At 59.9% G+C, this 57,671-nt stretch carries 45 protein-coding genes (1 of these 45 running past the window's edge); 29 read left to right on the forward strand and 16 right to left on the reverse strand.

Annotated features, from left to right (window positions below):
- A partial coding sequence (locus tag E6C55_RS13315) for an IS66 family transposase (protein WP_230986672.1) occupies positions 1 to 241 on the forward strand: 241 nt, incomplete at its 5' end.
- Positions 242 to 486: 245 nt separating this feature from the next.
- On the opposite strand, the gene E6C55_RS13320 is transcribed toward E6C55_RS13315, so the two are convergent.
- A complete protein-coding gene (locus E6C55_RS13320) occupies positions 487 to 1,251 on the reverse strand; it encodes a Crp/Fnr family transcriptional regulator (RefSeq protein WP_136370292.1) in 765 nt (254 codons plus the stop codon).
- A 263-nt stretch (positions 1,252 to 1,514) separates the two neighbouring features.
- Here E6C55_RS13320 and mobA point away from each other — a divergent pair, with 263 nt between their 5' ends.
- From mobA to E6C55_RS13350, 6 genes are all read left to right on the forward strand, one after another.
- The gene (mobA, locus tag E6C55_RS13325) at positions 1,515 to 2,306 is read left to right on the forward strand and encodes a molybdenum cofactor guanylyltransferase (RefSeq protein ID WP_136370293.1); all 792 of its coding nucleotides are present in this window, start codon (positions 1,515 to 1,517) and stop codon (positions 2,304 to 2,306) included.
- A gap of 199 nt (positions 2,307 to 2,505) precedes the next feature.
- Entirely contained in the window at positions 2,506 to 5,112 is a 2,607-nt protein-coding gene (gene adhE / locus E6C55_RS13330) for a bifunctional acetaldehyde-CoA/alcohol dehydrogenase (RefSeq protein WP_136370294.1), read from the forward strand.
- Between the two features lie 41 nt (positions 5,113 to 5,153).
- Positions 5,154 to 7,424, forward strand: coding sequence for a formate C-acetyltransferase (gene pflB, locus E6C55_RS13335; RefSeq protein ID WP_136370295.1), 2,271 nt, complete (start codon positions 5,154 to 5,156; stop codon positions 7,422 to 7,424).
- Between the two features lie 111 nt (positions 7,425 to 7,535).
- The gene (gene pflA / locus E6C55_RS13340; RefSeq protein WP_136370296.1) at positions 7,536 to 8,324 is read left to right on the forward strand and encodes a pyruvate formate-lyase-activating protein; all 789 of its coding nucleotides are present in this window, start codon (positions 7,536 to 7,538) and stop codon (positions 8,322 to 8,324) included.
- A 258-nt stretch (positions 8,325 to 8,582) separates the two neighbouring features.
- The gene (locus tag E6C55_RS13345; protein WP_136370297.1) at positions 8,583 to 9,665 is read left to right on the forward strand and encodes a Gfo/Idh/MocA family protein; all 1,083 of its coding nucleotides are present in this window, start codon (positions 8,583 to 8,585) and stop codon (positions 9,663 to 9,665) included.
- A gap of 672 nt (positions 9,666 to 10,337) precedes the next feature.
- Complete coding sequence (locus tag E6C55_RS13350; RefSeq protein WP_168735624.1) at positions 10,338 to 11,915, forward strand: diguanylate cyclase; 1,578 nt, start codon at positions 10,338 to 10,340, stop codon at positions 11,913 to 11,915.
- Positions 11,916 to 11,933: 18 nt separating this feature from the next.
- On the opposite strand, the gene E6C55_RS13355 is transcribed toward E6C55_RS13350, so the two are convergent.
- Complete coding sequence (locus E6C55_RS13355; RefSeq protein WP_230986673.1) at positions 11,934 to 12,965, reverse strand: alpha/beta hydrolase; 1,032 nt, start codon at positions 12,963 to 12,965, stop codon at positions 11,934 to 11,936.
- A gap of 217 nt (positions 12,966 to 13,182) precedes the next feature.
- On the opposite strand from E6C55_RS13355, the gene E6C55_RS13360 reads away from it, so the two are divergent.
- Positions 13,183 to 13,926: an IclR family transcriptional regulator gene (locus tag E6C55_RS13360; RefSeq protein ID WP_136370299.1), complete on the forward strand. Its 744-nt coding sequence runs from the start codon at positions 13,183 to 13,185 to the stop codon at positions 13,924 to 13,926.
- A 27-nt stretch (positions 13,927 to 13,953) separates the two neighbouring features.
- Here E6C55_RS13360 and E6C55_RS13365 read toward each other — a convergent pair whose 3' ends face one another.
- The 8 genes from E6C55_RS13365 to acnA all read right to left on the reverse strand — a co-directional run bounded on the left by E6C55_RS13365 (position 13,954) and on the right by acnA (position 24,561).
- Positions 13,954 to 14,355: an OsmC family protein gene (locus E6C55_RS13365; protein ID WP_136370300.1), complete on the reverse strand. Its 402-nt coding sequence runs from the start codon at positions 14,353 to 14,355 to the stop codon at positions 13,954 to 13,956.
- A gap of 23 nt (positions 14,356 to 14,378) precedes the next feature.
- A complete protein-coding gene (locus E6C55_RS13370; protein ID WP_136370301.1) occupies positions 14,379 to 15,368 on the reverse strand; it encodes an ABC transporter ATP-binding protein in 990 nt (329 codons plus the stop codon).
- Positions 15,358 to 16,392, reverse strand: a complete 1,035-nt coding sequence (locus tag E6C55_RS13375; RefSeq protein ID WP_136370403.1) for an ABC transporter ATP-binding protein — start codon at positions 16,390 to 16,392, stop codon at positions 15,358 to 15,360. The genes E6C55_RS13370 and E6C55_RS13375 overlap by 11 nt, the downstream gene beginning before the upstream one ends.
- 41 nt (positions 16,393 to 16,433) lie before the next feature.
- A complete protein-coding gene (locus E6C55_RS13380; protein WP_136370302.1) occupies positions 16,434 to 17,375 on the reverse strand; it encodes an ABC transporter permease in 942 nt (313 codons plus the stop codon).
- An 11-nt stretch (positions 17,376 to 17,386) separates the two neighbouring features.
- Entirely contained in the window at positions 17,387 to 18,337 is a 951-nt protein-coding gene (locus E6C55_RS13385) for an ABC transporter permease (RefSeq protein WP_136370303.1), read from the reverse strand.
- 129 nt (positions 18,338 to 18,466) lie between these two features.
- A complete protein-coding gene (locus E6C55_RS13390; protein ID WP_136370304.1) occupies positions 18,467 to 20,083 on the reverse strand; it encodes an ABC transporter substrate-binding protein in 1,617 nt (538 codons plus the stop codon).
- A 174-nt stretch (positions 20,084 to 20,257) separates the two neighbouring features.
- Complete coding sequence (locus E6C55_RS13395; protein ID WP_168735625.1) at positions 20,258 to 21,301, reverse strand: YlbL family protein; 1,044 nt, start codon at positions 21,299 to 21,301, stop codon at positions 20,258 to 20,260.
- A 545-nt stretch (positions 21,302 to 21,846) separates the two neighbouring features.
- A complete protein-coding gene (acnA, locus tag E6C55_RS13400) occupies positions 21,847 to 24,561 on the reverse strand; it encodes an aconitate hydratase AcnA (RefSeq protein ID WP_136370306.1) in 2,715 nt (904 codons plus the stop codon).
- Between the two features lie 301 nt (positions 24,562 to 24,862).
- Here acnA and E6C55_RS13405 point away from each other — a divergent pair, with 301 nt between their 5' ends.
- Together E6C55_RS13405 and E6C55_RS13410 are read left to right on the forward strand one after the other, a co-directional pair.
- Positions 24,863 to 25,951 (forward strand): amidase domain-containing protein, encoded by a 1,089-nt coding sequence (locus E6C55_RS13405; protein WP_230986674.1) that lies wholly within the window; start codon positions 24,863 to 24,865, stop codon positions 25,949 to 25,951.
- 56 nt (positions 25,952 to 26,007) lie between these two features.
- Positions 26,008 to 27,171, forward strand: coding sequence for a D-alanine--D-alanine ligase (locus E6C55_RS13410; RefSeq protein ID WP_136370308.1), 1,164 nt, complete (start codon positions 26,008 to 26,010; stop codon positions 27,169 to 27,171).
- 520 nt (positions 27,172 to 27,691) lie between these two features.
- Here the strand turns inward: E6C55_RS13410 and E6C55_RS13415 are convergent.
- Positions 27,692 to 28,330 (reverse strand): hypothetical protein, encoded by a 639-nt coding sequence (locus tag E6C55_RS13415; protein WP_136370309.1) that lies wholly within the window; start codon positions 28,328 to 28,330, stop codon positions 27,692 to 27,694.
- Positions 28,331 to 28,773: 443 nt separating this feature from the next.
- Between E6C55_RS13415 and E6C55_RS13420 the strand changes: the two genes are divergently transcribed.
- The 8 genes from E6C55_RS13420 (at position 28,774) to E6C55_RS13455 (ending at position 38,517) form a co-directional block, all read left to right on the forward strand.
- Entirely contained in the window at positions 28,774 to 29,097 is a 324-nt protein-coding gene (locus E6C55_RS13420) for a hypothetical protein (protein ID WP_136370310.1), read from the forward strand.
- 69 nt (positions 29,098 to 29,166) lie between these two features.
- Entirely contained in the window at positions 29,167 to 30,174 is a 1,008-nt protein-coding gene (uvsE, locus tag E6C55_RS13425; protein WP_136370311.1) for a UV DNA damage repair endonuclease UvsE, read from the forward strand.
- Positions 30,175 to 30,723: 549 nt separating this feature from the next.
- Positions 30,724 to 31,551 carry a sulfite exporter TauE/SafE family protein gene (locus E6C55_RS13430; RefSeq protein ID WP_136370312.1) on the forward strand — a complete coding sequence of 276 codons (828 nt, stop codon included), beginning with the start codon at positions 30,724 to 30,726 and terminating at the stop codon, positions 31,549 to 31,551.
- A 150-nt stretch (positions 31,552 to 31,701) separates the two neighbouring features.
- Positions 31,702 to 32,538, forward strand: a complete 837-nt coding sequence (locus tag E6C55_RS13435; RefSeq protein WP_136370313.1) for an inositol monophosphatase family protein — start codon at positions 31,702 to 31,704, stop codon at positions 32,536 to 32,538.
- A 64-nt stretch (positions 32,539 to 32,602) separates the two neighbouring features.
- Positions 32,603 to 32,854 carry a hypothetical protein gene (locus tag E6C55_RS13440; protein ID WP_136370314.1) on the forward strand — a complete coding sequence of 84 codons (252 nt, stop codon included), beginning with the start codon at positions 32,603 to 32,605 and terminating at the stop codon, positions 32,852 to 32,854.
- A 216-nt stretch (positions 32,855 to 33,070) separates the two neighbouring features.
- A complete protein-coding gene (locus E6C55_RS13445; RefSeq protein ID WP_136370315.1) occupies positions 33,071 to 34,879 on the forward strand; it encodes a sensor histidine kinase in 1,809 nt (602 codons plus the stop codon).
- Positions 34,876 to 36,507: a response regulator gene (locus E6C55_RS13450; RefSeq protein WP_136370316.1), complete on the forward strand. Its 1,632-nt coding sequence runs from the start codon at positions 34,876 to 34,878 to the stop codon at positions 36,505 to 36,507. The genes E6C55_RS13445 and E6C55_RS13450 overlap by 4 nt, the downstream gene beginning before the upstream one ends.
- A 267-nt stretch (positions 36,508 to 36,774) precedes the next feature.
- On the forward strand, positions 36,775 to 38,517 hold the full coding sequence (locus E6C55_RS13455; protein WP_136370317.1) for a type 2 periplasmic-binding domain-containing protein: 1,743 nt from the start codon (positions 36,775 to 36,777) through the stop codon (positions 38,515 to 38,517).
- A gap of 202 nt (positions 38,518 to 38,719) precedes the next feature.
- Here the strand turns inward: E6C55_RS13455 and E6C55_RS13460 are convergent, their stop codons facing one another.
- A complete protein-coding gene (locus E6C55_RS13460) occupies positions 38,720 to 40,375 on the reverse strand; it encodes a sensor histidine kinase (RefSeq protein WP_168735626.1) in 1,656 nt (551 codons plus the stop codon).
- Complete coding sequence (locus E6C55_RS13465) at positions 40,372 to 41,064, reverse strand: response regulator transcription factor (RefSeq protein ID WP_136370319.1); 693 nt, start codon at positions 41,062 to 41,064, stop codon at positions 40,372 to 40,374. The genes E6C55_RS13460 and E6C55_RS13465 overlap by 4 nt, the downstream gene beginning before the upstream one ends.
- A gap of 170 nt (positions 41,065 to 41,234) precedes the next feature.
- Between E6C55_RS13465 and E6C55_RS13470 the strand changes: the two genes are divergently transcribed.
- From E6C55_RS13470 to E6C55_RS13485, 4 genes are all read left to right on the forward strand, one after another.
- A complete protein-coding gene (locus E6C55_RS13470) occupies positions 41,235 to 42,110 on the forward strand; it encodes a carbohydrate ABC transporter permease (protein WP_230986675.1) in 876 nt (291 codons plus the stop codon).
- A complete protein-coding gene (locus tag E6C55_RS13475) occupies positions 42,107 to 43,000 on the forward strand; it encodes a carbohydrate ABC transporter permease (protein WP_136370320.1) in 894 nt (297 codons plus the stop codon). Before E6C55_RS13470 ends, E6C55_RS13475 begins: the two co-directional genes overlap by 4 nt.
- 174 nt (positions 43,001 to 43,174) lie before the next feature.
- Entirely contained in the window at positions 43,175 to 44,146 is a 972-nt protein-coding gene (locus tag E6C55_RS13480; protein WP_168735627.1) for an efflux RND transporter periplasmic adaptor subunit, read from the forward strand.
- A 100-nt stretch (positions 44,147 to 44,246) separates the two neighbouring features.
- Positions 44,247 to 45,680 carry an ABC transporter substrate-binding protein gene (locus E6C55_RS13485; protein ID WP_168735628.1) on the forward strand — a complete coding sequence of 478 codons (1,434 nt, stop codon included), beginning with the start codon at positions 44,247 to 44,249 and terminating at the stop codon, positions 45,678 to 45,680.
- Between the two features lie 88 nt (positions 45,681 to 45,768).
- Here the strand turns inward: E6C55_RS13485 and sigJ are convergent, their stop codons facing one another.
- Positions 45,769 to 46,641 carry an RNA polymerase sigma factor SigJ gene (gene sigJ, locus E6C55_RS13490; RefSeq protein WP_136370405.1) on the reverse strand — a complete coding sequence of 291 codons (873 nt, stop codon included), beginning with the start codon at positions 46,639 to 46,641 and terminating at the stop codon, positions 45,769 to 45,771.
- A 58-nt stretch (positions 46,642 to 46,699) separates the two neighbouring features.
- Positions 46,700 to 47,908, reverse strand: a complete 1,209-nt coding sequence (locus tag E6C55_RS13495; protein ID WP_136370323.1) for an NAD(P)/FAD-dependent oxidoreductase — start codon at positions 47,906 to 47,908, stop codon at positions 46,700 to 46,702.
- Between the two features lie 643 nt (positions 47,909 to 48,551).
- Here E6C55_RS13495 and E6C55_RS13500 point away from each other — a divergent pair.
- Positions 48,552 to 49,478, forward strand: coding sequence for an Rpn family recombination-promoting nuclease/putative transposase (locus tag E6C55_RS13500; RefSeq protein ID WP_136370324.1), 927 nt, complete (start codon positions 48,552 to 48,554; stop codon positions 49,476 to 49,478).
- 123 nt (positions 49,479 to 49,601) lie between these two features.
- Here E6C55_RS13500 and E6C55_RS13505 read toward each other — a convergent pair whose 3' ends face one another.
- On the reverse strand, positions 49,602 to 50,420 hold the full coding sequence (locus E6C55_RS13505; protein WP_136370325.1) for an AraC family transcriptional regulator: 819 nt from the start codon (positions 50,418 to 50,420) through the stop codon (positions 49,602 to 49,604).
- 145 nt (positions 50,421 to 50,565) lie between these two features.
- On the opposite strand from E6C55_RS13505, the gene E6C55_RS13510 reads away from it, so the two are divergent.
- The 6 genes from E6C55_RS13510 to E6C55_RS13535 form a co-directional block, all read left to right on the forward strand.
- Complete coding sequence (locus tag E6C55_RS13510; protein ID WP_136370326.1) at positions 50,566 to 51,306, forward strand: phytanoyl-CoA dioxygenase family protein; 741 nt, start codon at positions 50,566 to 50,568, stop codon at positions 51,304 to 51,306.
- A gap of 204 nt (positions 51,307 to 51,510) precedes the next feature.
- Complete coding sequence (locus E6C55_RS13515) at positions 51,511 to 53,787, forward strand: helix-turn-helix domain-containing protein (protein WP_168735629.1); 2,277 nt, start codon at positions 51,511 to 51,513, stop codon at positions 53,785 to 53,787.
- 177 nt (positions 53,788 to 53,964) lie between these two features.
- Positions 53,965 to 55,623 (forward strand): extracellular solute-binding protein, encoded by a 1,659-nt coding sequence (locus tag E6C55_RS13520; RefSeq protein ID WP_230986676.1) that lies wholly within the window; start codon positions 53,965 to 53,967, stop codon positions 55,621 to 55,623.
- A 16-nt stretch (positions 55,624 to 55,639) separates the two neighbouring features.
- A complete protein-coding gene (locus tag E6C55_RS13525; protein ID WP_136370328.1) occupies positions 55,640 to 56,590 on the forward strand; it encodes an ABC transporter permease in 951 nt (316 codons plus the stop codon).
- 30 nt (positions 56,591 to 56,620) lie between these two features.
- A complete protein-coding gene (locus tag E6C55_RS13530) occupies positions 56,621 to 57,502 on the forward strand; it encodes a carbohydrate ABC transporter permease (protein WP_211093579.1) in 882 nt (293 codons plus the stop codon).
- 51 nt (positions 57,503 to 57,553) lie between these two features.
- On the forward strand, positions 57,554 to 57,671 hold the 5' portion of the coding sequence (locus tag E6C55_RS13535) for a BNR-4 repeat-containing protein (RefSeq protein WP_136370329.1). Its footprint extends 5,117 nt past the window's final position; only the first 118 of its 5,235 coding nucleotides appear in the window; it begins with the start codon at positions 57,554 to 57,556; the stop codon falls past the right edge of the window.

The raw sequence follows: 57,671 nt of genomic DNA on the forward strand, positions 1-57,671 counted from the left end.
AGAGGCGATTCTCTTGTTTCTTCGGCGACCCGAAATTCCGTTTGACAATAACCAGGCGGAACGCGATCTGCGGATGGTCAAGGTGAAACAGAAAGTCTCGGGTGCGTTTCGAACGCAAGCGGGTGCCATCACGTTTGCGCGTTTACGGAGCGTCATCTCCACGTTGATTAAACAAAAACTCCCCGTTCTCTCCTCGCTAACCGACGCTTTTCGCGGCACACTTGTTATCCCCGGTACCTAAGTAGTAACGAAAAACCGCATACATGGCGGCAAACCTGGCTCAAACTGCCGATTGTATGCGAAAAACCGTATAAAATGCCGCGATCCATTCAAAACCCGAGCCGCCGAATGCGAAAAATCACATACAATCGCATGAGGAATCGGCTCAAGGGCGGCGAATGGATCGACGAGCTTCGGATTCGGAGGCGTTCCCTAACTGGCCCCAATCGGCCTGCGGGCATTGCGGCGAGAGCTGCGCCTACCCGCTTAGAGCCGGCAAATCTCCACCGGGCATTGGTCGCACCGGCAGACGCCGCGAAGGTAGGGGATATCCTTGATGAGCAGATGCCCGTCCTTTACCGTGAGGACGTTGTCCTTCTTCAGGTCCGCAAGCATCCGGTTCACGCACTCCCGCGTCGCTCCGATCATGTCGGCCATTTCTGCGTGGCTTATTTTCAGCGCGATGTAGGTGCCTTCCTTCTCTTGAATCCCGTTCGTGTTGCACAGTCGAATAAGCAGCGAACAGAGCGCGCCGGACTTGCCGTACAGCATCAGGTCGCGGAACTTGGTCTGCGTCATCCGATGCATGAGGCCCATCCACTTCATGAACTCGATCGCCAGATCCCCATGCTGCCACAGCAATACCTCCAGGTCCGCCATCTGCATGACGCCGATCTCCCCATCCTCCAGCACCTCCGCACTGAACGCGTGGACCGGGTTCGCGAACGGCTCGGGCTGTCCGTACAGATCGCCCTTCTGCAGCAGATAGAGCGTCATGCTGCGACCGGTGTCGGACGTCTTCGTGATGCGAATCCGGCCGCTGCGGACGAAGAGGAGCTTGTCGGCGGGGTCTCCCTCCCAGAAGAGAACGGTGCCCTTCTCGATCGGCTTGCGGTACATGATGCTCTGCAGCTTGGCGAAGCTGTCGGCCGAGAAGAACTGGGCGGTGCCGTTCACCCCGTCGCTGGAGATCGGCAGTCGGGCAGTCGGGTTCTGGTTATGGGAAGCCGCGTTGTGGGCGATCGCGCTCATTCGATTCACGCTCCTTAACTCTTTATGATTCTATTCTACTGGAATGGAGAGGGTACGGTTATGAGGGAATCGACTGAAATCAACGGGGGGAAAACCCTGATTTATGCGCCAAGCGTCACGCGAATGACAAAAGTCACTGAATCGGGGGCCGTTCCGTCGTTAAATAGGGGTGTGTTCGCTCGATACAGGGAGGAAAGGAAGGCGGTTCGGATGAGGCGTTCAAGCGGTCTTGAGCTCCGAGGGAGGAAGAGGAGGGAGGCGCCATGGTAAGCGGGATCATTCTGGCCGGCGGAGCGGGAGGAGGAATGAGGACAAGGAATCGGGCGCTGCTCCCTTACGAGGGAGAGCGGATTCTCGACAGGCAGATTCGCTTGATGAGCGAGCTGTGCCGGGAGATTGTCGTCGTGACGGGAGCGCCCAAGTCGTATCTCCCGGTCGTCTCGCCGCCGGTGCGCATCGTGTCCGACTATATGCCGGGAAGAGGCGCGCTGGGCGGACTGGCGGCGGGACTCTCCCTCGCCCAGCAGCGTTACGCATGGGTCGTCGGCAGCGACATGCCGAAGCTCTCCCCGGCGGCGGCACGGCTTATGCTGACAAGACTGTCCGACCACTTGGATGCGGTATGGCCGTCAGACGGGGACGGGCCGCATCCGCTGCACGGGCTGTATGACTGCGAATGCGCGCCGCGCGTCGCCGCGATGGTCGAGGAGGGAAGGGCGTCGCTCGCCGATCTGCCGCGCCGCTTGAGGTGGGGAGAAGTGTCCGCAAGCGAATTCTCTCAGCATGGCATCTCGTTTGATTTTGTGGAGACGGTTCGCGGAACGAAGGCGCACGCGGGGCCGTTGGGCGGCGGCGCGGCTGCAGGCGCAACGGGAGGTGTATCGGGAGGAGCCACGGGAGGCTCGACGGAAGACATGGCGGAAAACATGACGGAAAACATGACGAGAGGCATGATGCAAGGCGCGGCGGAAGGAGCAACGGAAAGCATAACGGAAGGCATACCGCAAGGAATGGCGGAAATGTGGCGGGCGGAGACGCAATCGATCCGGGTGTGATTCATGTCATAGTTGCGCAAGATGGCCTGGGAGTACGCTCAAGGCAGCAGCTCGGAACAGAGAGGCCGCAGACAGAGACATCGGAGACAGAGACGCCGGACACTGAGAGAACGGCCGGGCTGGATAGGAACCGCTTCTGCGCCGCCGCGGGACGCCGAAGCCGCATTGACCAATTTGTTGTCCCTGGAGGGGAGAGACCATGGCTGTCAAGGAGAGCTTGCCGCCCGTGAAGCGCACGGCGGCGGAGGAAGTCGAGGCTTTGGTAACGAGGGCAATGGCAGCAAGAGAAGCTTATTTGTCGCTGAATCAGGAGCAAGTCGATTCCGTCATTCAGGCAATGGCGCTGGCGGGCGTAGAGAGGCACATGGAGCTGGCGAAGCTGGCGGTACAAGAGACGGGACGCGGCGTGTACGAAGACAAGATCACGAAGAATCTGTTCGCAACGGAGTATATTTACCACAGCATCAAGTACGGCAAGACGGTCGGCGTCATCGAGGATAATCCCTACGAGAGCTATCAGGAGGTTGCCGAGCCGGTCGGCATCATCGCCGGCGTCACTCCGGTGACGAATCCGACGTCCACGACGATGTTCAAGTCGCTGATCGCGGCGAAGACGCGCAACCCGATCATCTTCGCATTCCATCCGTCGGCGCAGCATTCCAGCTCGGAGGCGGCGAAGACGCTGCGGGACGCGGCGGTGAAGGCGGGGGCGCCGGAGCATGGCATCCAGTGGATCGAGTCCCCGTCGGTCGAGGCGACGAATCTGCTCATGAATCACCCCGGCGTCGCACTAGTGCTGGCAACCGGCGGCTCCGCGATGGTGAAGGCGGCGTACAGCACCGGCAAGCCGGCGCTCGGCGTCGGGCCCGGCAACGTGCCGTGCTTCATCGAGAAGACGGCGGATCTGGAGCGGGCGGTGACCGACCTGATTCTGTCCAAGACGTTCGACAACGGCATGATCTGCGCGTCGGAGCAGGCGGTCATCGTCGAGGAGCCTGCGGACGCCCAAGTGCGCAAGCTGATGAAGAACAACGGCTGCTGCTTCCTGAACAAGGAGGAGACGGAGGCGGTGTCGCGGCTTGTCATCAACCCGGAGAAGTGCGCGGTCAACGCCGTGATCGTCGGCCAACCGGCCTTCAAGATCGCCGAGCTGGCGGGCGTCAAGGTGCCGGAAGGAACCAAGATTCTTGTTGCGGAGCTTACGGGAGTCGGGGACGCCTATCCGCTGTCCGCCGAGAAGCTGAGCCCGGTGCTCGCCTACTATAAGGTCAAGGACGCAGCAGAGGGCATCCAGCGGGCGGCCGAGGTCGTCGCTTACGGCGGGATGGGTCACTCGTCGGTTATTCACAGCCAGGACGAGGCCGTCATCCGGGCGTTCTCCGCCAGGCTGCAGACCGGCCGGATCATCGTCAACGCTCCATCGACCCACGGCGCTATCGGCGACATTTACAATACGAATCTCCCTTCGCTCACGCTCGGATGCGGCTCCTACGGGCACAACTCGACGACGTCGAACGTGTCCGCGGTGAACCTCATCAATGTGAAAAGAGTGGCGAGACGAACGGTCAACATGCAGTGGTTCAAGGTTCCGCCGAAGGTGTACTTCGAGCGGGGCGCGACGCAGTACCTGGAGAAGATGCCGGACATCTCGCGGATTATGGTCGTCACCGACGCGATGATGGTGAAGCTCGGCTACGTCGAGAAGCTTGAGTATTACTTGCGCAAGCGGAAGCTGCCGGTGCATCTCGAGGTATTCTCGGACGTCGAACCCGACCCTTCGACGGATACGGTCGAGCGGGGCACGGCGCTTATGGCGTCGTTCAAGCCGGACTGCATCATCGCGCTCGGCGGCGGCTCGCCGATGGATGCGGCGAAGGCGATGTGGCTGTTCTACGAGTACCCGGAGACGAGCTTCGATTCGCTGAAGATGAAGTTCCTCGACATCCGCAAGCGCGTCTACAAGTACCCGCGGCTTGGCCGCAAGGCGAAGTTCGTCGCGATCCCGACGACGTCGGGCACCGGCTCGGAGGTGACCTCGTTCGCAGTCATCACCGACAAGAACAAGGGCAACACGAAGTATCCGCTCGCCGATTACGAGCTGACGCCGGACGTGGCGATCATCGACCCGGAATTCGTCTACTCGCTGCCGAAGACGGCGGTCGCCGATACGGGTATGGACGTGCTGACGCACGCCATCGAGGCTTACGTGTCGGTCATGGCGAACGACTACACGGACGGGCTGGCGCTGCAGGCGATCCGCCTCGTGTTCGAGCACCTCGAGAAGTCGTTCCACACCGCCGATCCGTACGCCCGGGAGAAAATGCACAACGCCTCGACGATTGCGGGCATGGCTTTCGCGAATGCTTTTCTGGGGATCAATCACTCGCTTGCGCATAAGTGGGGCGGCCAGTACCATACCGCTCACGGCCGGACGAATGCGATTCTGATGCCGCATGTTATCCGGTACAACGCGCAGAAGCCGACGAAGTTCGCGTCGTTCCCGAAGTACGGGCGCTTCGTCGCCGACCTTCGCTACGCGGAGATCGCCCGCATGCTCGGGCTGCCGGCGAAGACGACGGAGGAGGGCGTCGCGAGCCTGATCGCGGCGATCCGCAAGCTGAACGCGTCGCTCGGCATTCCCGAGAGGTTCGCCGACCTCGGCTTCGATCCGGCCGACTTCGAGGCGCGGGTCGACGGGCTGGCCGACCGGGCGTTCGAGGACCAGTGCACGACGGCGAACCCGCGCATGCCGCTCGTGACCGAGCTGGCCGAGGTGTACCGGGACGCGTTCTACGGGAGGTTCTAGGCGTCCGAGGGCGGTAACACAATCGAAGGAGGATGGGCAGCATGTCCAAGCTGGAGGATGAAGTGAGGCAAATTCTGACGGAGAGGAGTCCGTGGCGCGGATTCAAGGAAGGCGAGTGGCAGGAGAAGACCGATGTCGCCGGCTTCCTCGCCTTGAACGTGACTCCGTACGAGGGGGACGAGGGCTTCCTCGTTCCTCCGACGGAGGCGACGGAGGCGCTGTGGGCACAAATTCTCGAGCTGATGAAGCTGGAGCGGGACAATGGCGGGGTGCTTGATGTGGACGTGAACACGGTGTCCACGATCACCTCCCACGGGCCGGGTTATATCGACCGCGACCTGGAGACGGTTGTCGGCTTGCAGACCGACGCGCCGCTGAAGCGCTCGATTCAGCCGTACGGCGGCATCCGGATGGTCGTCGATGCGTGCGAGGCCTACGGCTACAAGCTGCCGGCGGAGATCGAGCGGCTGTTCACGGAGGTTCGGAAGACGCATAACCAGGGCGTGTTCGACGCCTACACGACGGAGATGAGGAACGCCCGCAAGGCGGCGATCATTACCGGCCTGCCGGACGCGTACGGACGCGGGCGCATCATCGGAGACTACCGCCGGGTGGCGCTCTATGGCGTCGACAAGCTGATCGCGGAGAAGAAGCGGGACCTGATCGAGCTGGAGAACGGGGCGATGCTGGAGGATGCCATTCGGCTCCGGGAGGAGCTGTCCGAGCAGATCCGCTCTCTGCAGGAGCTGAAGCGGATGGCCGCTTCCTACGGCTTCGATATCTCCCGTCCGGCCGCGAGCGCCCGCGAGGCGGTGCAATGGGTCTACTTCGCTTACCTGGCGGCGATCAAGGAACAGAACGGGGCCGCGATGAGCCTGGGCCGCGTGTCCAGCTTCCTCGATATTTATATCGAGCGGGACATGAGCGAAGGGACGCTGACGGAGCGGGAGGCACAGGAGCTCGTCGACCACTTCGTGATGAAGCTGAGGCTGGTCAAGTTCCTCCGCACGCCGGACTACAACGAGCTGTTCAGCGGCGACCCGACCTGGGTGACCGAGTCGATCGGCGGCATGGGGCTTGACGGCCGAACGCGCGTGACCCGCAACTCGTTCCGCTTCCTTCATACGCTGTACAACCTCGGCCCGGCGCCGGAGCCGAACCTGACGGTGCTCTGGTCGGAGATGCTGCCGGAAGCGTTCAAGCGATACTGTGCGAAGGTGTCGATCGAGACGAGCTCCATTCAGTACGAGAACGACGAGCTGATGCGTCCCGAATTCGGCGACGACTACGGCATCGCCTGCTGCGTGTCCGCGATGCGGATCGGCAAGCAGATGCAGTTCTTCGGAGCGCGGGCCAACCTGGCGAAGGCGCTGCTGTACGCGATCAACGGCGGCGTCGACGAGAAGCTCGGCATCCAGATCGGGCCGAAGCGGGAGCCGTTGCTGGCGGAGACGCTTGACTACGACGACGTAATGAAGCGGTACGACGAGGTGCTTGATTGGCTGGCGGGGCTGTACATCAACACGCTCAACGTCATTCACTACATGCACGACAAGTATTGCTACGAGCGCGTCGAGATGGCGCTGCACGACCGCGAGATCGTGCGGACGATGGCGACGGGCATCGCGGGCCTGTCGGTCGTCGCCGACAGCCTGAGCGCGATCAAGTACGCCAAGGTGAAGCCGATCCGGGATGAGCAAGGAATCGCGACGGACTTCGAGATCGAAGGCGAATACCCGCAGTACGGCAACAACGACGATCGGGTCGACGCCATTGCCGTTGGACTCGCCGAGACCTTCATGGCGAAGCTGCGCAAGCACAAGACGTACCGCGGCTCGATTCCGACGCTGTCGGTGCTGACGATTACGTCGAACGTCGTCTACGGCAAGAAGACGGGCAGCACGCCGGACGGCCGCCATGCCGGCGAACCGTTCGCTCCGGGCGCGAACCCGATGCACGGTCGGGACCGCAAGGGAGCGCTCGCCTCGCTCGGCTCAGTCGCCAAGATCCCGTACGAGAGCTGCCGGGACGGCATCTCGAACACATTCTCGATCATTCCGAAGGCGCTCGGCCGGGAGGAAGCTGCGCGCAAGGACAATCTGGTGTCGCTGCTCGACGGCTACTCGGTCTGCGGCGGCCACCATCTGAACGTGAACGTGTTCAACCGCGAGCAACTGCTTGACGCGATGGAGCATCCGGAGCAGTACCCGCAACTGACGATTCGCGTCTCCGGTTATGCGGTCAACTTTATCAAGCTGACGAGAGAGCAGCAGCTCGATGTCATCAACCGAACGTTCCACGGCAGCATCTGAGGAGAAGTGGGCGGCGGCTCGTCGGCTGGCTAGGAAGAGGGGACGGGCGGTTTGGTGATCATGTCGACGCCGGCCGTCCTCGTACGGCAAGAGAGAGGAGCGTGACGAGCCATGCATTCGAAGGGACGCATTCATTCGATGGATACGTTCGGCACCGTAGACGGCCCCGGCATTCGCTTCGTATTGTTTATGCAAGGCTGTGCTTTGCAATGCGGCTTCTGCCATAACCCCGATACGTGGAGCACGGACACCGGCAGGTGGATGAGCGTGGACGAGGTGCTGGCGGAGATCGAGCCCTACGTCCCCTACTACACCCGATCCGGCGGGGGCATCACCGTAACGGGGGGAGAGCCGACGCTGCAGGCGCCGTTCGTCGCCCGCCTGTTCCGCGAGTGCAAGGCGCGCTGGGGGCTGCACACCGCGCTCGATTCCTCCGGCTTCTGCGACCCGCGCCATGCGGAGGAGCTGATCGACGCGACCGATCTTGTCCTGCTCGATCTGAAGCTGATGGACCGCGAGCGGCATGCCGCCTTAACGAGCCAGCCGAACGATCGGATTCTGACGTTCGCCAAGCGGCTCGCCGCCCGCAAGCAAGAGGCATGGATTCGCCACGTGCTTATTCCGGGCGTAACCGACGGCTACGAGGACCTGACGCGTCTCGGCCGCTTCATCGGCGAGCTCGGCAACGTCTCCAAGGTCGAGCTGCTTCCGTATCACCGGATGGGCGTCTACAAGTGGGCGCAGCTCGGCAAGGACTATCCGCTCGAGGGAGTGCCGACGCCGGGCGACGACGAGATGCGCCGGGCGCGGGCAATCGTGAACGCGGCCCGCGAGCAGACCGGCAGCTCCGGCTCGGGACACTCAACCGAGAGCTGCCGGGCCGCCGCAGTTGAGTCGTGAGGACTCAAGGACGAGCAAGAGAGTAACCAGCCTGCCCGCATGGCCGAGATTCATCGGAATATCGCCCAAGAGCTCCCAACTGTCCGGACAACCATGCCCATGCGGGATATAAATAGGGCTAAATCGAACATCGAATTCGCCTCCCGGTTTGCAGTATGATAACGGTGTAGCAACGCGGTGCGGTCGGGCGGCAAGTTCGGACGCCGGCAAGCAGCGACAGGCACCGTTACCTTATGAGCATCGGAGGCTTTCTTTATTATGACAAGCGCAAGCGCTAACAAAATCCGCATCGGCCTGATCGGCGCGGGCAATATCGGCAACGTGCACCTGCAAGAATTCGGCAAGCTGCCTGCGGAATGCGAGATCGTCGCGATCACGGACACGTTCCTTCCGCTGGCGGAGCAGCGCGCCGAGCAATACGGCATCGCGAGTGTCGCTCCTTCCCCGGAAGCGCTCATCGCCCGCGACGACATTGACGCGGTCATCGTCGCCGTCCCGAACAAGGCTCACGCCCCGCTGGCGATTCTGGCGCTGGAGAGCGGCAAGCATGTTCTGCTTGAGAAGCCGATGGGCCTCAACTCCGAGGCGGCTAAGGATATCGTCCGCGCACAGCAGCGTTCCGGCAAAATCGTGATGGTAGCCCACCAGATGAGATGGGAATGGCTCCCTCTGCAGGTGAAGGCTCAGGTCGACCGCGGAGAGCTCGGCCGCATCTATACGGCGAAGACCGGCTGGTACCGCCGCAAGGGAATCCCGGGCTGGGGCACCTGGTTCACCAAGTACGAAGAGTCCGGCGGCGGCCCGCTGATCGACATCGGCGTTCACATGCTCGATCTCGCCTTCCATCTCATGGGCGATCCGAAGCCGGTATCGGTCTACGGCTCGACCTATGCGGAATTCGGTCCGCAGAAGCGCGGCATCGGCAGTTGGGGCAAGCCGGACTGGAACGGCAAGTATGACGTCGAGGACCTGGCGACGGCCATCATCAAGATGGAGGACGGCTCCTCGCTTACGCTCGAAGTGAGCTGGGCGGTTCACATGAACACGGACAGCGCTCCGTTCGTTCACCTCATGGGCACCGAGGGCGGCGCCTTCCTGCGCGGCAACGAAGGCAAGTTCCTGACGGAGCGCTTCGATCAGGCGGTCGACATCCCGATGTCCGCTCCGGAGCACGACGAAGGCGGCCGCATCCGCCTGAGCCGTCACTTCCTCGAGTGCGTGCGCGAGGGCAAGGCGCCTTGGACCGCTGCGGAGACGGGCCTTCGCAGCAACCTGATCATCGACGCCATCTACGAGTCGTCCCGCACCGGCAGCGAAGTCAAGCTGGACTGGAGCCTATAATCTTTTTCCGACAAGTACAAGCAGCGCCGGAACATCGTTGACGATGGTTCCGGCGCTGTTCTATGCAAGAATGGGTGGGGTCAATGATTCCATCCGATAGAACAATTGCCGGACGATGACCGGACTGTTCGTGTCCGGCTTGAGGACGCCTCTCCCTCCATTTTATGCGGTTTTTCACATTCGCCGGCTTGAATCCAGAGGGAATCGAGGCGTTTTATATGATTTTTAGCATACATCCGGCACCTCAAGCTCGAAATTCCTCCATGAATGCTATTTTTCACATAGAATCGCCCAAACCACCCGATATCGAGCCGCACGAATGTGAAAAATCATATAAAATTGCCTGAACCGCCGGATCAGAGGGCATTCTTGACGAGCTATGGCGTCGAACGAGGCCGGGAGCGAAGTCGGGACTTACTGTACGATGACCGATATGCTAAAATGAGAATTCAAAAGCTCATATTGTGTCGAATGGTGCTTTTGGACTAGGTCTACAGAATTGGGGTGTCAAACTTGCCCGTGCCAGTCATGCCGGCCATGCCAACCAAGCCAACCAAGCCAACCAAGCCAACCAAGCCAACCAAGCGAACCAAACCAACCAAACCAACCAAACCAACCAAACCAACCAAACCAGCCCATCGCAACGAGGAGAGGTCCGGAATTCGGCTCTCCTTGATTATTATAATCCTCGTGTTCTCGGCCGTTATTGTCAGCTTCGCGCTTAGCTTGACGATCGGCTACACGACGCAGAAGAAGTCGCTGACCGAGAATACGCTGGAGCTTAATCGGATTACGGCGAACGAACTGAGCCGCACCACGCAGACGATCGTACAATCCATGCAGGATACGCTGAAGTCGGCGTCCGACTACATCTCGAGCGGGCAATGGAAGCAAGAGGACCTTCAGCATCAGATTGATTTTCTGCGCGTGTCGGTGCCCTACTTCAATTCGGTCGTTCTCGTGAACGAGGCGGGCGTCGTGACGGCGACCTCTCCGGAAGCGCTGGCGCTGAAGGGGACGACGTTAAGCTCCGACCAGGCGAAGCAGGCGCTGCAATTGAAGCAGCCGCTGATCTCCGAGCCTTACACGGCGGCGTCAACAGGCCGGCTGATCATTCTCGCCAGCTCTCCGATTTACGATGCGCAAGGGAATTATGCGGGCTTCATCGGGGGCTCGGTGTATCTGCAGGAACCGAACGTGTTCCAGAAGATTCTCGGGCAGCAGGGGGAGAACGAGAACGGCTCCTACTATTATGTCGTGGATTCGAACGGCAATCTGATCTACCATCCCGATCCGAAGCGGGTCGGCGAGAATGTGTCGGACAATGCGATCGTGAAGCTTCTTCTGAGCGGCCGCAGCGGGCAGATGTCGGTTGTCAACTCGCAGCACGTGAAGTTTCTGGCGGGGGCGGCTTACATTCCGGCGGTCGGATGGGGGATCGTCTCCCAGACGCCGGCAGTCGTCGTCACGAAGAGCGTCGATGCGGTGATCGGGAAGGTCGCGCTGATCAGCGCTCCGTTCATGGTGATTCTGCTGCTTATCGTTATTTTTATCTCGCAGCGCTTGTCCTCTCCGCTCAACCGTCTGGCCCATCTGGCATCCAATCTGACTTCGGGCACGGCGAAGACGGTGCAACTGCCGGACATCCGGCACTGGAACTATGAGACAAGCGAGCTGTACAGCGCGGTGAACGAAGCGTTCCGGCTGCTGGACCGACGGGCGGAGGAATATTCGCATCAAGCGCATACCGACCCGCTGACCGGCCTCACGAACCGTCGGCTGATGGACGAGATCGTCGCCCGCTGGGCGGCGGAGGGCGTGCCGTTCTCCATCGTCATGATGGACCTGGACCGCTTCAAGACCGTGAACGATACGTACGGCCATCAGATGGGAGACGAGGTGCTGCGCTTCCTTGCCGGGCGTATGCTGGAGGAGAAGGGGAAGAACGACTATTGCTGCCGATACGGCGGAGAGGAGTTCGTCTTCTTGCTTCCCTATCGCTCGGATGACGAAGCTTATGAGATCGCCGAACGGCTGCGCGGGCGCATCGAGAGCGAGATCAGCCCGACGGGCCGGCCGATGACGCTGTCGCTCGGAATCTCCAGTTATCCCGCGAGGGCGCTGACGATCGAGGATCTGTTCGGGCAAGCGGACGTCGCTCTGTACCAGGCGAAGCAGGGGGGGCGCAACCGCACCATACGCTATGACGAAGCCGCGGCGGCGGAAGCCGGCAACGAAGCGGATCATTAAGAGAAGACCCAAGACCCCTCAGGAAGCTCTCGTATCCCCCGTACCCACAGCTTCAATAGCCTGAAGGAACGCCGTCGTGCGAGCGACATATTCCTCCGGGTGAGTCCGGTAAATCATCTCGTGAATGGCGCCCGGAACGAGCCACAGCTCGGACAGCGGGTTCGTCTGGGCGGCGGCGACGTTCTCGGAGACGGAGAGCGGCGCCTTGTCGTCCTCCGTGCCGTGAATAAGCAGAATGGGAATGCCGTAATCGGTTAGCTGAGCCTGCGCGGACGGAATCTGGCTGAGCCTCGTGCCTGTGAACAGCGGCAGGAAGCGGCTGAGCAGTTGGACCGTCGGCGTCTTCGGCAGGTTCGCGTAGTTGCGGATGTTGGCGTAGATCGTGTCCGCGTCGGCGAGGAAGGTGCTGTCCAGAATCATCCCGTCGATCAGGTCGGTCTGCAGCGCGGCTTGCAGCGCCGTTCCCGCACCCATCGAGAAGCCCCAGACGACGAGTTCCCCGCCGCCCTTCTCCTTGGCAAGCTGGAGGGCGCCTAGCAGTTGCTGGGACTCGCTGACTCCTCCGGTAGCCGGAAGGCGGTTCGCGGAATCGGCATAGCCGTAGTCGAACATCAGGACGTTGTAGCCCTGGCCGTGCAGCATGGAGGCGATGTCATACATCGGCACCCAGGCTTCCTCGCGGTTCGTCCCGTACCCGTGGCTCAGGACGACGGTGCGTTCCCCGGACGCGGGAATCCACCAGCCGCTGACCTCGGAGGCGCCGTCTTGGCTCGCGAAGCTCACCTCCTCGTACATCAGCCCCTTGGCGAGCAGCGGATTGGACTGAAGCGCGGGAACGGACGGATGGGCGAAGGACCAGGCGACGATCAGGAAGAAGGCGAACAGGATAAAGACCGCGCAGCCGAGAAAAACCGAAGCAACGAGCACAAGACGGCGAATTCGGGAGCGGGTTCGGTTCTTTATGGAAGGGAGCCCGGGGGAGGGGAGCTCGGGAACGGGCGAGTAGGGAGGACTCTCCCAAGCGGCGGGTGTCATTGTGGTGGTCGTCATGGGGGTCGCCTCCGCGCAAGGATGAGAGAATAATGAGAAAACTCTTATTCTTCCATGGTAGAAGCGAGAAGAGGAGGCGTCAACGGCCTCCTCCGTTTTGTTAAAGGGCTGTAATCGAACTGTAATGAGGTGCTGGCAACGTTTACGGTTTTGCCCAATTGCGTTATACTAGGTGTACCAATGTTTCGTAGAGTGGAACGGAAGAAGGCGAGTGGAGATGGAAGAGGAGAAGCAAACGATACGGGCGGTAGAGCGGGCGCTGGACGTGCTGCTGACCTTCACCGCGGGCAACGACCTTGGCTTGACGGAGATCTCGCAGCGGGTCGGCCTGCACAAGAGCACCGTGTTCCGGCTGCTGGCGACGCTGGAGCATCGGGGCTTCGTCATCCGGGATGAAGCGACGGAGAAGTATCGGCTCGGGCTGCGTGTGCTGGAGCTGTCGGCGAGCCTGCAGCGGGAGGACGACCCGGCGCTTATGCTGATCGGAGAGATGGAGCGGCTGCGGGACCAGCTCGGCGAGACGATCAGCCTGTACGTTCGCGACCGGAAGGATCGCGTGCGGATTCAGGCGGTGCAGAGCCAGCAGGCGATCCGCCGGGTCGCCCCGGTCGGCGCGCGCCTGCCGCTCTCGGTCGGCGCCTCGAGCAAGATTCTGCTCGCGTTCGCCGAGCCGGAGGTGCAGGACCTGCTGCTCCACGATCCGTCCTGGCCGGCCTCGCTCAGCCCCGAGACGTACAAGGAGCAATTGCGCGAGATCGCGCGGGCGGGCTACGCGACGAGCTTCGAGGAGCGCGAGCCGGGAGCGGCGGCGATCTCCGCGCCGATCTTCGGGCGCAACGGCAAGCTGTTCGCCGCGCTGTCCGTGTCGGGGCCGTCGAACCGGCTGACGCCGGACTCCATGCTGGAGTCCGCACCGGCGATCGTCGGTGCGGCGAAGCGCATGGGCGCCATGATCGGCTGAGCGTGCTGCCCCGCTGTCGTCCGGCCCTTATTCCGCCGCCGGGACCTCGACAAGCTCGACCGTCGCTTCCGCACGCAGCGTGTTGCTGATCGTGCAAGCCCGCTCGACGACGTCTCGCAGCTTCGCTTTGTAATCGGCGTCCAGCCCCGGCGGATAGGCGACGCGCACGTCGAACGACGCAAAGCGATTGTCCCGCTTGTTCTCCGGCTTGACGCCGATGACCTCGACCTGGATCGAATCCTTGTCGTAGCTGATGTTGTCGAAGCTCAGCATCTTCTGCATCGAGATCGAGATGCACAGCCCGAGCGCCGCTTCCAGCAGTTCCTTCGGCGACAAGCCGTTCTCATTGGGCGCATGGGCGCCTGCCACCTGCTTGCCTGCCCCGTTAAATACCGCGTCTTGTCCTTCTACCCGTTTAATAATCGTCATGGATAACCATCCCTTTCTTGTGCTTATGCGTAATGACAGGCTGTGTGATGCTGAGGCTTCGTCTCGCGCCATGCCGGGGCTTCGCTTCGGCAGCGGTCCGTCGCCAGCGGGCAGCGCGTGTGGAACACGCAGCCGGACGGCGGGGACAGCGGCGACGGAATCTCGCCCTTCAGCACCGTGCGCTCCTTGAGGCCGCGTTCCGAGATTCGCGGAACCGCGGAGAACAGCGCCTTCGTATAAGGGTGCTGCGGGTTCGCGAACAAGGCGTCGGTCGGCGCTTCTTCGACGATTCGGCCCAGGTACATGATGCCGATGCGATCGGAGATATAGCGCACGACGCTGATGTCGTGGGTGATGAACAGCAGCGTCAGCCCAAGCTCTCCCTGAAGCTCTCGCAGCATGTTCAGAATCTGCGACTGGATCGAGACGTCGAGCGCCGATACCGGCTCGTCGCACACAACGATTCGCGGCTGGAGAATCAGCGCGCGCGCAAGCCCGAGCCGTTGGCGCTGCCCGCCCGAGAACTCGTGCGGGTACCGGAAGTAATGCTCCGGCTGCAAGCCGACGATCTGCAGAATGCGGAACACCGCTTGCTGCCGCCGCTGGCGATCGTCAATCCGGTGGATGACAAGAGCCTCCTCCAGAATCCGGCCGATCCGCTTGCGCGGGTTAAGCGAGGAATACGGGTCCTGGAACACCATCTGCAGCTCCCGGCGCAGCTTGCGCAACTGCTTCGGCGGCAGCTTGGCCAAGTCCTGGCCGCGATAACGAACCTCGCCGGACGTCACGGGCGTCAGCCCCAGAATCGTGCGGCCGGTCGTGCTCTTGCCCGATCCGGATTCGCCGACAAGTCCGTAGGTCTCGCCCTCGTACAGCGTAAACGACACATCGGTGACGGCGTGCACGTATTGCTTCGCACCGAACAGCCGGCCGAACGAACCGTATACCGGGAATTTCTTCGAGAGCGCCTTGACTTCCAGAAGCGGTTTTCTTGCCTCCGGCTCATTCGCCATATTGGGTCGCCTCCCTTGCGCCGCTCCGAATTTCTCGATAATACCAGCACTTCAGCCGATGGCCTTCCTCCGCCGTCTCGAGCGGAGGCTCCTCGCTTCGGCACTTGGCATCCGCATACGGGCAGCGCGTCACGAACTTGCAGCCTTCCGGCCGGTCGGCAAGAGAAGGAACCGTTCCTTCAATGACATGAAGCTTCCGCCGCCGATCGCCGTCCAGCCGCGGAATCGAACGAATGAGCCCCTGCGTGTACGGATGGAGCGGATTCGCGAATAGCCGGGCCGTCGTCATCTCTTCGACAATCTGGCCGAGGTACATGACCTTGACGCTCGTACAGATCTCCGAGACGACGCCGAGATCGTGGGTGATGAACAGCACGCCCATGCCGAGCCTGCGGTTCAACTCCACGATCAACTCCAGAATCTGCGCTTGAATCGTCACATCGAGCGCCGTCGTCGGTTCGTCGGCGATAAGCAGTTGCGGTTCGCAGGCGAGCGCAATCGCGATCATGACCCGTTGCTGCATACCTCCGGACAGTTGATGCGGGTATTCCTTGATACGCTGCTCCGGCGAAGGAATGCCCGTCATCCTCAGCAGCTCCAGCGCCCTTGCCTGCGCCTCCTTGCGGGAGAGGCGCCGATGCTGGCGGAGGCTCTCGGCGATCTGGTCGCCGATCGGGTAGAGCGGGTCGAGCGAGGTGAGCGGGTCCTGGAACACCATCGACACCCGATTGCCGCGCACCTTGCGCATGCGGGAAGGGGACAGCCGAAGCAGCTCTTCGCCGCTCAGCCATACTTCCCCTTCGTACGAGACGTGGTCGGTATAATCGAGCAGGCGGATGATCGATTGGGACATGACGCTTTTGCCGCAGCCGGATTCTCCGACGATGCCGATGATCTCCCCCGGTTCCATCGCAAAACTGATGCCGTCGACCGCGGTAACCGGTCCCCGCTCGGTCGCGAAGCGGGTCGTCAAGCCGCGAACGTCGAGCAGCGCCGTCCGGTCCTTCTGACCCGACCGGCTCATCTGACTCGTTCGGCTCTTCTCGCTTGCAGGACTCATCTGACTCATGGAGCGACCCTCCTGACTCGCCGACTTCCTTTGCCCTTGCGCTTCGAACGCGGGTCGAGGAAGTCGCGCAAGCCGTCGCCGAGCATGTTGAGACTCAGGACGGACAGAACGAGCGCGATGCCGGGGAACGTGACCATCCACCAGGCTTTGGAGATGACGGATTTGCTCGCTTGAAGAATATTGCCCCAGCTCGGCGCAGGCGCGGGAATGCCCGCCCCGAGGAAGCTGAGCGCCGCTTCGGACAGAATCGCTTCCGCGAATACGAACGCCGCTTGAACGAGCAGCGGAGACAGCGCGTTCGGCGCGATGTGCAGCCAGATGATGCGGGCGTTCGTGGCCCCCTGGGCGCGGATCGCTTCGATATAAGGCTGTTCGCGCACGACAAGCGCGGTCGAACGAATCGTGCGGGCGATGCTGGGCGTGAACACGATCGTCAGGGCGATGATCACGTTCGACGCGGAAGCGCCGAGCGTCGCCATCAGCGCGATCGCCAGCAGGATGCCGGGGAACGCGATCAGGCCGTCGCAGATCCGCATCAGGATATGGTCGAGCGGCTTATAGAACGCCGCGTACACGCCGATGATCAAGCCCAGCAGCGACGTCAGCAACGTAACCGTAATGCCGATCCCCAGCGACAGGCGCGCTCCGTGCAGAACGCGGGTCAGCAGGTCGCGGCCGAATTCGTCCGTGCCCAGCCAATGCGCCGCGCTCGGCGGCTTCAAGCGATCGAGCACCTTCATCTCGAGCGGATCGTACGGGGACAGCAGCGGGCCGATGAAGGCCAGCACGATAAGCGCCCCAAGCACGGCTGCGCCGATCAGCAGATCGTAATTCGTCCGCAGGCGGAAGCAGCTCAGAAGGCGCTGTTCCCTGCGGAGCTTGCGGCCCAGTTGGCCCAGCCGGTCCAACTGGCTTTGGTCGTGAATATTTTCCACCATTCGAGCCTCCCTTACTTGCGATCCAGCCGGACTCGCGGATCGACCGCGCCGTACAGCAGGTCGACGATCAGATTAATGAGGACGTACAGAAGCGTCACGGTCAGAACGACGCCTTGAATGACGGTGTAGTCGCGGCGTTCGATCGAATTGATGACAAGCTGCCCGATTCCGGGAATGTTGAAGATCGTCTCGATAATGACCGCCCCGGTCACCAGCGTGCCGAACGTCTGCCCGATGACCGTCAGAATCGGAATGAAGGCGTTGCGAAGGGCATGCTTAAGCAGCACCTTGGACTCGCGAAGTCCCTTGGAACGAACCGTCTTGATAAAATTCAGATGAAGCACTTCGAGCATGGAGGAGCGGGTCATCCGCATGATGAGCGCGGCTTGAATCGTTCCGAGCGAGATGCCGGGAAGGATCAGATATCGATAATGCGCCCAGACGCCGTCCGCGAGCGGGGCATAGCCGGCAATCGGAAGCCAGTGCAGCCGCACGCCCACGAACAGCATAAGGAACAGCGCGAGCAGGAACCCGGGCACGGCCATTCCGACAAGCGAGAGGCTGCGCACCAGTTGGTCGAGCGCCGAATCCCGCTTGTAAGCGGCAAGGATGCCAAGCGGAATCGCCAGCAGCAAGGCGATAACCTCCGCGACGACCGCAAGCGAGAAGGTCGGCCCGAGATGCTCCGAGATCGCTTGTCCGACAGGCTGATGCAGGAACAACGAGTCGCCGAGATCGCCGCGGAACAGCCCGCCGATCCAGTTGATGTATTGCTCCGCGATCGGACGGTCGAAGCCCATCGCTTCGTTCAGCGCATCGGTATCCGATTGCGTGGCTTCCAATCCGAGGATTGCGGCGGCGGGGCCGCCCGGCATGATGTGAATGAGCATAAACGTCGCGATCGTAATGACCAGCAGAACGGGGACTAAGGATAGCAATCGTTTAGCAAGATAGGCCAGCACCGGTATCCCTCATTTCAAAAAAGAGAGGAGTGCTGCCATTATACTGCGCAACACTCTCCCTGAACAGGTTCTCATATGGTTCGTATTCTTATTCCGATTCGCAGCTTTATTCGGTTCCGCTGCTCCGAATTACTTCGCGACCTTCGCGTTCCAGAGGACGGGGCCGACGAATTGGCTGAAGCCTTCTACCTTCTTGCTCGTGGCGACAACCTCGTTATAGTGGCCGATTACGGCGGAGTAAGCCTGCTCGTACAGATAGCCCTGCAGCTTATCCCATTCCGCCTTCGCCGCTGCCGGGTCCGCCTCCGAGCTGATCGTCGCGACCGATGCCTTCACTTGCGCGTCGTCCAGTCCGACCCAGCTCTGCGTGACGGCCAGCAGTTGAGGCGGGATCAGTTGGTAGCCGTTGCTTGTGACCATCAGATTCCACTTGCTGTGCTCGTCCTTCGTCTTCAGGAACGTCGCGAAGTCGGAGCTCAGCACCTCGACATTGAAGCCGACTTGCTTCAGCTCTTCCTGGATAACGAGCGTGGCTGCGTACATCTCGCTGTAGTCCGGAGTGGTCAGCAGAACGATCTTCTCGCCGTTATAGCCCGCGTCCTTCAGCAACTGCTTCGCCTTCTCCTGGTCGTTCTGGTTGTAGTACTCGGAGCCGGCCGTCGACGCCCACTGCGTCTGGTCCGGATTCATGAAGCCCGGATCGAGCTTGTACAGATCGGGATTCGCGAAGCTTGCGAGCAGTATGTCTTCATCGTTCAGAGCCGCGACGGCCGCCTGGCGAAGCTTCTCGTTCTTGAACGCGCCCTCGCTCGAGTTAAGGAACGCCGTCAGCGTGCCGCCCGGATAAGAGGAGAGGGCGACGTTGCTGTCCGCAGACAGCTCCTCGAAGTTCTCCGTCGGGATGCTGTCCGCGACGTCGTATTCGCCGGACTTGACGCCGGCAACGCGCGTGGCGTTGTCGGGGACGAAGTAATAATAGATGTTCGGAGTCGCGGCTTCCTTCTTGCCGGCGAAGCCGCTCGGTTCTCCCTCCGGGCTCGCATAGTCGTCATTGCGAACAAGGTGGATGTATTGGTCTTGCTTCCATTCCGCAAGCTTGTACGGTCCCGTGCCGATATAATCGGTAATGCCTTCTGCGGGAGCGGCCTCGATGACTTCCTTCGGGAAGATCGCCGGGAACGCGGCTTGCGCGGACAGCAGCACGAGCACATCCGGGTTCGGCTTCGCGAGCTTGAGCACAACCGTGGTTGCGTCCGATGCGGAGAAGTTCGCCTCTTCAAGCAGCGTCTTCGCGCGGCTGGAGGTGGCCAGCCAACGGTTCATCGACGCAACGACGTCATCGCTTGTCAATTCCTTGCCGTTATGGAACTTCACGCCTTGGCGCAGCTTGATTGTATACGTCAGCCCGTCTTCGCTCTTCTCGTACGACTCGGCCAGCACCGGGGTCGGCTCGTAATTCCCGTTTAAGGTAAACAACGTTTCGAAAATATTGCCGGCAATATCCAGAGCCAAAGCCGACGCGGTTGTCGCGGAATCGAGGGTTGGCGGCTGGGCCGTCACGGCGATCTTCAAGCTGTCCTTGTAGCTGGCCGCAGCCGGCTGCGATGCTGTGGATGAATTGGCTGGCGACGCGCTGCCGCTTGCGTTCGAGCCGCCGTTATTGTTGTTGCCATTGCTGCACGCCACCGTAAAGGCAAGCACTGCAGCCGCCGATAGACCTAATCCTGACCGCCATTTTTTTCTCATCTGTCTGAACCCTCCAGTATTAATCTGTTAATTCCGATTGAACTAATAGGCATTACAAATCATAATCCATTCGTTCCAACGTGTCAACAACAACGTGTCAACAACAAAACAACCTCGCCGTTCCATTCCGGGATGGACGTCGAGGCTGTCTTGCTATGTCGCTGCGCCGAACGTTCAGCTCTTGGCTTCCAGCCCTTGCAGGAAGTCGATTGCGTCCTGAAGCGACGACACCTTGACGAGCTTCAGGTTCAGATCGAGCTTCTTCACGGTGTCCTCGGCTTCCTTCCAGTTGCTGTAGCCGCCCGATTCGACGTAAGGAACGAGGAAGTAGTCCGCCTTCTCGCGATCGGCCGCCATCAGCTTGTACTGGATGCCGCCGATCTGCCCGACGTTGCCCTTGGCTTCTATCGTTCCCGTACCGGCGACTTGGTAACCCTTGGTCAAGTCTTCGCCGGTCAGTTGCGCGACGATCTCGAGCGTCATCATCAGCCCGGCCGACGGACCGCCCGTATCTTCGAAGTCGAACTCGACCGGATCGGGGACCGTCACCTTAACGACCGAGTCGCGGTAGAAGCCGACGCCCGCCGCGCCGGAATCCATCTTGATGAGCGGAACCTCGACCTCGAACGTCTTCTCGCCGCGGGTTCCGGCCAGCTTCACGACATCTCCGGCTTTCTTGTCTGCGAGAATCTTCGTGAACGCCTCCGCCGTGTTCGCGTCCTGCCCGTCGATCGAGGTGATGATGTCGCCCTCCTGCAGGCCGTGGAGCCGCGCCTCGGTATTGTCGAGGAACGCCCGCACGATGACTCCTTGCTCCTCGACCTGAATGTCTTCCTTCATCGCCCCGTATGCGGCCATCAGCGCCGCCGCCTCGGAGTTGTCCCGCATCCAGTACAGCAGGTTGCGATAGGCTTCCAGGTTGACCGTGCCGCCTGTCGCCGATTCCTGCGTCTTGATATCCATGCGGGGATTGAGCCTGGCGTAAATAAGATCGAACACGTTCGGTTTGGAACGGGTGGATACCGTTGTGAACAGCAGGGCGCCCTTCTCGTCCAGCTCATGTCCCGTCTGCACGCGAGGATGGACGGGCTCCGCCGAGCCGGGACCGTAGATCACGTACGGCCAAGTCCAATAATACGCGACAACGAAGACGACAGCGACGAGTCCTCCGGCAATGGCTGTCCAATTGCGTCTGATCCAATGCTTCCAAGCAGCCATCCGAGGCTCACCTCCGATACCCATTATAACGCTTTCGATTGTCCGAGACAAAATTTTCCGACCGGCGCTTGTCCCTGTGGATAACGTCGTCCGGGGCCGTCGATGCCGCTTGATTCCGCCAGATGCCGCCCGCCACGTACCGCGAGAATGCCGCCGGATGCCGCCGGATAGCTTCGGACACCGCCGGATGCCCCCGATCCCCCTCCGACGTCGCCGTATATCGCCGGATGCCCCCCCCATATACCGCCGGACGCCGCCGGATATCGGGAATATATGTGAATTTTCACATTCGCATGGCTCGGTAACGGGCAATTTGAACGATTATATGTGAAAAACAGCATTCATAGAGGAATTGCGAGCCCGAGGTGCTGGATGTATGCTAAAAACCACATAAAACGTCTCGATCCGCTTAAATTCAGGCCGACGAATGTGAAAAATCGCATAAAATCGCAAATCGCCCGGCCGCCGACTAACCGAATAGAAGAACGGCGGCGCAGGGAAGACCCGCACCGCCGTCCGATGGTTTCGGTACAGCGTAAAAACAATTATTGATTAGCGATCATCTGACGCAGAACAGTCTGCAGGATGCCGCTGTTGCGGTAGTAGTCGACGTCGACCATCGAATCCAGGCGGACGATCGCCGGGAATTCGAACGTGGAGCCGTCTTCGCGGGTAACCGTTACGGTAACCGTCTGGCCGGGAACGACGTCGTTGCTCAGGCCCGTGATGTCGAACTTCTCGCGGCCGGTGATGCCGAGCGTCTTCCAGCTCGAGCCCGGTTGGAATTGCAGCGGCAGAACGCCCATGCCGACCAGGTTGGAGCGGTGAATCCGTTCGAAGCTCTCGGCGATAACCGCCTTGACGCCGAGCAGGAACGTGCCCTTGGCCGCCCAGTCGCGGGAGGAGCCGGTGCCGTATTCCTTGCCGGCGATGACGACAAGGTTCGTGCCGGACGCTTGGTACTTCATCGAAGCGTCGTAGATGGACATCACTTCACCCGTAGGCAGGTAAGTCGTGACGCCGCCTTCCGTTCCCGGAGCCACTTGGTTGCGGATGCGGATGTTCGCGAACGTACCGCGCATCATGACCTCGTGGTGACCGCGGCGGGACCCGTAGGAGTTGAAGTCCTTCTTGTCGACGCCGTGCTCGATCAGGTACTTGCCCGCAGGGCTGTCGGCCTTGATGTTGCCGGCAGGGGAGATGTGGTCCGTCGTGACGGAATCGCCCATCAGCGCCATAACGTTGGCATGCTTGATGTCGACGATGTCGCCCGCTTCGGCGCCCAGGCCCGTGAAGAACGGCGGATTCGCGATGTACGTGGACTTCTCGTCCCACTCGTACAGCTCGCCCTTCGGAACCGGAATTTGGTTCCATTGTTCGTTCTGCGTGAACACATTCTCGTACTTCGCACGGAACATGTCCGGCGAGAGCGAGGAGCGAACGGCTTCCTGGATCTCTGCGTTCGTCGGCCAGATATCCTTCAGGTAGACCGCTTCGCCGTCCTTGCTCGTGCCGATCGGCTCGTTGGCCAGGTCGATGTTGACTGTGCCCGCGAGTGCGTAAGCGACGACGAGAGGCGGAGACGCCAGGTAGTTCGCCTTGACCTGGGCGTGAACGCGGCCTTCGAAGTTCCGGTTGCCGGACAGCACGGCGGCGACGGTCAGGTCATTGTCGGCGATCGCTTCGCTGACTTCGTCCGGAAGCGGGCCGGAGTTGCCGATGCAAGTTGCGCAGCCGTAGCCGGCAACGTAGAAGCCGAGCTTCTCAAGGTAAGGAAGCAGGCCGGACTTGGTCAGGTAATCGGTGACGACAAGCGAGCCCGGAGTCAGGGAACTCTTGACATATTCCGGCTTGGTCAGGCCAAGCTCGACCGCCTTCTTCGCGACGAGAGCGGCGCCCAGCATAACGCTCGGGTTGGACGTGTTCGTGCAGCTCGTGATCGCCGCGATAACGACGGCGCCCGTCTTGAGCTGGCTGAACTTGCCGTTCTTGTGGTGAACGTCGGCCGTCGCCACAATCTTCTCTTCGGTGAGGCCGTAGCCGCCCTTGTCGATCGGCGTGCGGATGATGCTGTTGAACTCTTCCTTCATGGAAGTCAGTTCGACGCGGTCTTGCGGACGCTTCGGTCCGGCAAGGCTCGGCACGATCGTCGACAGGTCAAGCTCGAGGATGTCGGTGAACACCGGGTCCGGAGTCTCGTCCGTGCGGAACATGCCTTGCGCCTTGTAGTAAGCTTCGACGAGCTCAAGCTGGCTGTCTTCGCGGCCCGTGAGGCGCATGTAGTTCAGCGTCTCGGAGTCGACCGGGAAGAAGCCGACCGTCGCGCCGTATTCCGGAGCCATGTTGGCGACCGTCGCGCGGTCGGCCAGGCTGATGTTGGACAGGCCGGAGCCGAAGAACTCGACGAACTTGCCGACAACGCCCTTCTTGCGGAGCATCTGGGTAACGGTCAGAGCCAGGTCGGTCGCCGTCGCGCCTTCTGCCAGGCTGCCCGTCAGGCGGAAGCCGATAACTTCAGGCATAACGAAGTACAGCGGTTGGCCGAGCATGCCGGCTTCGGCTTCGATGCCGCCGACGCCCCAGCCCACGACGCCCAGACCGTTGATCATCGTCGTGTGGGAGTCCGTTCCGACGAGGGAGTCCGGATACACTTCGGTGACGCCGTTCTTCGTCTTCGTGGCGGCTACGGAAGCCAGGTACTCCAGGTTGACCTGGTGAACGATGCCCGTTGCCGGAGGAACCGCGCGGAAGTTGTCGAACGCCGTTTGCGCCCAGCGCAGGAAGCGATAGCGCTCCTCGTTGCGCTCGAACTCGATGTCCATGTTGTATTGAAGCGCGTCGGGGGTGCCGAATGCGTCTACCATGACGGAGTGGTCGATAACAAGGTCAACCGGAACGAGCGGGTTGATCCGCTTCGGATCGCCGCCGGCTTGCTTGACGGTCTCGCGCATGGCGGCCAGGTCGACGACAACCGGTACGCCGGTGAAGTCTTGAAGCACGATACGAGCCGGAATGAACGGGATCTCCTTATCCTCGCGTCCATTCGCCCAGTTGCCGAGTTGCTTGACGTGCTCGAGGGTAATCGCGCGTCCGTCGAATTGGCGGATAGCGGCTTCGAGCAGAACCTTGATCGAGAACGGCAGCTTGGACACGGGGCCAAGACCTTGCTGTTCCAGACCTTGCAGGTCGTAGTACCGGTACGACTTACCGGCGGCCTGCAGCGTTGCCTGAACCTGATACGGCAGGTTGGACAATTCAATCAGCCTCCTGATGGAGTTTCATTCTACGAAACTCGATTTCAAAAACACTTTCTCCATTAGTAAGTATAACGTTTTGACCGTTGTCCGTAAAGACGAAATTCGCCTTCCGGCGCGGAAAGTTCACGGAAAGTTCGAAAGTTTGCCCGGCACATCCGAACTAGGATTCCACATTCGAACCTCCGTTCATCCGTCGCAGCTTCTTCTCGTTTGTTCCGATTATTTTTTTACCCGGCATGAGTGTGTGCGTTCGAGCATAGGATGGATCGGGCACCATCTGCGGCGAGCGGAGGGAGGAAGCAAGGTGGCGGACAAGGATAACGGGTGGAAAAAAGCGCTGGTGGAATATGTGAACACGTTAAACGAAGATGGGCTGGCGGGGAATGCGGAACCGTATCGATCCGTGCCCGATGCCGAGCACCGGCTGCGCCTCTTGAAGCGGTCGCAGGCGCTTGCGCGGCGGGAGGGCGGCATTCGCATGAAGCCGCTTCGCAGCGAGATGAGGGCGCGGTTGATCAGCAAGGAGGAGAAGGCGGCGGAGGCGACCTGCGTCGTCCGCTTCCATCTGATTCGCTCGTACGAGCAGGATCAGCTTCCATGGCTGGAGGAGAGAGCGGAGCAGGAGCGCATTCGCTTCGTAAGGACCGGCAGCCGTTGGCGGATCGACCGGATCGAGCCGGTGGCCGCGGAGAATGCCGCGGAGGAGTGGCCGGGGGGCGGAGAGGATTCGTCGGCCGGTTACGGCTGGGGGAGAAGGACGGTTATTCCGTCCATGCCGCTTGTCCTGGCGGGCCAGGACAGCAGGGCCCGGTCGAGAGTGCTAGCCGGCCCCGGAATCGGCCGCAGCGGCTGGGGCGAGGGCTGGTTCGACCCTTCGCGGCGAGGGGCTGTTTATCGCCGGGAAGACGTCGTCGCCTATGCGGAGCAATGGTGGGACGAGGCGAATCCGTCGTACGAGAATTTCGAGGTGAATTGCACGAATTACGTCTCCCAGTGCATCTTTGCAGGGGGGGCGCCGATGAACTATACTGGGAGAAGAGAATCGGGCTGGTGGTACAAGGGCAGGGCGAACGGCCAGGAGCTGTGGAGCTACAGTTGGGCTGTGGCGAACGCGCTTCAGACTTATCTCTCCCAGCCCCGAACCTTCGGACTTCGCGCGGAGCTTGTGGAATCGCCGCAGCAGTTGATGCCGGGCGATGTGATCTGCTACGACTGGGACGGCAACGGACGATTCCAGCACAACACGATCGTCGTGGCGTTCACCCCGGACGGGATGCCGCTGGTCAACGCGAACACGGTGAGCAGCCGTCACCGCTATTGGGACTATCGGGATTCGTACGCATGGACGGAACGGACTCGCTATAGGTTTTTCCACATTGCCGACGAATTCTAGGTTCGCCCAGCCTCCCATTACAATAGGAAGTTAGCCGATAAGGCCGGAGGACAACCATGGCACATAAAGTACGCGTCGGTCTCGTATACGGCGGGCGCTCGGGAGAACACGAAGTATCGCTTCAAACCGCGCTGGCGGTGCTTAAGTCGTTCGATTACGACAAGTACGAACTTATTCCTTATTATATTACGAAGACGGGCCAATGGCGTTCGGGTCCGTTGCTTCAGGCTCCTCCTTCGGCGGTTAGCGAGCTTCAGTTCCCGGCTGCTTCGGCGGCATCGGCGGACGGTTCGGGTGCGGGCGGCAGTTCGCTTGTTGTGACGGGCTCTTCGCTCGCCCCTCTGCTGCAAGGGATGTCCGACCGGGTGCTGAGTGCGGAAGGAGCGGCGGCGGGCGACCGCGCCATCGACGTCATGTTCCCTCTCCTGCACGGCACGTTCGGGGAAGACGGGACGATTCAGGGCTTGTTCGAGATGGCGGGGCTTCCCTACGTCGGAGCGGGCGTGCTCGCCTCTGCGGTCGGCATGGATAAGGCAGCCATGAAGACTATGTTCGCCCAGGCGGGCCTGCCGCAGGTCGGCTACCGCTACTTCACGCGGTTCCAATGGAACAAGGACCGGGAGGGAGAGCTGGCGGGCATCGAGGAGTTGCTCGGCTACCCGTGCTTCGTCAAGCCGGCGAACCTCGGCTCGAGCGTCGGCGTGTCCAAGGCGCGCAATCGGGAGGAACTGATCGCGGCGGTGCAGGAAGCGCTGCGGTACGACCGCAAGGTGATCATCGAGGAGTTCGTCGACGCGCGCGAGATCGAGGTCAGCGTGCTCGGCAACGACGACCCGCGGGCATCGGTTCCCGGCGAGATCGTGAGCTCGAACGAGTTCTACGACTACAAGGCCAAGTACATCGACGGCAAGTCGGTCATGGTCATCCCGGCGGAGATTCCGCCGGAGACGGCGCAGACGATCCGCGAGCTGGCGGTTCGCGCGTTCCTCGCAATTGATGGGAGCGGGCTTTGCCGCGCGGACTTTTTCCTTCGGCGCAGTGACGGCGCGCTCTTCATCAACGAGGTCAACACGCTGCCCGGCTTCACGCCGTTCAGCATGTACCCGCTCATGTGGAAGGAGACGGGCCTTCCGTATGCAGAGCTGCTCGACACGCTGATCCGGCTCGCCATCGAGCGCTTCGAGGAGAAGCAAGCGATCGACTACGGCGGCGGAGAGTAGCGCCCGGTCCGGATGCTGATCTGGCGTCGAGAGCATGAGAAGCAAGAGAATCAAGCGGCAGCGGGGCGTTGGTCCTTGTTGCCGCTTTTTTGGGGTGGTTAGTTGGTTAGTTGGGTAGCGAGGTGCCTGATCGGGCGTGCGGGTGCGTGAGGGACTGAGGATGCGCGATAATGCGGGGGATGCGTGGGAAGGGAGTGTGGGGTGGTGCATGACGAGCTTAGTAATGCTAGTAATGCTTAGTAATGCTTAATGATGCGTAAATGATACGAAATGGATCTTAGGCGTGGTGGCTCAGGTCGCTGCCCCGGTCGCCCGCCGATGTACGGTACACCGTACCACACATTCGCTCGCTGCCCCGGTTGCCCGCCTATGTACGGTACACCGTACCACACATTCGCTCGCTGCCTCGGTTGTCCGCTGATGTACGGTACACCGTACCACACATTCGCTCGCTGCCTCGGTTGTCCGCCGATGTACGGTCCACCGTACCACACATTCACTCGCTGCCCCGGTCGCCCGCCTATGTACGGTACACCGTACCACACATTCGCTCGCTGCTCCGGTCGCCCGCCGATGTATGGTGCTCCATACCACACATTCGCTCGCTGCCTCGGTCGCCCGCCGATGTATGGTGCTCCATACCACACATTCGCTCGCTGCCTCGGTCGCCCGCCGATGTACGGTACACCGTACCACACATTCGCTCGCTGCCCCGGTCGCCCGCTGATGTACGGTACACCGTACCACACATTCGCTCGCTGCCCCGGTCGCCCGCCGATGTACGGTACACCGTACCACACATTCGCTCGCTGCCCCGGTCGCCCGCCGATGTATGGTGCTCCATACCACACATTCGCTCGCTGCCTCGGTCGCCCGCCGATGTACGGTACACCGTACCACACATTCGCTCGCTGCCCCGGTTGTCCGCCGATGTACGGTACACCGTACCACACATTCGCTCGCTGCCTCGGTTGTCCGCTGATGTACGGTACACCGTACCACACATTCGCTCGCTGCCTCGGTCGCCCGCCGATGTACGGTACACCGTACCACACATTCGCTCGCTGCCCCGGTCGCCCGCCGATGTACGGTACACCGTACCACACATTCGCTCGCTGCCTCGGTTGTCCGCCGATGTATGGTGCTCCGTACCACACATTCGCTCGCTGCCCCGGTTGCCCGCCTATGTACGGTGCGGGTTCGGAGCAACGAATTCGTAATTTCGCATAAGAGCGCCAACGGAGCGGCTCAAACGGCCCACCCCTATGGCCAAATGAATGCGAAATTTCACATAAAAAGTGGCGCAAGGTGGTCGAATTGGGACAATGAATATGAAAAATCACATTCATTCGACCGAAATTCGTTTAACCGGAGCCATGTATGTGAAATTTCACATAAAATCGTGTAAATGGGCCGCGATTCGAGGGTGCGAATGTGAAATTTAGCATAAAATTGGCGCGGCGACCGCTGAATTCGCTCGCTGCACGGGGCAGACCTTACAATATGAGCAGATACGGTTACGAGCGGCCTGCCCTTCCCATCCCTCTGCCGCCTCGTATATAATAGCAACAAACCAGAAGCCGAACGGAGGGAACGAATAGTATGGGATTCCAGACCGAATTCAATAGCGTGTGCAAGTTTAAGTCCGAGCAGGAGCTGTACGAGCTTCTCGAATACGGCCGGGGGAAAATGGTAAAGAAAAGCTTCCGCGTCTTCCCGACGGGCCAGAAGGTTATCGCGTATACGCCGGACAACCAGGCGGTGGCCATCGTCAAGATTCTCGCTTCGATCGCGGAGATCAACTTCCAGGGGGAAGAAGTGACCCAGGTGGAGATGGAGCTGGTTCGCCGCTTGACGGAGGAAGAAGCCCGCGTTCAGACCGCGCTTGCGCACGAGATGTTCTTCGGCGAGCAGGAGAACGGATGAGTTCCGCGAATCGGGGCAGACTCTAGGCAACAAGTTCCTGCCTGCGGAGGCGTAACCGGGAGGTTGCTTATGCTCGTACGATTCGGTTTTGTCGCGATGTCCACCCAGCTTGAGAACGCATCCCCGTCCCGGACGATGACGATGGCGAACTTCGCCAAACTCGACGACCGCGAGGCGGGGCTTCGTCGTTTGGAGCTTCTGGCCGAGGAGAACTTGCGCAACACGCTCCGGCTGCTGAAGCATTGCAAGTACATGGACGTGAAGGTGTACCGGCTCACCTCGAAGCTGATTCCGCTCGCGACGCACGAAGCGCTGGCCGATTGGTCGCCCTACGAGCCGCTGGCACCCGCGTTCGCGGAGGTCGGGCGGTTCGCCAAGGAGAACGGCATGAGGCTGAGCTTCCACCCCGACCACTTTACCGTGCTGAGCACGCCTCGCGAGGAAGTGCTGGAGAAGTCGGTGCGCGATCTCGAGCACCACGTGCGCCAGCTTGAGCTGATGGGGCTGGACGATCGCGCCCTATGCAACATTCATGTCGGAGGAAGCTACGGGGATAAGCCGTCGGCGGGGCAGCGATTCCTGCGCAACTTCGCTTCGATGCCGGAGCGGCTTCGTCGCCGGATTACGCTGGAGAACGACGACAAGACGTTCAACGCAGCGGAGACGCTGGAGATCAGCGAGGAGGCCGGCGCGCCGATGGTGCTCGACATTCACCATCATCAGGTGAACAATGCGGGCGAGCCTCCCGAGTCGTTATGGCCGCGAATCTGCCGGACGTGGCGCCGCTTCAGCCCGGAAGAGGCGGGCGAGCATTCGCTTCCGCCCAAGATCCATGTCTCCAGCCCGAAGAGCGCGACCGACCCGAGAAGCCATGCCGACTATGTGGACCTGCAGCCGCTGCTGAGCTTCCTGACAGCCATCGCGAACGACACGCCGGCGCTCGATGTTATGATCGAGGCGAAGAAGAAGGATGGAGCGCTCCTTAAGCTGATGGACGATCTTCGCGAGGTGCAGCGCTCCGGCGGCCCGGTTCGCGTATTGGACGGAGGAAGCGTCGAGATTGCGCCGCTCTCTTGACTTAAGTCAAGGAGCGGAACTCCCCTCTCGTTGCTCGGAGCCTGGCTAAACTTGCTCCCAACGTGCTCCCAACGTGCTCCCAACGTGCTCCAACGTGCTCCAACGTGCTCCAACGTGCTCCCAACGTGCTCCCAACGTACTCCCACCGTACTCCCACCGTACTCCCAACGTGCTCCCAACGTGCTCCCAACGTACTCCCACCGTACTCCCACCGTACTCCCAACGTGCTCCCAACGTGCTCCCAACGTGCTCTCAACATACTCTCCAATTTGCTCTCAACGTGATCTCAGCTTATTCCCAACTGGCTCTCAACCTACTCCGGCTCCCTCCGGCTCCCTCTGGCTCCCTCCAGCTTGCTCCGGGTTGCTCCCACACTCCCGTCCAAAATAGGGCAAGACGGTGTATCTTCGCATTTCCGGGAAGCAATCCCCCTCCTAATCTGGTACAATTGGAAGCGTAAACGTTATTGCGCCATCCATCATTATATAAATACCGTTATGCACCAATCCAATAAGGTTATGGACGATAAAGAAGGAACGTGATGAGAAGTTGGCTTGGCTGGCATTGTTGCTTATCGGGGCCGCCGCGGCTATATTCGGGAGCCTCGTCGGCTTCGGCGGCGGGATCATCATTGTGCCGTGTCTGCTGCTGCTTGGGCCGAGCTTGTTCGGCGCGGATATCTCCTCGCAGGTAGCGGTCGGAACTTCGCTCGCCGTGCTGATCTTCACCGCGCTGTCGTCGACGTGGACGTACAAGAAGCAGGGCAAGGTGGACGTGCGCACCGGCTGGCTGTTCTTCGCGACAAGCGGCATCGCTTCCATGGCGGGAGCCCAGGCGACGAATCATATCCCGGAAGCTCCGTTCCAGCTTGCCTTCGGGCTGTTCATGCTCGTGATGTTCGGGCTGATGCTCGCCAAGGAGCGGCTGAAGCCGATCGACAGGGAATGGTCGATCCGCCGGACGTTCACGGACGGGGCTGGCCATACGTACGAGTATGGCTACAGCTTGCCGGTTGCACTGATCGTCGGAGCCGGGGTCGGACTGGCCTCCGGGCTGTTCGGAATCGGCGGAGGTTCGCTCTTCGTGCCGATCATGGTGCTGCTGTTCCGCTTCCCTCCACACGTGGCGACAGCGACGTCAATGTTCGTCATCCTGCTCTCGTCGGTGCTTGGAAGCGGTGTCCATCTGTGGAACGGCAATATCGACGGCTGGCTGTTCCTGGCGCTTCTGCCCGGAGCCCTGATCGGCGGAAGGGTCGGGGCGGCAATCGCCTCGCGGATGACGGGCAAGCAGCTTATGCTGCTGCTTCGGGCGACGCTGCTCGTTATGGCGATCTATCTGATCGTCGAAGGAATTGTTAAACTATCGAACCGCTAGATTCGCCGGAACATTGGAAGCCGCCTCACGTAGAATAAGAGGAAGGCTTGGCATATTGGCAAGGATACGCTATCGGTCGACTTGGAACTTATTCGCCGGAATCGTTCCGTACGGATTCACGATAATAACAAGCGGAAAGAAGGATGGAACATGGAGGACAGGGACACGGTAATCGGCAGCAAAAGCTTCACCGCCGTCGCGGTCAACTGCGCTTCGAAGGCGGGCGAGTGGATCAAGAGCCGCATCGGGCGGTTCGCGGAACCGGATCTGAAGTATTCGATGCACGACCTCGTCACCGAAGTGGACAAGGGCTCGGAGCGGCTGATCCGCAATCTGATCGGAACGCACTTCCCGACGCATTCGTTCCTGGGGGAAGAAGGCGTCGAGCCGGGGCCGGAGGCGTCCGCACTGGCGCTGGAGCGAGTGAGCGACGCGGAGTATTTGTGGATCGTCGATCCGATCGACGGCACGACGAATTACGTTCACGGCTTCCCGTTCTTCTCGGTGTCGATTGCGCTGGCATACCGGGGACAGGTCATCGTCGGAGTCGTCTACGATCCGTCGCGAGACGAGCTGTTCGTCGCGGAGAGGGGCAAGGGAGCGTACGTGCACGGCAAGCGGATGAGCGTGTCCGAGGAAGGCGCGCTGCGCCAGAGTCTTGTTGCGACGGGGCTGCCGGCGGACCATGAGGATGCGCTTCCGAGGAATCTGCGGCAGATTCAGGCGCTTGCTCCGCAGGTGCGCAACCTGAGAATCGCCGGTTCGGCGGCTCTGCACATGGCATACGTCGCGGCCGGCCGGCTGAGCGGCTTCTGGGAGGTCGGTCTGAACTCCTGGGATCTGGCGGCGGGTTCGCTGCTGGTCGAGGAAGCGGGCGGCGTCGTCGGCGACCAGGCGGGCGGATCGTACCATCTCGGCGTCCGCGACGTGCTCGCGAGCAACGGGCACATTCAAGAGGAGCTTCGCGAGGCGCTCGCTCGCAGCTAAGGCCGATCCGGTCGCATGATCGATCCGGGATTGGCTTATCCTAGTCGTCAAGGAGGCGGAACGAATGGACACTGAGAAGACGAAGGACGGTCGCGAAGAGGAACGCGCGGCCTCGGAGGCGGAGCTGGAGCTGGCGCGCCGCTTGACGGAAGGCGACATGGAAGCTCGCGATGCGGAGGAGGAAGCGGTGGAGAAGCTGCCTCCGAAGTGGGAGGTTCGCATTCAGTCGGAGCGGGACCCGGTCGCCGAGGAGACGGCGCTCTATCGGAAGATGGCCAAGGAAGTCGACGGCCGCTACGGAGAGCAAGAGGAGTAGGGTGCGGGCGGGATGGCCGGAGAAGCGAATGCGGCTGCCGACCTTCCGGAAGATTGCCATAAGTGCGTAAATCTTGCGATTTTCCCACTGGTACCGGGCCCTAATCTCTACTACAATGAAGGTTGACGACAGGCCAAGGAGTCGTTCTCTGCGCGAGGACGGCTCCTTTGTTGTCTCTGGCATTCCGGCCGTGCGGCCGATACGGGAGGGGTTACCTTGCCCAGAATCAATCTGTTCCGGAAGATCGCCATCATCTTGATTGCCATGCTGATTCCGATCGCCGCTCTCTACTATTTATCCAACCGGACCAGCACGGAGGTGCTTCGGGACGAGCTCGATAGGTCGAATACGAGCAAATTGGATTTTTTCCAATCTCAGGTGAATGCGAACATCGACTCCATCTCCTACTGGCCGAACCTGCTCATCCACGACCCGGACATCTCGGAGCTGCGCGATTCGCCTGCGCCGATCGGTCCTTATCTGGACTTGGAAGCGATTACGCTCGTGAAGCGAATTCAGCAGAAGCTCAGTACGCAGCAGAGTTCCATCAATTGGAAAAGCTCGCTCTACATCTACTCCCCCAAGCTGGAGAGGGTCGTGACGGACAACGATGCGGTGCGGTACGACGATGCGGAGTTGAAGCGGCGGATGAAGATGGGCTGGCAGGTGAAGCCTTCCGGTTCCGGAATCGAGGGCGAGTACGAATTCTCTCTGCTCACGACCTCCCCCTTCAGTGCGTTCAATAATCCGGACAAGGCGAACCTTATCATCGAGGTCCGCTTCGACAGCAAAAACATCGTCGGCATGCTGGACAACTTCAAGAGCGACAGCCGCCGCGACCCGTTCTTCTACAAGGAGGGCGTCGGCCTGATCTACAACAGCTCGGCGGACCGGACGCTGGCCAAGGAATTGGTGGCGATGCTCGAGCGGAAGAGCCTGATGCACGCCAGCAACCAGACGCTCTCGCTCGAAGGCAAGAAGTACCTCGTCAACACGATGTGGTCGGACACGACGCAGTGGTACTTGATCGACTATATCCCTTACTCCGATGTCGTCGGGCCGATCGTGAAGTCGAACGTCCTGTTCTATTGCGCTGTCGCGTCGCTCCTCGTCATGGGCTGCGTGCTCGCCTACCTGCTCTATGCGCAGGTGCAGATTCCGATGAAGAAGCTCGTTCAAAGCTTCCAGCGGTTGAAGCAGGAGGACTATTCCGTGCGGCTGGTGCCGAAGGGCAACGGGGAATTCAGCTATGTTTTCATGCGGTTCAATTCGATGGTGGAGCAGATTCAAGAGCTGTTCGACAAGGTCTATATGGAGAAAATCCACGTGAGAGAGGCGAAGCTCAAGCAACTGCAATCCCAGATCAATCCGCACTTCTTCTATAACTGCTTCTCGTTCATCTCGAGCATGGCGAAGCTGGAGAACTACAAGGCGATCGTCGCGATGTCGCAGAACCTGTCGAGCTATTATCGCTATACGACCCGGCAGGAGCGCGACTTCGTGAAGCTGTCGGAGGAGCTCGACTTCGTCACGAGTTATCTTGAGATTCAGCGTCTGAGAATGAGCCGGCTGACCTTCGAGGTCGAGCTGCCTTCATGGCTTCGCCATCTGGAGATTCCGCCGCTGCTCGTGCAGCCGCTCGTCGAGAATGCGGTGAAGCATGGGGTCGAGGAGAAGGCGGGGGAGGCCGCGATTCGGCTGACCGTTGCCGAGGAAGGCGGCTTCGTGCGCATTCGGGTCACGGACAACGGCAAGGGGATGACGGAGCCGGCGCTGCGCTCGCTGCGGGAGAAGCTGCAGCGTCCGATGGACGAGAGCATGGGCTGCGGGCTGTGGAACGTCAACCAGCGGCTGCTGCTTCGCTACGGCGAAGAGGCCGGCATGACGATTGCGAGCTCGGAGCCCGGAGGCCTTGAGGTGGCATTGTTCTGGCCGGCGAAGCCTCAGGTAGGCATGGGGGGAACGGCGGGAATGGCGGGGAGGTCAGGCGCGCTGGGAGCTGCGGAGATGGAGGGGACGGCATGATCGAGGTTCTGCTTGTGGACGACGAGTCGTACGTTACCGAGAGCCTGAAGAAGACGATTCCGTGGGATTCGCTGAACGTCAGCGGCGTTCATACTGCGTCCTCCGCGGCGGAGGCGATAGGCATCCTGGAGTCGCAGGCGGTGGACATTCTGGTCACCGACATTCGGATGCCGGAGATGGACGGCCTCGAGCTGTCGCGCGCGGTGGCGGAGCGCTGGCCGCATGTGCGGCGGATGCTGCTGACCGGCCATTCCGACTTCGAGTACGCCAAGAAGGCGATCCAGCTTCAGGTTGCGGCATACATTCTCAAGCCGGTCGACGACGAGGAGTTCATGAAGAGCCTGATGGCGGAGATCGATTCGCTTCAGGACGAATGGGAGCAGGCGGACCGCTATCATAAGCTGCTCTACGATCGGAAGTCGGACGAGGCCGTCCTGAAGGAGCGGCTGATGGGCGACCTGCTGCTCGGCCGCGCGATGTCGCGCGGGGTTCTCGAGGGCAAGCTGCGCCAATACGACATTCCGTTCTCCCCGGACGCGCCCGCTCTGATGATGCTCGTTCGCCTCGGCGGACGGTTCGACGAATACGACAAGCAGTCGCTGTCGCTGATGGAGTACGCGGTCGGCAATATCGCCCAGGAGGTGATGGGAGACGCCTATCGGGTCTGGTTCGGCAAGGCGCCGCACGATTGCCTCGTGCTGCTCGTCGCGATGAACCCGAACGGCCCGCTCGGCAGCGCGCCGCGCCCGCTTCGGGAGGAGATGGGGAGGCTGGCCTCCGAGGTAGGCCGGCAGGTGCGGACTTATCTGAAGGGGGAGCTCTCGGGCGTCCTGTCTCCCTGGTTCGAGTTCCCGGAGGGCCTGTCCGCTGCGTATCGCGGCGCGCTCGGAACCTTGTTCCGGCACGGGGGGACGGGGGCCCGGACTCAGGTGCTTTTCCAGGAGGATTATCCGCTCGAGAGGGCGTCGGTTCGTTCGATCGAGGCGCTTTACCGGCCGCCGACGCTCATTCATCTGCTCGAATCGAAGCAGTGGCAGGGAACCGGCGACAAGATCGGGGAGGTGTTCGGCTTCCTTGAGCTTGAGAAGGCTTCGGTGACCCGGGAGCACCTGTACGAGGTGTACTTAAGCATCGCCAACGCCTACTTGTACCTCGCGCACCGCCAAGGGGTGCTCGCGGAGGAGATTCATGCGGAGGGCTTCGACACGCTTGTCGACCAGAGCCTCATCCATTCCCCGGAGCGGCTTCGCCGGTGGGCGCTTACGCTGCTCGAGAAGCTGAAGCTCCGGCTGTCCGACACGGACCAATATGCTCGCGGGCACCTCATCAAGCAGGTCCAGGAGTTCGTGACGCGGGACATCGGGATGGACACCTCGGTGAAGACGATCGCGGAGAAAGTCTACCTGCACCCGGTCTACCTGTCCAAGGTATACAAGAACGAGACGGGCGAGAGTCTCGGGGACTATATCATCCGGATTCGGATGGAGAAGGCGCTCTATCTCCTGAAGCATACGAACAAGAAGATCTACGAGATCACGACAGAGCTTGGCTATCAGAACCCGCAATACTTCAGCAAAATGTTCAAGAAGCAATACGGCATGACCCCCAACGAGTACCGGGACGGGTAGGGGGATGTCTGGCGCGAACGGGGAGGACAGGGACGAACAGGGGCGAGCTTCTTTAATGACTTGCGCCGCTGACCCGCCGCTGTGTCCTGCTGCTTCGTCCTGCCGCTTCATTCCGACGCTTCGCCCAGTTTCGCCGCTCCGCAGCACAACAAGGCGGTTGCATTAGTTAGCAAAGGTGCAGAAATCTTCTATTAATGTCATAGGTTCCCGGAGGGGGCGCCCCTATAATTATCCATAGGAAGCCAAACCTAGATTAGGGGGATACACATGAAAGCGACCGCACCCAAAACCTTGCTCACGGCAACGGCCGTCCTGCTGGCCGCCGCAGGACTCTCGGCTTGCTCGGGCAACAACAATAACGGCGGCAACGCGAGCCCGTCCAGCTCCGCGGGCTCTTCCTCTTCCGTCGCCAGCCCTGCCGCTTCCGAATCGGCGCCTGCCGCCTCGGAGAGCCCTTACAAGGACAAATACGATCCTCCCGTAACTCTTACGACGGTATGGGGCGTCGATCCCGCTCTGAAGTTCAAGAATGGCGAGAGCATCGAGAACAACGTCGCGACGAAGTGGGCGCTTGATACGCTTGGCATCAAGATCGACTCGCTCTGGTCGGTGACGGACTCGAACAACGCGTTCGTCACGAAGGTCCGCCTCGCGATGTCGTCCAATCAGAAGCTGCCCGATGTCATTACGATCGGCAGCGGCGGGGACTACGATCAGCTCGCGCAGGACCTGATCGATACCGGCGCATTCCGCGAGGTCGGCTCGCTGTTCGACGAGTATGCGAACGACAAGTGGAAGGCTGCGATGGAACTCGACCCGAACGTATGGAACCCTTACGTTCGCGACGGCAAGAAGATGGGCATTCCGGTGCTCGACTACGCTTACAACCACGACTATTTGCTCTGGATTCGCCAGGACTGGCTCGATAAGCTCGGCCTGGAAGGGCCGAAGACGATGGACGATCTCGAGAAGATCATGGACGCGTTCAAGAACCGGAACCCGGACGGCCTCTCGCCGGATAAGGTGACGCCGCTGTCGATCGGGTTCAAGACAACGATGAACACTTGGATGGGCGATCCGTCTTGGGTATTCGGCGCCTACGGCACAATTCCGGGTCAGTGGAACGTCGGAGCCGACGGCAATCTGGAGTGGGGCTCGATCAACTCCGGCGCGAAGCAGGCGCTTGAGAAGCTTAAGGACTGGCGCGACAAGGGCTACATTCCAAGCGAAGCGGCGCTGTGGGACGAGAACAAGACGGCGGAGCCGGCGGTCGCGGGCACGGCGGGCATCATTCCGGGACCGTACTGGATGAGCGGCTGGCCGCTGCTGGACACCGCGAAGAACGTTCCGACCGCAGTGTGGAAGCCTTACGCGATCCCGACCGGACCGGACGGCAAGGCAGGGCGCCACGGCACGAACTTCACAAGCGGCGTCACGCTCATCAACAAGGACTTCAAGTATCCGGAAGCGCTGTTCACGTACCAGAACTACCTGTTCGACAACCTGGCCGATCCGGCCGCAGGAAGCCAGTGGGATGTCGGCGTATTCAAGGGCTACGACTACGACCTTGATGCGAACGGCAACGCGCTGTACATCGACCAGATTCCGGGCGGCGAAGTGAACATCAACCGCTACTGGCTCGTGAAGGACGGCGCCCGCATTCCGGACGCGCAGATGAAGGCGCTGCTTAACCTGGCTGACGGCAAGGAAGCAACGACTCGCCTGGAGAAGGAAGTCAAGAACAACTACGGGCCGGAGACGCCGGCCGCCGCGAAGGTACTGCTGTCGCAGCCGGACATCTCGTTCACCGACATGTTCACGGGGCCGGCAACGCCGACCATGCAGTCCAAGCAGGATTACCTGAAGAAGATCGAGCTGGAGACGTTTAACCAGATCATCTACGGCAAGAAGGACTCCTCTGCGTTCGACAAGTTCGTCTCCGACTGGAAGTCCTCCGGCGGCGACGCGATGACGCAAGAAGTGAACGAGTGGTACAAGACGACGAAGTAAGCGAAGAGGCGAGAGGCGGCATCGGGGACATAAAATCCCTGAGCCGCCTTCTTCGCGTCTTATTGGAGGAGGTTGGCAATGCAGCGGTGATGTACGGGTAAGCTGCCAACCGACCGTCGAAACGAAGCCGTCCGTACGGAGCCGGAGCTACGAATGTAGGCGAAATTTCACACAAAAAGTATCGCACGGGGGGCCGGCTGCGCTATTTGCCACTCGCGCGTGCGGCCGAGCGCAAGGTGAAGCCGAATGTGACGCCGCCCGACTCGTTGCGAACGCCGAAGCGGCTTCCGTGCAGAGTGAGAATCTGGCGGGCGATGGCGAGTCCGATGCCGGTGCCCCCGCTCTCCCGGCTGCGCGCTTTGTCGATTCGGTAGAAGTGTCCCCATATGCGCGGCAGCTCGTCCGGCGGAATCGGTTCTCCGTCATTGTACACTTCGACCAGCCATTGGTCCCCGTCCGCGGTCACAGTCAGACGGATGCTGCCGCCCTCCGGAGCGTGCCTCACCGCATTCGTGACGAGATTCGTCAGCACCTGGCCGATGCGGAGCCGATCCCCGATCGCTGCGGCCTCGCCGCCGGATCGCTCCTCGCCGGATCGTCCTGCCGGCACGTCAGCGGCGACCACGAGCGACTTCTCTTCGCCAAGCGCTTCCGCGAGACCGGCGGCTTCCCCCAGAAGCTCCGCGAGGCCGACCTTCTCCAGCTTCAGGGAATATTGGCCCGATTCGAGATGGGACAAGTCGAGCATGTCGCTGACAATGGCGGACATCCGGCGGGTCTCGTCCAGAATGACCTCGGCGTACTTCTCCCGCTTGACCCCGCTGCCGATGTTGTCCTTGAGCCCTTCCGCGTATCCTCCGATCAGGCTGAGCGGCGTCTTCAGCTCGTGGGACACGCCCGCAATGAACTGCCGCCGCATTCGCTCGAGCCGCTTCTCGCGCTCGATGTCCTCGCGGAGCTTCTCGTTGGCGGTGCGCAATTCCGCGAGGGTCGACTGCAGATTATCCGCCAGAAAATCCAGGTTGCCGGCCAGAGCGCCGATCTCGTCCTTGCGCTTCCAACGGGCGCGGGCGCTGAAGTCGAGGTCGGCAAGACGGCCGGCCAGCGTATTCAGACGAATGAGCGGCTTGGTGACGATTCGCGCGTATCCGACGGCCAGCAGCAGCACGAATACGAGAGCGGCGCCGAATACGTACAGGGACAAGTCCTTGAATACGCGGGCCGCATGGGTGACCGGCTGGAGCGAGGAGACGGCGAAGATCACCACTCCGCTGCGCTTGCCGTCGGTCGAGAGCGGGCTGATGGCGATGAGCTGCTTCGAGGAAGCGCTGGCCGAGCCCAGGGCAGTAGGCTCCATGTAGGAGATCGTCGTTCGCAGCGCCATCACATCCTGGAACGTCTTGCCGTTCCGCATCCATTCCTGCACGGATTGCAGCATGCTGTTCATCTCCGACGCGATCCCGAGGTCGGGTACGACGATCATCTCGGGATTGTTCGACACGTCGGCATGGAGCGACAACTCGTCGCGCTGCTGACCGCCGCCGCTGCCGCTCATGAGCACCCGGGTGATCTGGCCATCCTCGATCGTAATCTGGGCTATCTTCGCGAAGTAGTCGTTCTCGAACAGCGGGACAAAACGAGAGAATTGCCGGTCGCTATCGACATTGCCTTCGTCGACGGAGCCGTACGTCTTGGCGATCTGCTTGAGCCTGTCCACAATATCGGTCTTCTGGCGCTGCTCGTAGAAGGAGGAGAAGGTGCCTCCGAGCACGACAAGCAACAGGCCGACGAACAGGAGGAAGACGAGGAAGGTGACCGCGAACAGCCGGAACGCAATCGAACGATGCCAGGGAATCATGGCGTCACCTTGAACCGGTAGCCGTTGCCCCGCAGCGTAGCGATCCATTCCGCACGGGAGCCGAGCTTCCGGCGCAGCCGGCGAACGTAGCTGTCGACGGTCCGCTCGTCGCCGTCGTAATCGAAGCCCCATACATGCTCAAGAAGCCGGTCTCTGCTGAGCACGATGTTCCGGTGGCTGACGAAGTACAGGAGCAGATCGAATTCCTTGGGCGTAAGCGCCAGCGATTCCCCGTCAAGCGACGCCTCCCGGCTGATCGCGTCGATGCGGACGGCGCCGAGGTCGATCTGCTTCCCTTCGGCTTCCGCGCGCTCCAGCTTGGCCGATTCGTAACGCCGAAGCAGGGCCTTGACTTTGGCCGCCAGCACCTTGGGACTGAACGGCTTGGTCATGTAATCGTCGGCTCCGAGATCGTAGCCGAGCAGCTCGTCCTCTTCTTCGCTCTTGGCCGTCAGGAACAGGATCGGAACGTCCGACAGCTTGCGAATCTCCTCGCAGACGTCGTAGCCGTCCAGCCCCGGCATCAGAATGTCGAGAACGACCAGATCGGGAGCAGCTTCCCGGAAGAGCGCAACCGCGTCGTCTCCGTTGGCCGCTTCGATCCAGGCGAGCCCTTCGGCTTCCAGGTAATCGGCAACCAGCTCCCGCAGCTTCCGTTCGTCCTCTACAATAAGCACCGTGCTCTTCAACGGCTTTTTCCCCCTTCAATTCCTTCGCGTACTCCCTATGCCCGAACACTTCTTGTTAGCCTCATTGTAACGGTCGGATCGCGCTTCTGTCACGCCGGGCGCTGTCACACGCTTGTCACATTGCCGGTCTATGATGATTGTCGTCCGCAACTTGGAGAGGAGGAGGACGCTTGCCAAGATATCGCGCCCCAATCGCACGGGAGGCCGTCGCCGTGCTGGCGTTCCTGGGGCCAAGCCTTGCCGGCTTCTTGCTATTCTACTTGATTCCGTTCGGAGCGACCGTCTACTATTCCTTGTTGGACACGCCGATCCAGGGTCGATTCGTCGGGCTGGACAACTATCGGTTGCTCTGGGCCAGCGCTTCGTTCCGCAAGGCGTTCGTCAATTCCCTCGCATTCGCTGCCGTCAGCGTACCGGCGCTGTTCGCCTCATCGCTTGGCCTGGCGCTGTTGCTGAACAGGGCGATGCCGCTGCGCAGATTGTTCCGGACGATGTTCCTGCTGCCGCTCGTTGTTCCCGCGGCGTCGATCGCGCTTGTCTGGCAGGCGCTGTTCCACTGGAACGGCGCGATCAATGCCGCCGCTGCGAGCTGGGGGACGGAGCCGACGGACTGGATGAACACCCGCTGGGCGTTCGCGGTTATGACGGTCGTGTATATCTGGAAAAACATCGGCTACAACCTGGTGCTCTTCCTGGCCGGGCTCGGGAATATTCCCGCGGAGCAGCTCGAGGCGGCATCCATCGACGGAGCCGGACCGTGGCGGAGATTCCGGTCGATCGTCTGGCCGGGGCTGGCGCCGGTGTCCTTCTTCGCCGTCGTTATGTCGGTCGTGGGGTCCTTTAAGATTTTCCGGGAGACGTACATGGTTGCGGGGGCTTATCCGAACGATTCGATCTACACGCTTCAGCACTTCATGAACAATCAGTTTCAGAGCCTGGACTACCCGAAGCTGACGTCGGCCGCGGTGCTGCTCGCTCTTGTGATCGGCTTGGCCGTGGCGGGGTTGTTCCGGGCGGAAAGCCGGGCAAGGGAGGCTTCGGAATGAGGAGGTTCGCAACCGGGCGCCTCGTCGTCGCCGTCAAGCTGCCGCTGCTTGTCCTGCTGGCCGCCGTCTCGTTGTTCCCGGTCGTTCTGACCGTGACGAACGCCTTCATGTCGGAGAGGGAGATCGCTCATCACTTCGGAGCGCTGGCCGGCAGCTCGTCCGGCGGGGAGGAAGCCGCGGCGATGCCGACGGAGCGGGTATCGATCCGCTTCGTGCCGGAGCGGGCAACGCTGCGGCCGTTCGGCGACTTGCTTATCTACCAGTCGAAGTTCCTGAATCTGTTCTGGAACTCCGTTCGTCTGACGCTGCCGATTCTGATCGGCCAGACGGCGATCGGGACGCTGGCCGCCTACGCGTTCGCCAAGCTGAGGCTGCCGGGCAGGGACAGGCTATTCTTCCTCTACCTGCTCACGATGATGATGCCGTTCCAGGTCACGCTTGTTCCCAATTACATCGTGGCCGACAAGCTCGGTCTGCTGAATTCGTACGGAGCGATCGTGTGGCCCGGCATCTTCGCGGCGTTCGGCGTATTCCTGATGCGGCAATTCGCGGCGGGCGTGCCCGATGCGTACCTGGAAGCTGCACGAATGGACGGCGCCGGCCACTTCCGGATTTTCCGCCATATTATGCTGCCGCTGCTGAAGCCGGGAATGATGGCTCTGTTGCTGCTGGCCTTCGCGGACAACTGGAACATGGTCGAGCAGCCGCTGCTGTTCCTGACCGAACCGTTCCGGCAGCCGCTGTCCGTCTATCTGGCCCGGATCACGGAAGGAGAACGCGGAGTGGCATTCGCCGCCTCCGTCCTGTACATGACGCCGATCGTGCTGCTGTTCCTGTACGGAGAGGAGTATCTGGTAGAGGGAATCCAGCGGTCCGGGATCAAGGGCTAAGCCGGCGCATTCGCCATCATTCCTGCAGGAGAGGAGGGGAGAACAATCATTCGGAGCAAAAAAGCGCTGCGATGGGCCATCGGGACGTTCGTCGGAGTTCTGCTGCTGTTCACGTTCCTGTCGAGCACGATTCAGAGCATGTCGCTGCCGAAGGTTGCGGTGGAGTCGCCGACGATGGGAAGTCTCGACCTGAGCATCTCGGAAGACGGCTATCTGCAGCCGGCCTACACGGCGCCGCTCATGCCGAAAGGGAATTGGACGGTGGCCGAGGTGCACGTCAAGAAGGGGGATCGGGTCGGTCAGGGAGATCCGCTGATCACCTTCGATCCTTCCGAGACGGAGCGGACGCTGGAGGATGCGAGAACGCGCTACAGCCAGGCGCAGCTCCAGCTTGACCAGCTCCAGGAGGCTATCAAGCCGCTGCTGCGCGAAGACGATCAGGAAGCCATCGCCAGGCAGAAGCGCGATATTGAAGTGAAGAAGCTGGACATGCTCATCGCGCAGCGCAATATCGAAGATCTGGAGAAGCAGATCCGGGATGGCACGGTGCTTCGCGCGCCGTTCGACGGCATCGTCGTTGCGCTGTCCGCGGAAGAGGGAATCCAGGTGTCCGCAGCGCAGCAGGCGGTTACGATAGCGAGCGATGCCTCGGGCTATCAAGTGGAGATTACCGCCGAGGGCGACTCCGCTTCCGCATTGGAGGTCGGAAGAGCGGTGAAGGTGAAGGTCGACGAACCGAAGGTCCGCTACCTGGAAGGGACGATCGCCAGCATTGAGGATGCACAGAGCCAAGCGTCAGGCGGCGGAGGCAACTCGGGGACGAAGACGATTACGATCGACGTGAGCGGAGCCGAGCTCAAGCCGGGCATGAAGGCGACCGTCTCCATCGACCAGGAGAGCCCGAGGCCCGGCCTTCAGATCTCGTCGGATTCGCTGCATTCCGACAGCAGCGGCACGTTCGTGTTCACCGTATCGACCAAAGAAGGACCGCTCGGCTCGACCTACTTCGCAACGAAGACCTACGTCGATGCCGGCGATGAGAACGACGGCGTCATCGTCATTCTGGACGGGCTGCTGCCCGATTCGCGAGTCGTCACGGACTCAAGCGAACCGCTCGGCGACGGCGACCGCGTCCGATTGGACTGATTGCCGCATTCCGCCATCGCCGCTCTCAACCGTTTCGACATTTCGCATTTTCATATTTTCCCATTCCTGCATTCCACATTAACGAGGAGGTATGTTTGTTATGAGAACAACGTCAATGTCTAGGAGAGGGACCGCTGCCGCGGCTTCGGCGCTGCTGCTGGCCATCACGCTTGCGGCGTGCAGCTCCGACAAGAACGAGGGTTCGGAGGAAGCCTCCCCATCGGCGGCCGCGAATTCCGATTCCGGAGGCAAGGAGGTCGTAACGGTGGCGGTGTTCACGGAGGATCGCTTCCTTGAAGATGCCGCAGCGAAGTTCGAGCAGGCGCATCCGGATATCGACATTCAGATTCAGGAGACGGTGCCGACGGATACGAGTGGGAACCAGATGATGATTATGCGAGGGCCGGGCGATGAGGGGCCGGCGCAGGAGGACATCGATAAATACGTCAACTCCATCGGGACCGCCCTCATGTCCGGCAAAGCCGCGGACTTGATCTCCGTCGGTTATCTTCCGGTCGACCGTTATCTGGACAAGGGCATGTTCGCGGATTGGAGCGAGCTTGCGGGCAAGGATTCCGCGTTCAAGACGGACGACTACTACGAGCGTGTCCTGAGAGGAATAACCGACGGCGACTTATGGTATGCGATTCCGGTCGATTATTCGATCCGCGCGCTGATCGGAGATGCGGCGGCAATCGAGCAGGCGGGCGGTGCCGACGACAAGACGTGGACATGGGAGCAGTTCATCGCTCTGTGCGCGAAGATCGCCGGAGAGACCGGAGCGGACGGGAAGAATCGACAGGCGCTGATCGGGATCGAGCCGACGGACTTGATCGGTTATTTGACGGAATCGGTATACGGGAAGCTCGTTGCCGAGGCCGGCAAAGGCTACAAGTTCGACGAAGAAGCGTTCCGGGGCTATCTGGAGCAAGTGAAGCAGCTCTACGACAGCGGTGCGGCTTCGACCGATAGAATGGGCCAGGGAGGGCCGGTGTTCGAGACGTCTACTATCTCGCAGCCGATGGAATTGGCGATGCTCCCCAATCGGCTTCAGGATGGAGAGAGCGCGGTTCTGGGCATTCCCGGGTCGGGCACGGACGAAGGCCTGGAGTTCACCTCCGATCTGGCATTCGCGCTTAACGACAAGTCGAAGGTCAAGGACGCCGCTTGGGAGTTCGTCAAGTTCCTGCTCTCCGCGGATATTCAATCGTCCCCGTCGCTGCAAGGGTTCCCCGTGCACCAGGAGGCTGCGAAGACAAGGCTGGAGCGGTTCGCCGAAGAGCTGCAGAGCGGCCGCGCCAAGATCATGATCAAGAGCGAAGGCGGCGAACCTTCTCCGGTGACGGCCATTACCGACGAGCAAATCGAGGAGGCGCTGGCACTGCTTCCTTCCGTCGGCCGTTACAATCGCAAGGACGACAAGGTGATCGGCATCGTGACGGAGGAGACGGCGGCTTACTTCTCCGGAAGCAAGTCGGCGGATGCGGTCGCGAAGGCCGTTGCGAGCCGGGTCGACACTTATTTGAACGAATAATGACAGAAGCGCCTCGGACTCTCTTCCATAAGGAAGGAGCGAGGCGCTTCCGTCTTGCTGTCTTCGCAAGCGCCGGGGCCGCTTCGCGTCAACGAAGCCCGGCTGCAATGGGAGCGAGCTTGTCAGGATTGCGAATGAAGTAGAACCGCTTCGCGAGGCCGTTCTCCGCATGCGGGAGGACAACGGTGTCGAGGCCGTCGTCCGAGCGAACAAGAACGCCGATCTGGCCGTTCACCGCCGCGAGCTCGATCCGCGATGCCGACGGATCGCGCGCAGCCTTGCCCGCAAGCCCGAGCAGGAACGCCGCTGCCCGCTCCGGCGTCTCGATCGGGCGGACGGCGGCGCTCGCCTTGCCTCCTCCGTCGGAGATAATGGCGATGTCCGGCGCGAGCAGGCGGGCGACATTCTCCGCGTTCCCGCTGGCCAGCTCCGCCAGGAACGCTTGCAGCCACGCCTCGTCCGCCTCTTCCGTGCGGACGGCTTCGTCCGGGGCGATGCCCATCCTCGCCCGGGCCCGGCTCATCAGCTTCCGACAAGCGGCCTCGCTCTTGTCCAGAAGCAGCGCGATGTCGGCGAACGGCAGGGCGAGCGCTTCGCGCAGCACGAATACGGCGCGTTCGGCGGGGGAGAGCCGTTCGAGCAGCACGAGCATCGCGTAAGACAGCAGGCTGCGCGTAATGACCGACTCGAACGCTTCGTCCTCGGAGACGAGAATCGGCTCCGGCAGCCAGGTGCCGAAGTAGCTCTCCCGCCGCTTCCTTGCCGAACGGTGCAGATCGAGGCAGCGGTTGGTCACCATTTTGCACAGGTATGCCTTCGGCTCTGCGAGCCGCTCCGGGGCGATCCCGTGCGCCTTGACGAACACATCCTGAACGACGTCCTCGGCATCGGCCGCCGAGCCGGTCAATTGATAGGCGAGCGTGAACAGCAGCCTCCGGTATTGCTCGAACAGCTCCTTCATGCCCGCTTCCGCCTCCTCGTCCCGGCAACCGTCGTTCCGGCAACCGTCTTCCCGGCCATCAACGGGAGAATTCGGCCAAGCTCCACGCATATTGCCGGAGCTTCCAGCCGAGCTTGCCCCCGATAACGATGTCGATGCCCCAGTGTCGCATCCATGCCATTCCCCTTCCCGGCCCCAGGCCGAAGCAATAAAAGTCCATAAACCGACGGTGAGAAGGAGCCGGCTTGCCTGCCAGATCGGCCGCGACAATTCGGGCGAGCCGCACCGCCTGCGCGATTCCTTCCTTGCAGGTCATCCCATCGGCGCGGCCGTCCGCCGGATCGACGATGCGGGCGCAATCCCCGATGGCATAGATCCCGTCCGCTCCCCGCACCCGGTAGCACTCGTCCACCAGCACTTGCCCGCCGCTGTCGAGCGGCAGCCCGAACCCGCGCAGGGCCGGGTTCGGCACGAGGCCGAGCGTCCAGACACACAGCCCGGCGCCGATCGTACGTCCATCCGCCAGCGTGACAGTCCCTTCCGCCTCCTTAAGCGCCTTCGCGCCGTGAAGCGTTGTCACGCCGCCGCTCGCCAGTACACGCTCCAGCTTGCGCCCGAGCACTTCCGGCCCTTCCGGGAACAGCCGCTCCCTTGCGTCAAGCAGATAGACGGCCGTCTCGCCATGGGCAATCCCGCCCGTCCGCTCCGCTTCCTTCCGCATCGCGTGGGCCAACTCGGCAGCCGTCTCCATTCCGCTGATGCCCGCTCCCGCAACTGCAACGGAGAGCAGCCGCTTCCGCTTCGCCGGATCGGCCGTCTGCGAGGCCAGCCGCAGGTTGGCCTGCCACGCTTCCCGGATGCGGTTCGCCGCATCCGGTCCGGCCAGCGCGATGCCGCCCTGCTCCGGCTCCGGCAGCCGAGCCACGCTGCCCGCGGCTACGACCAGAATATCGTAAGCGAGCGTCCGCTCGCGCCCCTCGGTGTCGGCGTAGACCAACTGGCGCTCCTTGGCGGCAATCGTCGCCACCGTCCCCTGAATGAATTCCGCGCCTTCCGGCAGCAAGCGATCCCAGCCGCAGGTGATGTCGGCCGCTTCCTCCGCTGCCGGCTTGAACAGCCATACCTTCCTCAGATGATACGGCCGCGAGTCGATCAGCGCAAGCCGCAGCCGCATCGCGCCCGCCTCTTCCTTGCGGAACGTTCGCGCCAGCTCTCTGGCGGCCTGAATGCCCGCATACCCTCCGCCGACGATCACGCAGCGAAGCTCCTTCGTTCCGAGTTCCTTCATGCCGATGGCCTCCTCGTTTTGCTAGTCGACCATAGAACGAGGGACGGGGCGAATTTGTGACATGGAGGGGGCGCGGTCGGGGGCTGCGTACGGATAAGCTGCAGGAGCATATCCAGGTTATGTGAGATTACTTTAAAGAAAAGGACTGTAAGAATCCATTCTGGAAATCTGCCAGCAGGCAAGGTGGTTTACAAAGCGCTCCCATGTTGGTATACTCACAGCAACTTAATCCATGTCGCGAAGCACGCGCAAGCCTCGATATCCCGCCAAACAGCGAGATCGAGGCAGCGCGTGTTTTTTGTCGTTCGTACTGGTATGAGATTTATGTAATAGGTGCCGTGGTGCCTCGTTCGAAATTTATGTGAAAAATCGCATTCGTGCAGCTCGATAACGGGCAGGTTGGGCGATTCTATGTGAAAATTCACATTCGTGGAGGAAATATCGGCTGGAGTTGCCGGATATATGCTAAAAATCGCATAAAATGCCTCGATTCCCGCTCGATCAAGCTGGCGAATGCGAAAAACCACATAAAATCGCAAAAGACATGGGAGCGGAGGGCGAACAGAGGGGCGAATAGCGGCGCGAATAGAAGCACGAATCTGCCGGGGACGGGACGATATGTTATAATGGGGAGGACAAATGGATGACGAACAAACCAGCCATTGAGGAAGGCAAGCCTGCGCTTGCAACGGAGAGATTGAATCCGAAGAACGACTATTTGTTTCGACGGTTATTCGGAGAAGAAGCGGGCAAACGTCTGCTGATCAGCTTGCTGAATGCGGTGCTCGGACGCAGCGGCAGCCAGCGCATTGCGGACGTGGCCATTATCGGCGAGACCCAGTTGGGCGGAGAGTGGATCGGCGACAAGGAGGTTGTTCTGGACATTCTGTGCAAGACCGACAGAGGGGACACGATCAATGTCGAGATGCAGATTCGGCGGTTTCCCGTCATGGAGAAACGCAGCCTGTACTATGCGGCGCAGATGATGGTCGGCGCGATCCATAGAGGGGAGTCTTATGCCGATCTGAAGCGTGTGATCGGCATCAATATCCTGGACCATCGTTATCTGCCACTCGTCAAGTATCACAGTACGTTTCACCTGTATGAGGACGAGGAGAAGATGTGCCTGCTGACGGATGCGCTTGAGCTGCATTACATCGAATGCCCCAAGTTCCAGGAGGTTGCCTTCCACATCGACGACCCGCTGCACCGCTGGCTGAGATTTCTGGAGCAGGACGTGACACCCGAACAATTGCAGGAATTGATGGAGGTGGATGAGATGATCAGAGAAGCGGAAGACCGCCTGAACCAGCTCGCCAGCGACGAGGTGACGCGGCGGTTGTACGAGATGAGAGAGAAGGCGCTGCACGACCGGGCCACCTGGCTGGAGGATGCGATGAACGAAGGCATGGAGCAAGGGATTAAACGGGGAATTGAGCAAGGAATTGAGCAAGGTGTCGAGCAAACCGCATTACGAATGCTAGCGCGGGGCTTTACGACTGACGACATTGCCGAAGCGACGGGGATGGACTTGCAGCGAATCGAGTCGTTGCGTCGCAGTCGGGGTTGAAGCTCGAATAATTCATTTTCATACTGCAGTTTACAAGCAGCCTTAAATAAGGAAGCGGGATCACACGGTTCCTTATTTAAGGCTGTTATCTTTAATGCTGTTAACGTTCCATCAGCAATGGGACTACCGTCGTTCGCGGGAACTTGCACGGAGACCGCGCCATGAGGACTGCCGAATTTGCGAAGCGGTCAGTCCGGTGGATTGCTTAACCAATCTGGCGAAATGATTGGAGCTCTTGAATCCGCAGCGGTCCGCGATTTCCGTAATCGCCAATCCGGTATGAATGAGCAGACTAATCGCCCGATCAAGTCTGTGGTCCCATAAGAATTGAATGGGTGTCCGCTTCTCGTGCTGCTTGAACAACCGTATGAGATGCTCGGCCGATACCCCGCAAGCCTTCGCAATGTCCCCCAGAGCGATATCTTCGGCATAATGCACCCGTACCCACTCGATGGCCCGATAGACGGCCGAATGCTTCTCTTTCTCCCAGGTGTGCCTTGACGACTCGATCGGAAATAGCTGAAGCGCCGAGAAACCTAAGCTGCGCAGAAGTGGATCGTCATCGGATAATCGGAGCTGCAGAGACAGAATCAGATCAGTCAATCGATTCATCTCCTCGCTTAAGGCAAGGACGGTCGGAAGTTCATCGAAGTAGCGGAAGGCTTCTTCGCTAAGATCACGTGGGTGAACGGCAACCCATCGGTGCCAGGTTTCTTCCGAGGAAGCGAACCGGAATGTCTCCTCGCGTCCCGGCATCAGTTTGATCATATGGCCGGAGCGGACAGTCAAGCGAAGGTCATCGATCATTATCTCCACCGTTCCGGAGTGAAGCATGACCAATTGAATGTCGTTCTGGATTCTTGGGCCGAATCGCCCGCCGGGCGGGTAGACGACCGATCCAGCCACCACCGACTCCACTTCGTGTATTGTCAAGGAGCCCATCCGACAATCTCCTCTCGCATCTCTGAGAGTCGCAAATCAATCTCAGACACATATCGATCCATTGCAGTCATTGCCGGTCGCCGGCCGACGTTATAAGCTAATTTTAGCTTATAACCTAAGAAATTCGAAAGGGGTTCGTTCAATAATGCAGACGTTTACGCTCCCGTTAACTCCGCTGACCGAGGAAGATGTCGCATTTTTTAGAGAGCAGGGGTACTTCTTGTTTAAAAAAGGAATGAGCGAGGATCTCATCGATGCCTTCAATGGCCACATCTTCGACATTCGCAATCAAGATCCTATGCCGAAGTGGGCAGCCGTCGACGAGAGCAAGAAATATTCCCTGCGCCTGTTCAACCCTCACAAGCACGACAGTTTCTCCCGGCAACTCATGAAGCACGATATTGTACGGGGGGCATTGGCGCAATTAATGGGAAGAGAAGCAGTCTGCGTTCAAAGCATGTACTTCTATAAAGAACCCGGTTCTCCGGGTCAAGCCTCGCACCAAGATTATTATTATATCAAGAACGATCCTATGACGATGATAGCGGCATGGACGGCGATGGAGCCTTCCGTTGACGAAGAGAACGGCTGCCTGTGGGTCATGCCGGGGACGCACAAGCTGGGGCTTCTGCCGCATGGCGTCGTCAAGAACGTAGAAGAACACGAGTCGTGGACGGAAGAAACCGAAGGTCTGGACACGAGCAAGCAGATTCCGGTCGTGATGGAGAAAGGCGATATTCTGTTCTTTAGCGAGCTGCTTATTCATTCCTCTAACAAAAACAGAAGCAAGGATCGCTGGCGCCGTTCCTACGTTTGTCACTATATTCGCGAAGATTCGAACGTCTTGCATCGGGAAGACTTGAGAACAAAGTATCCGCTCTATTGATCTTGTTCGAAGAAAGAATGGCGACGCCAGGAGGCTCCCCTCTCCTTGCGCCGCCATTTGCGTTGTTTGGGCCCATCCGCTGCAGAAATTAAAGAATCCATTGGATATTTTAAAGAAAACGGGAAGTTGTCAGGGGAATGGCATTCCCTTATTGTTGAATCATGCACAATATCAATGACATCAACGGGCAGGGGAGAGGTGGCAATGGCCGCGCAGCAAGTCAGGAAAAACGTCATTCTCGTTTGGATCATTTCTTATATGGCCGTGCTAATCGTACCGCTTCTGTTCAGTGTCTTCTTCTATATAGGAACGCAAAGGACGCTGGAGGCACAAATTCGCAAAGCAAACGACCTGCTATTGAATGAGATTCAATTGGTAATCGACATGCAGGTGGCAGACGCCAAACGGCTGGCGACGGAAATCATGTGGAACGACAAAGTGCAGGATTTGATTTATTCCAATAAGTACGAACGCAACGATTATCGGTACGATCTGTATGCGATCATGCAAGATTTGAATCAATATGCAACCGCTTACAGTTCGGTTGCCGGCTTCTATTTATATTGGCAGCAAGGCAAGATGGTCGTGCGGCCGGATGTGTACAAATCGATAGGGCTCAGTTACGAAGATTTGTATGCGGGAAGCAGCATCAGCCAGACGCGGTGGGAGCAGCTATTGCAGAGCAAGCAGCTTCAGCAGTTCGTTGCGGTCACGGGGCTGGGTTATGGCGGGGACGAAGCGCAACTGCTGTACATCCATTCCTTCCCGCCCAGCGGCGATGAAGAGGCGAGCACGTCCATCGCTGTCAGCATGAGAGCCGACGCTCTGCTGGAGATGATCGGCAAGATCGAGCAATTCAACAATGGGGACGTCCTGCTGCTGAACGAGAACGGCGAGGTTCTGCTGTCGCTAGGCCAATCCGACGGCGGCACAATCGCGTTGCCCCCGGGCTTGACCGTGGACCGGGGAAGTTTCCGGGGGACGTTCTTGGGCAAGTCCAGCCAATTCTCGTACATTAAATCAGCCAGCTCCAAACTGACCTATCTGACGATCGTGCCCGAGAACGTCATGTGGGAGGAAGCGGTCAATGTACGCAATTTGATCTATATGGATGTAAGTCTGAGCCTCCTGGGCGGTCTGCTGTTAACCTTGTATCTGGTCAGACGCAATTATAGGCCCGTCAGACAGCTTGTCTTCGAGAAGCAGCGAATTCAGGACAAAATGCAGCGGCAGACGACGCAGCTTCGGAGCAACTTCATATCAAGGCTGCTGAAGGGGCGTATCGATACGAGCACGTCTATCGAGGATAGTCTGCAGGCGTTCCAGATGGAATTGGCCTCGGAGCGGTTCGGAGTGCTTCTCATTTATTTGAACAAGAACGAGCCGTTTATGCAACGGATCGACGACATCGACATGCAGGATCGGTGGAAGTTCCTTCAGTTCATCGTATCCAATGTAGTCGAGGAAGTCGTCAACCGGGTGAATCGGGGATATGTGGCGGAAGTCGACGATATGCTTGCTTGTCTCGTGAATTTGCCGGAGAGCGGCGACCCAAGCGCGGCCATGCAGTCGCTGCGGGAAGCGGCGGAGGAAGTGCGGACGTTCCTGAAGCGGGAGTTTAAGGTCGAGTTGATCATCTCCATAGGCGGCATCAAATCAACGCTTGCGGAGATTCCCCTTGCATACAGCGAAGCCCTCGATGCGATGGAATACAAGCTCATCATCGACGACGACGACATCATCGTCTATGAGGATCTGCACGGCTCCGCAGCGTCCCCGAATCCCGGCGGTTATTATTACCCGATTCAAATCGAGCAGAAGCTGATCAACCATGTGAAGGTCGGCGAGACCAAGCAGGCGCTGGATGTTATCGACAGCATCATGGAGAAGAACTTCGGGGAACACACATTGACTGTCCCCATCGCCCGTTGTCTCATGTTCGAATTGGTCAGCACGCTGATGAAGACGATGAACGAGATCGAAGAGATCGAGGAGGCGTTCGAGGTTCGCTATCCGCGGGCGCTGCAGAACATATTGGCCTGTGAGACGGTAGCGGATATTCGCCGAATCATCTCCGAGGTCGTGGAAGACCTGTGCCAATTTACTGCGATGCAATACAAGACGATCCGGCAGCGCAAGAACGACAATGAGCACAGGAAGCTGATCGCCAACGTGCAACAGCACATTCAATCGAATTATCGCGACTACGACTTGAACGTTACGAAGCTCGGCGATACGTTCGGTCTGAAGGCGACGTATTTGTCCAAGCTGTTCAGGGACATTACCGGCGTCGGCTTGCTGGATTACATTAATGTGACGCGGCTGGAGCAAGTCAAGAAGCTGCTGACGGATGACAAAAAGCCGTTGCAGGAGGTAGCGGAGCAGTGCGGATTCCAAGATTTGAACACATTCATCCGCATCTTCAAGAAACACGAAGGACTCACGCCGGGCAAGTACAAGGGACTGCATTCCAATGATTAGCCGGACGCGTCGTTCCAATGATTAAACGAATGCATTGGACAATTCGGCGATCGCTGCGAAGAAGTTGCAGAACCGATTGGATATTCTGCGTATATTCTCCGGCCAACGGGCTGCGGATAATGGGCATTGTCGGGAGCGAGAATCCTCGGCATACCAACACAGGGAGGTCAACGATTTATGCAACGAATGAACAAAGCAGTATCCGCCGTCTTGTCCGTCGCGATGATGGGCGTCATTCTGACGGCATGCGCGGAGAATAACAAGGAAGCGGTGCCTGCGGCGTCAGGTTCCGCATCATCGTCGAGCGAGGCATCCTCATCCGGCGCGACAGCGTCATCCGCCGGGGAGACGGGTTCGGTGTACCCGCTGAAGACGGATGTCACCTTGAGCCAATGGATCGAAGCGGACCCGAGCTTGCTCGCCCTGAAGCCCAACTACGCCGAGTTCCCCTTGTATCAGGAACTGGTCAATCGGACGGGCGTCAACATTAAGTACATCCATCCCGCGACCAATCAAGCCAAGGAGCAGCTTAACGTTATGTTCGCTTCCGGCGATTACGCCGACATCATGGAATGGCGATGGATGGAGAACTATCCCGGCGGACCGGAGAAGGCGATGGAGGATGGCAATATCCTCAAGCTGAACGACCTTATCGATCAATATGCGCCCAATCTTAAAGTCTACCTGCAGGAGCATCCGGATGTAGACAAGCAGATCAAGACGGACAGCGGCACGTATTACGGCTTCCCGTTCGTGCGCGGCGACGATTCGCTGAAAGTATTCCAAGGGCCGATCCTGCGCAAAGACTGGCTGGACGAGCTCGGCTTGCAGGTGCCGACGACAATAGACGAATGGCATACCGTTCTGCAGGCGTTCAAGGAGAAGAAGGGCGCCGAAGCGCCGCTGACATTCGCCAGCCAGCCGCGGCTGCTCGATGTCATCCAAGGCGGCGGCGGATTCGTCGGCGCGTACGGCGTCGGGTATTCGTTCTACCTGCAGGACGGCCAAGTCAAATACGGGCCGAACGAGTCCGGCTTTAAGGACTTCTTGGCCACGTTCCACCAATGGTATGCAGAAGGCTTGATCGATGTGGATGTCGCGACGGTCGATTCCAAGATCCTGACCGAGAAGATGACCTCCGGCAAGTCGGGCGCCACGATCGCCAACGCCGGCGGCGGCCTCGGCAACTGGATGTCGGCGATGAAGGAGAAGGACCCTTCGTACGATCTTGTCGGCGCGCCTTATCCGGTATTGAACAAAGGCGATACGCCGATGATGGGGCAGAAGGACTTCTCCGCGCCGTATGGCGGTTACTTCGCGATATCGCCGAAGAGCGAGCATCCGGAGATTGCCGTACAATACCTCGACTACGGGTTCAGCGAGGAAGGCCAGATGCTGTACAACTTCGGCATTGAAGGCGTCAGCTACACGATGAAGGACGGATACCCGACTTATACGGACGCCGTCATGAGCAACTTCTCGCAGAACTACGGCCAGTATACGCGCGCCACAAACGGACCGACGGTTCAGGACAAGCGGTATTACGAGCAATTCGCTTCGCTTCCGCAGCAGACGGAAGCGATCCAGCAATGGATGAAGACGGACGCCGACAATCACGTCATTCCGCCGGTGTCGCCCACTGCGGAGGAGAGCACGGAGATGGCGAAGATCATGAACGAGGTCCAGACGCTTGTTGACGAGACGGTCATCAAGGTCATTATCGGGCGCGAATCTATCGATGACTTCGATAAGTTCCAGCAGAAGCTGAAGTCGCTGAAGATCGATAGAGCCATCGAAATCAAGCAAGCGGCGTATGATCGCTACATGAGCAGATAAGGCCATGGGGGAGCGAATGCAAACTCATGCTTCGCTTCCCCTCAGCCGGAAGGAGGCGATCGTCACGCGCACGATTCACAAGGACTTTAGAAGAAACCGTTTGCTTTATTTAATGATTTTGCCGGTCTTAATCTATTATTCGGTATTTCAATACGGACCGATGTATGGCGCGCTTATCGCGTTCAAGGACTATTCGCCGTCCGCCGGCATCTGGGGCAGCGACTGGATCGGATTCACGAACTTCAGCGACTTTTTCAACGGGTATTATTTTTCTCGTATTATCAAAAACACGGTCCTGATCAGCGTGTACACGCTTGTGTTCGAATTTCCCGCTCCAATCCTGCTCGCTTTGCTCGTTAACGAATTGCGCAACCGGACGTTCAGGAGGATCGTCCAGTCCGTCACTTATATGCCGTATTTTATCTCGCTTGTCGTCATCTGCGGCATGATCAAGGACTTCACCAATACGAACGGAGTTATCAATCAGTTGTTCGGCCTGCTCGGATACGAGGGCGGTGCGATGCTGCAGAATTCGGACTTGTTCCGGCCGATCTATGTGTTCTCGGAGATCTGGCAGCACATCGGCTGGGAGTCGATCATCTATATCGCGGCACTGGCGAATATCGATCAGGAGCAGTTCGAGGCGGCCGATATGGACGGTGCGGGGCGGCTATCCAAGATCTGGTATATTACGCTTCCCGGCCTCGTACCGACTATCATGATTATGCTGATCCTGCGGATCGGCAACATGATGAATGTCGGGTTCGAGAAGATTATTCTGCTGTACAATCCTGCGACTTACGAGACAGCCGATGTCATCTCGACCTATGTCTACCGCAAGGGGATTCTCGAGATGAGTTGGAGCTTCGGGGCGGCGGTGGGACTGTTTAATTCGGTCATCAACTTGTTGCTGCTGGTGCTGGCGAACTATATAAGCCGGAGAGTCAACCAGAACAGCTTGTGGTGACACAGGCTTGCGGGAAAAGGAGAATGCGGAGTGAGAATCAGGAAGAGGTATTCCGAGCGCTTGTTCGACGCGGTCGTCGTGTTGATTGCGATTGCGATTACCTTCTGTACTTTGTATCCGTTTGTGTTTGTGTTGTTCGCCTCGGTCAGCGACGCCGGCGATCTGATGTCGCACAGCGGATTATTGTGGAAGCCGTATGGGATTCATCTGGACGCCTACATCAACGTCTTCAAGAACCCGAGCATCATGGCCGGCTTCCGAAATACGGTGTTTATCCTGGTGGTCGGCGTCGTTGTCAATATGATCTTGACCTCCATGGCCGCCTATGTACTGTCGAGGAAAAACGTCTATTGGAGCCGATTGCTGATCTTCTTTGTGCTGATTACGATGTTCTTCAATGGCGGATTGATTCCGATGTATCTCGTGATTAAAGGCGTCGGTTTGTCGAACAGCCTCTGGTCGCTCATTATTCCGTTTGCCGTCAATACGTTTAACCTTCTCATTATGCGCACCTCGTTTATGGCCATACCGGACAGTCTCGAAGAATCCGCCAAGATCGACGGAGCCAATCACTTCGTCATCTTCAGCCGCATCGTCCTGCCTCTGTCGATGCCGGTCATTGCGGTCATGATTCTGTATTATTCGGTCGAGAAGTGGAACGCATGGTTCTATGCTTCGGTGTTCCTGAACAGCCGCGAGCTATTCCCGATTCAACTGATCCTGCGGGAGATTCTGATCTCCGGCTCTACGGACAGCATGACGGGGGGAGCGGACGTGAGTCAGATGCAGCAAGTCGTGCAGACGATCAAGTATGCGACGATTGTTGTGGCGACGCTGCCGATTCTGGTCGTGTATCCGTTCCTGCAGAAGTACTTTGTGAAGGGCGTTATGGTAGGCGCTATTAAAGGATAGGAGAGCGAAGAGAGACCCTGCTGATCCAACTTTGTACCGGAGGGATTTAGGGTGGGGAACGTTGTAAGGAAGAAGCTTGCGGCGCTGACGGCTGCGTTGGTGCTGCTGATGGTTCTTGCGCCGTTGACTGGCGCAATCGGTTCCGGGAAGGCAGAGGCGGCTGGTGAAC

The sequence above is a fragment of the Cohnella fermenti genome (assembly GCF_004801405.1).
GTDB lineage: Bacteria > Bacillota > Bacilli > Paenibacillales > Paenibacillaceae > Cohnella > Cohnella fermenti.

Bases quoted from the DNA above. Each gene is read 5' to 3' on its own strand.
- E6C55_RS13415 (WP_136370309.1), bottom strand. From the start codon at position 28,330: ATGTGTGGTACGGAGCACCATACATCGGCGGACAACCGAGGCAGCGAG.
- E6C55_RS13435 (WP_136370313.1), top strand. From the start codon at position 31,702: ATGGAGGACAGGGACACGGTAATCGGCAGCAAAAGCTTCACCGCCGTC.
- E6C55_RS13410 (WP_136370308.1), top strand. From the start codon at position 26,008: ATGGCACATAAAGTACGCGTCGGTCTCGTATACGGCGGGCGCTCGGGA.
- mobA (WP_136370293.1), top strand. From the start codon at position 1,515: ATGGTAAGCGGGATCATTCTGGCCGGCGGAGCGGGAGGAGGAATGAGG.
- E6C55_RS13395 (WP_168735625.1), bottom strand. From the start codon at position 21,301: ATGGCTGCTTGGAAGCATTGGATCAGACGCAATTGGACAGCCATTGCC.
- E6C55_RS13440 (WP_136370314.1), top strand. From the start codon at position 32,603: ATGGACACTGAGAAGACGAAGGACGGTCGCGAAGAGGAACGCGCGGCC.
- E6C55_RS13520 (WP_230986676.1), top strand. From the start codon at position 53,965: ATGCAACGAATGAACAAAGCAGTATCCGCCGTCTTGTCCGTCGCGATG.
- E6C55_RS13500 (WP_136370324.1), top strand. From the start codon at position 48,552: ATGACGAACAAACCAGCCATTGAGGAAGGCAAGCCTGCGCTTGCAACG.
- E6C55_RS13390 (WP_136370304.1), bottom strand. From the start codon at position 20,083: ATGAGAAAAAAATGGCGGTCAGGATTAGGTCTATCGGCGGCTGCAGTG.
- E6C55_RS13370 (WP_136370301.1), bottom strand. From the start codon at position 15,368: ATGGCGAATGAGCCGGAGGCAAGAAAACCGCTTCTGGAAGTCAAGGCG.
- E6C55_RS13480 (WP_168735627.1), top strand. From the start codon at position 43,175: ATGGGAAGTCTCGACCTGAGCATCTCGGAAGACGGCTATCTGCAGCCG.
- E6C55_RS13460 (WP_168735626.1), bottom strand. From the start codon at position 40,375: ATGATTCCCTGGCATCGTTCGATTGCGTTCCGGCTGTTCGCGGTCACC.
- E6C55_RS13360 (WP_136370299.1), top strand. From the start codon at position 13,183: ATGGAAGAGGAGAAGCAAACGATACGGGCGGTAGAGCGGGCGCTGGAC.
- E6C55_RS13505 (WP_136370325.1), bottom strand. From the start codon at position 50,420: ATGGGCTCCTTGACAATACACGAAGTGGAGTCGGTGGTGGCTGGATCG.
- E6C55_RS13510 (WP_136370326.1), top strand. From the start codon at position 50,566: ATGCAGACGTTTACGCTCCCGTTAACTCCGCTGACCGAGGAAGATGTC.
- E6C55_RS13355 (WP_230986673.1), bottom strand. From the start codon at position 12,965: ATGACGACCACCACAATGACACCCGCCGCTTGGGAGAGTCCTCCCTAC.
- adhE (WP_136370294.1), top strand. From the start codon at position 2,506: ATGGCTGTCAAGGAGAGCTTGCCGCCCGTGAAGCGCACGGCGGCGGAG.
- E6C55_RS13345 (WP_136370297.1), top strand. From the start codon at position 8,583: ATGACAAGCGCAAGCGCTAACAAAATCCGCATCGGCCTGATCGGCGCG.
- sigJ (WP_136370405.1), bottom strand. From the start codon at position 46,641: ATGAAGGAGCTGTTCGAGCAATACCGGAGGCTGCTGTTCACGCTCGCC.
- E6C55_RS13525 (WP_136370328.1), top strand. From the start codon at position 55,640: ATGCAAACTCATGCTTCGCTTCCCCTCAGCCGGAAGGAGGCGATCGTC.
- uvsE (WP_136370311.1), top strand. From the start codon at position 29,167: ATGCTCGTACGATTCGGTTTTGTCGCGATGTCCACCCAGCTTGAGAAC.
- E6C55_RS13450 (WP_136370316.1), top strand. From the start codon at position 34,876: ATGATCGAGGTTCTGCTTGTGGACGACGAGTCGTACGTTACCGAGAGC.
- E6C55_RS13365 (WP_136370300.1), bottom strand. From the start codon at position 14,355: ATGACGATTATTAAACGGGTAGAAGGACAAGACGCGGTATTTAACGGG.
- E6C55_RS13475 (WP_136370320.1), top strand. From the start codon at position 42,107: ATGAGGAGGTTCGCAACCGGGCGCCTCGTCGTCGCCGTCAAGCTGCCG.
- E6C55_RS13420 (WP_136370310.1), top strand. From the start codon at position 28,774: ATGGGATTCCAGACCGAATTCAATAGCGTGTGCAAGTTTAAGTCCGAG.
- E6C55_RS13495 (WP_136370323.1), bottom strand. From the start codon at position 47,908: ATGAAGGAACTCGGAACGAAGGAGCTTCGCTGCGTGATCGTCGGCGGA.
- E6C55_RS13515 (WP_168735629.1), top strand. From the start codon at position 51,511: ATGGCCGCGCAGCAAGTCAGGAAAAACGTCATTCTCGTTTGGATCATT.
- E6C55_RS13380 (WP_136370302.1), bottom strand. From the start codon at position 17,375: ATGGTGGAAAATATTCACGACCAAAGCCAGTTGGACCGGCTGGGCCAA.
- pflB (WP_136370295.1), top strand. From the start codon at position 5,154: ATGTCCAAGCTGGAGGATGAAGTGAGGCAAATTCTGACGGAGAGGAGT.
- E6C55_RS13455 (WP_136370317.1), top strand. From the start codon at position 36,775: ATGAAAGCGACCGCACCCAAAACCTTGCTCACGGCAACGGCCGTCCTG.
- E6C55_RS13375 (WP_136370403.1), bottom strand. From the start codon at position 16,392: ATGAGCCGGTCGGGTCAGAAGGACCGGACGGCGCTGCTCGACGTTCGC.
- E6C55_RS13320 (WP_136370292.1), bottom strand. From the start codon at position 1,251: ATGAGCGCGATCGCCCACAACGCGGCTTCCCATAACCAGAACCCGACT.
- pflA (WP_136370296.1), top strand. From the start codon at position 7,536: ATGCATTCGAAGGGACGCATTCATTCGATGGATACGTTCGGCACCGTA.
- E6C55_RS13485 (WP_168735628.1), top strand. From the start codon at position 44,247: ATGAGAACAACGTCAATGTCTAGGAGAGGGACCGCTGCCGCGGCTTCG.